Here is a 57671-nt window from a genome sequence, read left to right as displayed (position 1 = left end):
CGTAAAAGACTTTGCGCATCAATGATACCTAAAAAACTCGGCGGGGATATATGGCAAACCAGAAAACAGCGCTCAAAGGCGACGAGATTCTGAAAAATATCGAGGCATTAAAGAAGAAGAAATTCTTTCATCTCGAACTCAAAGGTCTTACCAAACCAACCCGCGACATTCTATCGGAACTAGTAAACGGAATTTTAGATGAAATCGGAGCCAATCCCCTCGCCGGATTTCATCTCTTCAGCGGACTTATGGAAGCCTTGCTCAACGCGATTAAGGCGAATATTCGGCATATCATTTTCAGAGACGAACTTCTTAAGAAATTGGAACAGGGCGAATCCAGCCGGGAAGACGCGGAAGAACTCTTGGAAATCATTATGGAAACATCCCTACTTCGGGATGCGATGCATCGTTATATCGTTCCCGATAAGGTGAAGAAGCAGGTGCAAAGCGTTCTTTCCTTGGAAGATAAGATCCGCACCAAGAAGAAAGTTTTGACGGAAAGCGAGAAGGTTTTTCTCACCGATGTTCGTGAAAAGATCAAGAAATACAACATGAACATCTCCTTAAAGATTCGTATTACTCCGGACGAATTGAGTTTTCGGATTCGGAACGATTCGCCGATCCATCATTTGGATTTCGAAAGAATCCAAGAATCCAGACTCAAACACAAAGAACTCTACGATCAAGGAAATTCGGCGGACTTTTTTCGTCCCGAGTTTTTGAACGAAAAGGAAAGTGCGGGTTTCGGGATCGCGATGATCGACGAAGGATTTTATAGTATCGGTTTGAATCCTTTGGATCTTTTGACCATCACTTCGGGAGCTAGAACGACCACCGTTTATATGAAGTATCCGATTTCCGGTTTGAAGATGGATTTTTGAAAAAAATTCTAGCTTTAGATATTCTCCTTATGATTTTTATAGCTTAGGAACGTTTCATTCGGTCGGACTTCAGTTTTTCCAAATTTTCGAACTGAAAGGATAGAATTTTGTTAAGCGACAATCGAATGTCGCTTAACAATGAGATGAACCGTTTTCGGCGATCCTGAGAGTCCGTTTATGAAAGGAATTCGACCTTCACTCCCTGCGGGTCGTTCGGTATGGATCGATTCTGTAGATCTTACCGCTTCCAAAGTCGCTTAAATACACTTTCCCCGCAGCGTCTCTCCCAAACGAAGAAATCAAAACCGGCCATTTTCCGAGGGTATAAACTGTTTTCGCGGGTTGTCCCGATACGTCCGGAAGGTCCAAGGCCCATATTCGTCCGGAAACAAAATCGGCAAAGACGTACTTCCCGTTTAAATTCGAAATCGCCTCGTTGGAATAAACGTAGCCGCCCGTGATCGATTGCCCCTCTTCTCTTCCATACTCGTAGATCGGATCGGTCAAACCTTCCTCTTTGCAGTTTTGTTTCGGATCAAAGCAATGAGTCGCTTCTTTGGCATTCCATCCGTAGTTTTTTCCTTTTTCGACGATGTCGACTTCTTCCCAAAGATCTTGTCCCACGTCGGCAAGAATCAATCTTCCCCGCGGATCGAAACCGTATCTCCAAGGATTTCGAAAACCGTACGCGAACGTTTCGGGCGCACAGCAAGAGTCGTTTATAAAAGGATTGTCCGCAGGAATCTTATACGCTTTTCCGTTTTCCGTCGCATTCACATCCACACGAAGCATGCTTCCTAGAAAGGTTTTCGGATTCTGTCCGTTCTTTTTCGGATCGTCCTTCCAACCTCCGTCTCCCCATCCTATATAAAGATATCCGTCGGGTCCGAATGCGAGTTGTCCCGCGTTGTGGTTTGGATACGGCTGTTGCACTTCCATGATGATTCGTTCGGAAGCGATTTTAGAATTCGAGATATCTTTCGGATCCGATACGATCCATTCTCCGACTCGGCTCGTGTCCTTTCCGTTTACCTTCAACACATAGTTGAGATAAATTTTTCCGTTCTTTGCAAAGTTCGGATGGAACGCCAAACCGAGAAGTCCCTGTTCCGCTTCGGAAAGTACATTCAAAGTTAATAATATTCCGGTTTCATTCTTTCGAACCTTTCCCCAACGAAGAATCCCCTTCTGTTCCGTGACTAAAAAAGTTTGCGATTCTCCCGGAGGGAATTGAATGTCCGTGGGTTGTTTGAATCCCGCGGAAATTTCGGTAAGAGTAATTTCGATTTTTTCTTTTGTCGTGTCTTTTCCGGAATAATTCGGTTGAAGAAGATTCGGATCGCCTTCGCTTTTATATTTATCGGGAGCGCCGATAACTTCTACGAGAACCGTTTGAATCCACTCGCAGCCGCTCAACGCAAAAAGAACGGAAACGAGGATACAAAGTTTGGAAATCTTTTTCCAAACCGATGAAAGTGTAACGTTTGAAAAGGATGAAGGAAATTGCATGGACCTATTTGCTTTTTTTTCAAGAAAAGGTCAAATAGAATGCGCTTGATTTCAGTCGTACTAAAACCGAAATTGTGGGAACTCATACGAGGATCGGACTACGAAGAACGGTCCAAACGGTCCGATGGGACGTAATCTGTAGGAACTCCCTCTTATAGAATATACTGACTGAGATCCTTGTTCTGGATCACTCCCTGCAAACGATCGGTCACGTATTTCCCGTCGATTTTTACCTTTCTTTGAGCTTCGGGAAGATCCGGCCCTTCAAAGCTCACTTCTTCCAGAAGTCGTTCTAGGATGGTATTGAGTCTTCTCGCTCCGATATTCTCGTGTTTCTCGTTCATATCGTAGGCGATTCTTGCGATCTCTTGGATTCCATCCGTCGCGAATTCCAATTGAATTCCATCCGTCGACAAAAGGGCTTCGTATTGTCTCGTTAGGGAAGAACGCGGCGCGGTCAGAATTTTTTCAAAGTCTTCGCGGGACAGTTTTTCGAGTTCGACTCGGATCGGAAATCTTCCCTGCAACTCGGGAATGAGATCGGAAGGTTTCGTCATGTGAAACGCACCGGCAGCGATGAAAAGAATATGATCGGTTTTGACCGGGCCGATCTTCGTGTTTACGGTAGCTCCTTCCACGATGGGAAGCAGATCTCTTTGAACTCCTTCCCGCGAAACGTCGGCTCCGCTCTTTCCCTCTCTTCCCGCGATCTTATCGATCTCGTCCAGAAAGATGATTCCCATCTCTTCCACGCGTCGAAGCGCTTCCCTTTGGACCTTATCGGGATCGAGAAGTTTTTCCGCTTCGAATTCTTCCAGGGCTTTGAGGGCTTCGGGGATTTTGAGTTTCCGTTTTTTATTTTTTTTGGGAAGCATATCTCCCAAAACGTTTTGAAGCTGATTGTCGAGATCGTCCAAATTTCCCGCGCCGAATACTTGCAACATCGGAATCTGATTCATAGTCGGATTCGGAAGATCGAGTTCCACTTCCTGATCGTCCAGCTTTCCGTTTTTTAATTTCTTTCTCATAAATTCTCTGGTTTCGAGAAAATGAGTTTTTCTTTCTTCTTCATCGCTTAACGGCGATGAGGCGGCAAATCCCATTCCTTGTCCGCCGTGTTTGTTGTCTCCGGGAAACGGGAGGAGAATGTCGAGAAGCGCTTCCTCCGCTTTTTGTTTCGCCGTTTCTTCCACGCGGGTTCTGAATTCCTGTTTTACGAGATTCATCGAGATGACCGCGAGGTCGCGGATCATCGACTCGACGTCTCTTCCGACGTAACCGACCTCGGTGTATTTCGTCGCTTCCACTTTGAGAAACGGAGCGCCGCAGAGTTTGGAAAGTCTTCTCGCGATTTCAGTTTTACCGACGCCGGTCGGTCCGATCATGATGATGTTTTTCGGATAAATTTCCTCTTTCATTTCCGGATCCAGTTTTTTGCGTCTGGTTCTGTTTCTAAGAGCGATCGCGACCGCCTTCTTCGCATTTTTCTGACCGATGATATGTTCGTCGAGTTTGGAGACGATTTGTCTCGGTGTAAATTCCTCTTCGGTCGATGATATGAGTTCCTGGTCTGTTGCGTGGTCTGTCATAGATGGTTCTTTTAAAGAATTTCTTCTATCGTAATATGATCGTTGGTATAGATGCAGATGTCCGCGGCGATTTTCATCGAAGATTCCACGATTTCCCTCGGAGAAAGATCCGTGTGATCGTAAAGCGCGCGAGCGGCGGCTAACGCGTAGTTTCCGCCGGAGCCGATCGCGATCACCCCTTCGTCTGGCGAAATCACGTCCCCCGTTCCCGATATCAAAAAGGATTCTTCCTTGTCGGCTACGATCAACAAAGCTTCGAGTCTGCGAAGCATTCGATCCGTTCTCCATTCTCTTGCGAGCTCCACGGCGCTTCTGGAAAGACTTCCGCCGAATTCCTGAACCTTCTTTTCAAAAAGTTCGAAGAGCGTGAACGCGTCCGCGGCCGATCCCGCAAAACCGGAAAGAATTTTCCCGTCGTACAATCTTCTGATTTTTTTCGCGGTGTTTTTCATGACGGTATTTCCCATGGAAACCTGACCGTCTCCGCCGATGGCTACTTTTCCGTTTTTGCGTACGCAGAGAATCGTGGTGGAACGAATTTTATTTTCTGGCATGTGGATGGGCCTTTCTATAAACCTCTTTGATTTTTTCCTTACTCACGCTGAGATAAATCTGCGTGGTGGAAAGCGAAGAATGTCCGAGCAATTCCTGCACCGCTCTGATATCCGCTCCCGCGTCGAGAAGATCGGTCGCAAAGGTATGTCTGAATTTATGGGGCGTGATCGTTTTTTCCCAACCCATTTTCTTTCTTCTTTCATTCAAAATATAACGTACGCCCCGAGTCGTCAGTTTCTTTCCTTTTTGATTCAGAAAAATTTCCTCCGCATCGGGGAAAAAGCCGTTTCGATAATCCAGATATTTCCGCAGAGAATCGACCGCCTCTTTTCCAAAGTATACGAATCGTTCTTTTTGACCCTTTCCGAGAACTTTGAGAATCGTTAGATCCTTGGAAAGAGCGGAAAGTTTCGCGTTGACCAACTCGAACACCCGAAGACCGGAAGAATATAAGACTTCGATCATGGCCTTGTCGCGGATGTCCAAAATTTCGGAGGTTCGTTCCGCTTCGAATTCTAAGATTTCTTCGGTTTCGTTGATTCTGAAATTTTTGGGAATTTCTCTTCTGACTTTCGGAAAGCTGATCTGCATCGCGGGATTGGAAGCGACCAAATCCTCGCGGAGAAGAACCTTATAAAACGTTCTCAGCGAGGAAAGTTTTCTGCTTTGTGATCTTCGATCGAGTCCGTGTTGTTTGGCGAGATATGCGAAATACGATCGTATGTCCACGGGTTCGATTTGAAGAATATCGAGTTGTTCCTTTTCGCAAAAGTCGAAGAAGAATTTCAAATCGATTCCGTATGCGTTCAGAGTGTTTTGCGAATAATTCTTTTCGATCCGTAAATACGTGATGAATTTTTCAGCCGCCTGATTTTGGGACGCGGATGCGAACGTAGGAAGTCGGAAAGGATAATCGCCCAATTTGAATGCTCCACAGGATAATTTCTTAAAAAAGAATTTTAGTCCGCCGGGAAAATCTGATTCTCTCTGCAAAATAAAAATTCTTCGAATAAAGCGGACGTTCATCGTTTCCTTGCGAGAAACGGGCGCGTTCCGTCTTTTTATTTATCGGAGAGTTTCTGAAATCCGTTTTTCCTTTCTCGGATCCAATCGGAGATTTTTTGCAAAGAAGCCTTTACCAGTTCGGGTATTTTTTCTTTTTCTTCGGGCCGAAAATTGGAGAGTACATAATCCGGAACTTCCGATGAGTGGGCGGGTTTTCCGACTCCGAAACGCAGTCGGAAAAACGTGTTCGCTCCTAACTTTTCCACGATGTCGCGAAGTCCGTTGTGGCCCGCGTGACCACCCCCGCCTTTCAATTTCAACTTTCCGAATTCGAAATCGATTTCGTCGTGAATGACCAAAATGTTTTCAGGAGGAATTCCGTTTTTCTTTGCGATTTCGGCCACCGCCTTCCCGGAAAGATTCATGAATTCAAGAGGTTTGAGATAAAAGAGCGTGATTCCGTCTTCGTCCGTTCTCGCAAGGGAATACTTCGAGTTCGTTTGATAGATTCCCCCCGAAGAAGAATCCAAAAAAGAATCCAGAATCACAAAACCGATGTTATGCCGGTGATTCGCGTATTTCTGGCCGGGGTTTCCGATGCCTACTAATAAAAGTTTTAAGTTTGCCATGGTTGAAGGATCTGATTGAGCATTTTTTCAGTCGCGTGTACGGCTGCGATCGTTTGATCCGGATGAACTCCCATAGTTTTGAAGGTTTGATCTTCCTCTAAATCGGCGGACTTATTCCAGGTGATCATGGTTTCGACGAGGGCGTCCGTTTTTCCTCCGGGAGGAATTCTGACTTCGTAGTCCATGAGTTTCGGAATGCTGATCCCGAGACGGTTCGTGATTTTGGTAAGCGCGTTCATAAACGCATCATAACCCCCGTCTCCTTCGGAAATTTCCTTATGTACCTTTCCTTGGTATTCGATTTCGATTTGAGCATGCGGTCTAATTCCGATACCGGAATGAATATTGCAAGATTTGATCGTAAGAACCTTTTCTCCGGTTCTACCCGAAACGTCGGCGATGATAAAGGGAAGATCTTCCGGTGTTACGAGTTTGTTTTGGTCCCCGAGTTCGATGACCCGTTCCAAAACCTTTTGCAATACGACGTCGCTCAACACCATTCCGAGTTGTTTTACGTTTTCGGAAATGCTCGCTTTGCCTGCAAGCTTTCCCAACGCGTAACTTCTTTTCCGTCCGAATCGTTCCGGTAAAATCGGATTTGCGTAGAGATTTCCTTTTTTATCTCCGTCGGCGTGAACTCCGGCGGTTTGTGTGAATACGTCTTCTCCCACGATCGGTCTGTTTGCGGAGATTCTTTTTCCACTGAAGACCTCCACGAGTCGGCTCGCTTCCGTGATTGCAAGTTCGTTGACGTTCGTCTTAGCGGAAGATTTGTCGTGGATCGCGGTGATGAGCGCCTCAAGCGGTGTGTTTCCAGCCCTTTCTCCCAGTCCGTTCATGGATGCGTGCAAACCTTTTACTCCGGCGCGGATTGCTTCGAGGCTGTTCGCCACCGAAAGATCGTAATCGTTGTGTCCGTGAAACTCGAAGTGAAGTTCGGGATACTTCTGAATCAGGCTGTCGATTCCTCGAAACGTTTCCGCAGGAGAAAGAACGCCTAACGTGTCGGGAAGAAAAATTCTTTCGATATGTTCCTTGCTGAGATGTTCCACAAGGCTCATCACGTAATCGGGACTGTTCCGAAATCCGTTCGACCAGTCTTCGAGATAAACGTTGACCCTCAGTCCGTTCTTGATCGCGTATTCGATGACGAAAGAAACGTCCGTGAAGAATTCTTTCGGAGTTTTGTTTAATTGTTTTTCAAGATGATGTAGGGAACCTTTCGTAAGAAGATTCAAAACCTTTGCACCGCTGTCTCGAATCCAATCCACGGTTTTGTTTCCGTCCACGAATCCCAAGAGTTCGATCCGATCGGCGATTTTTTCGCTCTCGGCCCATTCTATGATTTTTTGAACGGTTTCGAATTCTCCCTTGGAAACCCTTGCGGAAGCGATTTCCACGCGGTCCACGTTGAGTTTTTGTAATAAGAATTTTGCAATATTCAATTTTTCGGAAGTGGAAAAGCTGACTCCTCTGGTTTGCTCTCCGTCTCTCAACGTTACGTCTAAAATCTCCAGTTTGTTTTTCGTCTTTGTCATTTGAGATACCTTTTGAGAGTGTCCTTATCAGGACCTAATACTTCGACCAAAGTGGAACCCGGATTGGAAATTCCGAACTGCGAATAATCGACTTCCTTTAAAAAATCATGGGACCGGATCGTATCGACGGTCAATTTCTTGAGAATTCCTTCTCCGATTCCGTGAACGATTTCGATCAGCGTTTCTCCCGCCAAAAAAGCCTCTTGGATTTCCCGTTCGAGTTTTTGTTGGGCTTCCTCAAACCTGAGTTTGCGGATGTAGATCGTTTTCGCTCCTGAATATCCAGATTTGACGGAATTTTTTTTCATACAATCCGGGACTCTCTTTTACGTACCAGTGTTTTTTTGTTCGGGCTACAGAAAACAAAGAATTTCATTTTTTATGCTTTCACTCTCTGAGCGATTCGGTACAATTTTCCATCCATCCATTCTATAAAAAAGAGGAAGGTTCGAAAATCTTGAGCGAACAACCAGAATCCAAAACGCCTGCAGCCAAGTTAGTGGATAAAAAAAGGATCGCGATTTGCGGGGGAACACTCGGACGCGAGAATCGGTATTACGTTCGAGGTCAGGTTGTGGACGCGGGAATCACGGAAGAAATGCGGGACGATTCCCGTTGGGATCTGATGAACGGTCTTTTCGAAGGCCAAGAATACGAAATCACTCCGTTTTTGGATTACGGTCTCGAACCGGTCCGCAAACCGATCTTAGTCGCGGAAATCTGGGATGAATCAAACAACCTCGTACACCAATCTCCCGAAATCAAAGGAGACGACGGTGGATTCTTCTTTCACGAATTCACAAAACCGTTGACCCCCGGAAAGTATACGTTTCAGATTCATTTTCGAAGATTGGATTCTTACAGACAATTCACCAAGGACATCGCCTATCTCAATCAGAAGGGAAAGAGCGAAATTTCGGGTCAATCTCTGATCGGCAAAGGCAAGCTTCGAATTCTTCCCGAAAACTTCAGCGGCTTCGTGACGACTTCGGACATCGATCAAACCTATCTCGCGACCGACATTCATTCGAACAAAGGAAAACTTTCCACGTTATTCGAAACGCCGCAGCAAAAGCTTCCTCTTCCCGGAATGCCCGCGCTCTACCGCGAAATCCGAATGGCGACCGATGATTCTCCCTTATGTTTTATTTCCGCGAGTCCGCATTTTTTCAGAAGAACCTTGTTAACGACGATTCGCAGTCATTCCATCGTTACCGAATCGTTGCATCTCAAGTATCTGGAAGGAACGATCAAAGGGATCGTCGAAAAATTTTGGGATTCGGTGACACATCCGGCCAAATTCATCACGGACGGAATTTTGGGTTCGGTGGAACGAATTCGAAAATTCGCCGGAGCTTCGTTTCAGAGTCTGTTCGATCAGATGAGTTATAAACTTACGATTCTTCTCCGGGATCGTTTGTATCTGCCCACCAACTCAAAGGAAATATTGATCGGAGACAACACCGAAAGCGACTATCTGATCTTTCTTTTGTATCAATACATTCTTTGCGGAAAAATGCAGGGAAAGGAATTGGAAGATTATCTCTATCATCTCAATTTTTTGGGAAGAGACGCGATCACGAGAGACGCGGCAAAAACGATTCGCGAACTCGGAGAAGAAAACCGCAAGATTCACGGAGATGTAAATTCTGTATCGCTCGTTCTTATCAATAAAACCGCGCACGGACCGGACGAAGAGGAAATGCACTGGAACGTTCAGAGCGCGCTTCCCGCGGGAATCGATCCGTTCAAACAAAAAGAAATTCGTTCGTATGTTCTTACCGAAGGCGCGCCGGGGTTTGCGGTTGTACTTCAAGATAATGGAATATTAGATACTTCTGCAGTGTTTCGAATCGTCGCGGAAATGGCCGGAGAATGGATGGAAGGCCATGTGATCGATTCTCAAGCGATTATGGACTGGATTCGAGATCTTTCTTTGCCGGGCGATTATCAGGACGAAAAGGATCTGATCTTGGAAGGATTGAAGAAGGCTTTCAACAAGGAAGAAATTTCTTAAAATCGAATCAGAATCAGAATTTTATCAGTTTTTTTGTTTTTTGATGCGGATTGTTTTGTCGGACCAAGTTGCGTGGGAACTCATACGAATTCCCAGTTCACGATAGGATTCTTCTAAGAATTGGTTTTCCCCGTTTTTTGTCTGCGAAACCAGAAAAACAAAACCGCGAAAATCACGATCAAAGTAAGAATGATCCTATTATAAATTTCTAAAAAACCCAGAACGTCTTCCCAGTGCGACCCGAGATAAAAACCGGAAAAAATCAAAATTCCGCACCAAAGAGAAACGGCTATGCTGAAAGCTCCGAAAAACAAAATCGGATTCATCTTCACCATTCCGGCGACGATCGAAACAAAGAATCGGATTCCCGCGGAGAATCGGCTGAACAAAATGACTAAGATCGAATTTCTGCGAAACCAAGCGAACGTCTTTTCGATCGATTCTTCGTCGTAGAGAGAATCCTTAAACGGAAAATTCTTTTTGCGAACCCAATGCAGGAACATTTGTCCGAAACGATACATGATCCAAGCCCCGAATAAATTGCCGGCAAACGTGCTCGTAACCAGAGCCGGCCAACCGAATGAATTCAGATTTCTTGCGACGAGAAATCCTCCGAACACGGTGATCGTATCTCCCGGCCAGGGAGGAAAAACGTTTTCCGCAAAATTGGAGAAGGCGAAAAAGAGCCAGAGAAAGATCGGGTCCGTTTCGGAAAAACGGTTTAGAATTTGGATCAGCGTTTCCTGAAAAGTCATGGAGGATGAATAAAAGAATTGTCAGTGACGGAGCATAGGGTTCAAGTAAAAAAAAGTGAACCTTCCATCTATGAAATTTTCTTTTTCCATGTTCCAGCACGTTTGGAAAACCGTTTTTCTCACAACAGCGGTTTTCAGTCTTGTCTCTCCCGCGTTCGGCGAAACTTCCAAGGATAAAACCGAACTCTATCGTTATAATAAATTGACTCTGCAAAATAATCCCGTTCGAAATCCGAGATCGCTTCCGATCGAATTCGTTCCGGAAGGTTCGGATCTGATCTATTCCACGGAATTGAAATCCGAGCGCGGTTATTTCGATACGAGAGAATCCTTTCTTTTGTTCACGCACGTATTTAAGAAAAAGCAGATGGAAGTTTATTATTCTTCCATTTTTAAATCGCTCTATTGGAAAGTCCTTCAGGAAGAAGTAACCGATTCCAAAACGATCATCATGGCGGAAAGCCAAAACAAAAAAGTCGTAACGATTCAGATCGAAGCACAGGACAACGGAAGCAGAATCAAACTTTTCTATAAAAAATCGGGAACTTGAACGTCATGATCGAGCCAGCACATGCAAACCCCGAACCGGGAAAATATACGTTTCTGATATTCTTTTCGATCCTGTTTATCTTCGCGCTCGGCGTTTTCTTTCTCGTATTTCGTCCGTATTTGTATTCTTCTTTGATGGCGCTGATTTTGTATCTCGCAACCAGAAGACAATACAAACTCTTGAAGGGATATTTAGGGGAGAAGTTTCAGTGGCTCGTACCGTGGATCATGATCACTCTCGTTTCGATGATCGTTCTCATCCCATCGTATTTCGTGATCCGCACCTTGATTCAAGAGGCGCTTTCGATTCTTTTTAAAATGAGAATTTCGTTAAGCGAAGACAAGGTCATCGAAACTCTGATGAACTTCGCGATGCTCACGGATTTCATCACTGACAACGAATTCTTCTGGGTAAAAGTTCCCGAAATCTACGGAGAATTCGCGGAGAACTACGTCGATATTCTCAACTTGGATTCGATCTACGGAATTTTGAGCAACGCCTCTTCGTTTATTTTAGGAAACATCGAACTCCCGACCGGAATTCTGATGAATCTTTTCTTCGCTTTGCTCGTTTTATTCTTTTTGTATCAAGACGGAAAAAAAGTCGAACGGTTCATCTTGGACAATCTTCCCTTTTCCAGACAACTCGAGGAACAGGTGGGAAGAAAAGTGACGTCCGCCGTACAAACCGTAATCCGCGGAAATCTCATCATTTCGATCTTACAGGGAACTGCGATCTATGTCCTTCTTTTGATCGCGGGAATTTCGAGTCCGTTTTTATACGCGAGTTTGGCCGCTTTTTTTTCCATCATTCCCGTGATCGGAACGTCGGTGGTTTGGTTGCCGATCGGGCTTTATATTCTCTTTTTGGAAAACAATCCGATGATGGCCGTGTTTTTTATGGGAAGCGGTTTGTTCTTTTATCTCGCTCTGGAGAATTTCGTAAAACCGAGAATGCTCGATAAAAAACTGCAGGTTCACCCTCTTCTGATTTTTCTTTCCCTCATCGGAGGAATCAAGGAATTCGGAATCATGGGACTCGTTGTCGGACCGGTCGCCGTCACGTTAGTCGTCATTCTTTGGGATTTTTGGAAACTCTACCGTAGAGAATTGATTCTGAACAAGGGGCATCGGTAAACCGATTGGAAGATTCCAAACCACTTTCCGTTTCGGAAGTCACGAGGATTCTCAAAACTCTCATCACCGGATCCAAGGACTTAAAGAACATCTGGGTTCGGGGAGAAATCTCCAATTACAGCAAACCCAGTTCCGGACATATTTACTTTTCGCTGAAAGATTCCGGATCGCTGATCCGTTGCACTTTTTTCAATTATTCCAATAAGAATTATTCCGGAAAACCTCTCTCCGACGGAAAGGAAATCCAAGTCTACGGAACGGTGACTCTTTACGAAGCGGGAGGTTCTTACAACCTCAACGTAACGCGGGTCGAAGAACTTGGACAAGGCGATATTCTTCTTCAAATCGAAAAGTTGAAACAAAAACTGGCTGCGGAAGGACTCTTTGATCCCGAACGCAAACGGAGAATTCCTTCGTTTCCCAAAACTCTCGGAATCGCGACCTCGCCTTCGGGTGCTGCGATCGAAGACATCATCAAAGTCGCCCGTTCCCGATTTCCGGGGATCAACATATTGATCGCGCCTTGCGTCGTTCAAGGGGAAGAAGCGCCCGATTCGATCGTATCCGCCATTGAAGAATTGAACAAACCTTCGTGGAACGTGGACGTGATCATCGCGGGACGAGGAGGAGGAAGTTTCGAGGATCTTATGGCGTTTAACGACGAAAAGGTGATTCGGGCTTATGCTGACTCGAGGGTCCCGATCATCTCCGCTGTCGGTCACCAGACGGACGTATTGTTAAGCGACTTTGCCGCCGATTTTTATACGCCCACTCCGACGGCCGCGGCGGAACACGCCGTTCCGAAGGAAGAGGACGTTCTTCAGTTTTTATCTCAGTTGGAAGGAAGACTACGAACCTCTTTGCAGGCAAAGGTTTCTTCGAGCAAGGATCGGCTTCGACTTTTGTCCGGAAAATTCATCTTCAAAGAACCGATGCAGCTTCTCAATCAGAGAAGTCAAAGAATCGACGAGATCGGAGTTCGATTGCAGAAAGCCGTTTCCAACAAAATGGATTTGGCGAAAGTTCGACTCGAACGATACGATAACCTTACATCCAAGATTCGGAATATTCTATATCATAAAAAACAAAAGGCCGAGTTTTGGACTTCCAAGGTGGAGGATCTTTCTCCGGCGGCTACGATGAAGCGCGGTTACTCCATCGTTCGAAATCAAAAAGGCAACATTATACGATCTCCGGAAGAAACCAAGCCGGAAGAAGAATTGCAGGTTTTGCTTTCCGGTGGGACGATGCAAGTGATCAGAAAAGGAAACTAATATGGCAGAATCAAAATCTAAAATTTCATTCGAAGAAGCTCTGATGGAACTTGAACAAATCGCGGAAAAATTGGAACGCCAGGATTTCAGTTTGGAAGAATCTCTCAAAGCTTACGAACGAGGAATGGAACTCAAAAAGATCTGCCAAGGAATTCTGGATACTGCCGAAGGAAAGATCGAAGCTTTAACCAAAGACGAAACAAAAAAAACGGTGAAAACCGGATTCATCAAAGGCGGAGAATCCAAGTCGGAATCGAAATCTTCAGCGTCTTCTTCTGCAAAGTCTTCCGAAGAAGAAGACTTGTTCTAATCGAATCGAACTATCTTAAAAATGATTCCGGTCGAAGTTCCGTTTTAGGATCTCTTTTCACCGTTCAATTCTTCGAACATTTATTTTCACAGTACGGTCGCATCCCTAACTTATAAGCTGGGGATACGTATTTGCTTCCGATCCGAAAAAACGGGCAATCCTCCTTTTACCTTTTTGTTGGAAAATAAAATCCAATGGAATCCAAATTGGGAATAAGGAAAACAAAATGAATGTTTCGGTGATCTTTGCGATCGGAGCGACGCTTTTATCTTTTTATGTGGTTTTAATCGAATCGTATTGGATCAACGGAACTCCGCCCTCTTTTTTTTCGAACGCTAAGGAATTCACTCGGATCGCCTCCGAGTTTTTATCAGGATATTTTCCGGGAAAAAATCTTTCGTTTCTCTTTGGATCTCTTCGGATTCCGGTTTACGCAAGTCTGTTATTCTCTGTTCGGGAACTTAAAAAACAAGGAAGCATGTTCGAGAGTTTTCCGAAAGAAAGCGGATTTCTGACGAAATCGCTTTGGGCCGCGATTGTGGTCGGCTTGTTCGGAAGCGTTTGGGATCTTCTACAGGGGAATCAATCCGGATTTCGTTTCGTGTGGATCGAGGCTGCATTCGTCGGTTCGTATGTATTCGGAATCGGTTTTCTGGGAATTCGGATCAGATCGGAAAACGGACGGATCGGAACTTTTCTAACGGTTTTAACCGTAGTATCGTTGTTAGCTGGATTCTACTTTTATCCCCTCCTGCACGGCGTTTTGTTTCCTATTACCGTCGGATTTTCCTTCCTTTTGTTAGGAGGAGTTTCTTCCCCTTGGATTCTCCGGTTTAGCGAATGGATCGGTGAGCACGCGACGAACAAAAGAATTCTACTTTTTATAGGAGCTTCCGTACTCGTTTCGGGATCCATGCAGCTCCTGGAGCAAATGACCCCGGTTCCAGAAGGAACTCCGATTCCCGTAAAATTGGATTTTCGTCCGTTTTCGACGGCAAAGGATGTAGAGACGGTTTTCGGTATTTACGGTGAAACGGGAAGGAATCTATACTTCTGGGGAAACGTATTGGATATGATTCTTCCGATTCCGGTTTGTTTGATGATCGGATCCATATATTCGAGATTCTCCACGTATCTGAATTTTCCGAAGGTATGGAACGTATTGCCGTTCGGCTTTCTCGTTTTTGATCCGATCGAAAACGCGATCATGATGTATCTTCTATACGTTTGGCCGATCGTTCCGGAAGGACTTGTCGCTTTGAATGGGACGATTACTTTTTTGAAGTTAACCTTCGTTTTACTCGGCTACGCGTTGTTATTCGGAAGTCTCCTTGCTTCAGCGATCGTATTCATATTTAAAAAATTAAAGAATTCGAATGTATGATGTGAAATCGAATGCTGGTTACGGGATTTCGAAAATTCGATTCGAAATCGATATTCGATTTATAGATCGGAGTCATAAAAATCCGATCTGCGTTTTATGAAACGACGAAAAGAATCAAAACCGTTTCCTCTGTTTGTTTTAGTTCCGGAATTGCGTTGGGGATAAAAAATCTCCGAAACGTTTTACCATTTTAAAAATAAATATGTGAGGAACTATGATCTTAAAGTTCTTAAAATGGACCGGGACCTTTCTATTGATCGTCGTATTGGGCGTCGCGGTGGCTACTTTGATGCGACAGAATTTAAAATACGACGCACCGTATCCGGACGTGACGTCTTCTTCGGATCCGGCCGTAATCGAACGGGGGAAACATTTGGCGACGGGCCCAGCCCATTGTGTTGAATGTCATAAGAACGTAGCCGAAGTGGAATCCGGTGTTCCGATTCAGCAAGCTTCGCTTTCCGGAGGACAGGTATTCGCGCTTCCCGTCGGAAATTTTTACACTCCGAATATCACCCCCGATCCGGAAACGGGAATCGGTAAACTATCCGATCGGGAAATCGCCCGTTCTCTTAGATACGGAGTGCGCGCTGACGGAACGGTCCTTTTCGATTTTATGCCCTTTCATAATACGAGTGACGAGGACCTAACGTCGATTTTATCCTTCCTCAGGAGTTTGCCTCCGAAATCGAATCCGATCCCAAAACACGAACTGAATCTAATCGGAAAAGTTCTCAAGGCCTTTGTTGTAAAACCGGTAGGACCCAAGGGAGACGTTTTGAAATCGATCGTTCCTGCGGCGACCGTGGAATACGGTGAATACTTGGCGGGAAGCGTGGCCAACTGCAACGGATGTCACACCAAACGGAACATGATCGGAGAATTCATCGGAGAACCGTATGCGGGAGGCGCGCCGATGAAAGAACCCGGGAAGGAAACCTTAATTCCACCCAACTTAACGCCTCATTCGGAAGGAAGAATCTCGCTTTGGACCGAGGAAGAATTCTTAAAAAGATTTAGGCTCGGAAAACTTGTGGAGCACAGCCATATGCCTTGGGGTCCGTATGCAAGAATGAGCGATATGGAATTGAAAGCGATTTATCGATTTTTGAAATCTCTAAAGCCTGCCATCAATCCGGAGTAAAATCGTTTCTTAAGAAATAAAATTTTAAACCGACGAACTCTGAAATCGTTTCGAGAAGGTCGGTTTTTTTATTCTCTTTTTTAGATGCACTACACAGAAATTGAGTTTTTTTTTGAACTTTCTTGTAAGAGAAAGTCTAACAAGAACCAAAAGGGAGGAAAAACGAAGTTTAGGCTGAAGAGACGGAGAGTTGGCTCCCCCTGCTGGGCTCGAACCAGCGACCCAGTGATTAACAGTCACTTGCTCTACCGACTGAGCTAAAGGGGAGTATCCTCGGTAGTTAGGCCTATATTTTCAAAAAGGGGTAAGAGCGCAACCTTAATTTGTCGCATTAGTGTTTGTTTTTACAACTTTTGAGAGGAAAAATTTCGAATTGTCGGAAGAGAAAGGAGCGAAAAATGCTTTGGATCATTTTTCGTCTTTCTTAGAGTGACATAATCCCTTCTTACAACAGTGTTACGGAGTCTGAGAGCAAATTATGAAGCTGAATCGTCATTTTACCGTTCCTTCCAATGGTGAATCGTCCTCTATTCAATGGGCGAAGCGTAATTCCCGGATTACAAATCCGGATGGATCCAAGGTATTCGAGGCAAACAATATCCTCGTGCCCGAAGGATGGTCCCAGGTTGCGGTGGACATCCTTGCGCAGAAATACTTTCGCAGAAAAGGAATCCCTAAGTATCTCAAAAAAGTACAAGAGGAAGGAATTCCTGAATGGCTTCAAAAATCGGTTCCCGATACGGAAAAACTCGAATCCTTAAAACCGGAAGATCGTTTCGGCGGTGAGACGAGTGCACTCGAAGTCTTTCATAGACTTGCGGGTTGTTGGACATATTGGGGATACAAATACAAATATTTCTCCGATGAGGAAAGCGCCAAAGTTTTCTATGATGAAATCGTTTATATGCTCGCGACTCAGATGGCGGCTCCGAATTCTCCTCAGTGGTTCAACACCGGTTTGAACTGGGCTTATGGAATCGACGGTAAATCCCAAGGCCACTACTACGTTGATCCCGCAACCGGCAAACTCGTTAAATCCGCTTCCGCGTACGAACATCCGCAACCGCACGCGTGTTTTATCCAAAGCGTGGATGATGATCTCGTCAACGACGGCGGTATCATGGATCTTTGGGTCCGCGAAGCTCGTCTTTTTAAATACGGTTCCGGAACGGGAACCAACTTTTCCAATTTAAGAGGAGAAAACGAACCTCTTTCCGGCGGAGGAAAAAGCTCCGGTCTGATGAGTTTCTTAAAAATTGGGGACCGCGCCGCAGGTGCGATCAAATCCGGTGGAACCACTCGCCGCGCGGCGAAGATGGTTTGTCTCGACGTAGACCATCCCGATATCGAAAGTTTTATCGATTGGAAAGTGACGGAAGAAAAGAAAGTCGCTTCTCTCGTAACCGGTTCGATGCTGAACAACAGACATCTCAATGCGATTATGTCCGCGTGTTACGAGATGGAAACCGAAGATCGTTTCGATCCCAAAAAGAATTCCGCATTAAAGAAAACCATTCTCGAAGCGAAGAAGGTTCTCATTCCGGACAACTACATCAAACGTGTGATCGACCTTGCAAAACAAGGATACAAGGAAATTCTTTTTGAAGAATTGACCACCGATTGGCAGTCCGACGCGTACAACACAGTATCCGGTCAGAACAGCAATAACTCAGTTCGTTTAACGAATGAGTTCATGACCGCGGTGGAACAGGATCAACCTTGGAATCTGTATTTCAGAACCGAAAAGGAAAAAGCAAAAGCGGAAGGACGCAAAGCGAAACCTTCCCAAACTTTGAGAGCCCGCGAACTCTGGGAAAAAATTTCCTACGCGGCTTGGGCCAGCGCGGATCCGGGAACACAATATCACACTACCATCAACGAATGGCATACGTGTCCGGAAGACGGTTCGATCAATGCGTCGAACCCCTGCTCCGAATATATGTTTTTGGACAACACCGCTTGTAACCTTGCGTCCGCGAACTTACAAAAATTCGTGAACCTTGAAACGTTGAACTTCGACGTGGAGGGTTTTCGTTATCTCTGCAGACTTTGGACCATCATTCTCGAAATCTCGGTGACGATGGCTCAGTTTCCTTCCAAGGAAATCGCCGAACTTTCCTATAAGTTCCGTACTTTAGGATTGGGTTACGCGAACCTCGGTTCGATCCTGATGATTCTTGGGATCCCTTATGATTCTCAAGAAGCAATGGCGATCACCGGGGCGATTTCTTCCATCATGCACATGACCGCTTACGCTACTTCCGCGGAAATGGCGAAAGAACAAGGTCCGTTTGCTGGTTACGCAAAGAATAAGAAGCACATGCTTCGTGTGATTCGTAACCATAGAAGAGCGGCTTACAACGCTCCGTCCGGCGATTACGAAGGTTTAACGATCACTCCTGTGGGAATCAATCCTGCCTTCTGCCCTTCTTATATGCTCAAAGCGGCGCAAGAAGACGCGGATTTGGCGCTGGAACTCGGTGAAAAATACGGGTACAGAAACGCGCAAGTAACCGTGATTGCTCCTACCGGAACGATCGGTCTTGTAATGGATTGTGATACGACTGGAATCGAGCCCGACTTCGCGCTCGTGAAGTTTAAAAAACTCGCTGGGGGCGGTTACTTCAAAATCATCAATCAATCCGTTCCTTATGGTTTGAAAAAACTCGGTTATTCTCCTTCCGAAATCGAAGCGATCGTGAACTATTGTAAAGGTCATGCGACTTTGAACGGAGCGCCTGTGGTCAATACGCAAGCTCTGAAAGAAAAAGGATTCACGAACGAGATTCTCGAAAAAGTGGAAGCTTCCCTTCCTCTCGCGTTCGACATCAACTTTGCGTTCAACAAATTCAACTTAGGCGAAGACTTTCTTACCAGAAACTTAGGAATCGCAAAAGAAGTTTTCGACGCTCCGGGTTTCTCTCTTCTCGAATATTTAGGATTCACCAAAGAAGAAATCAACAAGGCAAACGACTACGTTTGCGGAACGATGACGATCGAAAACGCTCCTTTCTTGAAAGAGAAGGATTATCCGGTTTTCGATTGTGCGAACAAATGCGGTAAATACGGAAAACGTTTCCTTTCTTACGAGTCCCATATTCGTACGATGGCGGCGGCTCAACCTTTTATCAGCGGCGCGATTTCCAAAACGATCAACCTCCCCGAGGATGCAGTCGTGGAAGACATCAAAAACGCGTATTTCCTCTCTTGGAAGATGATGATCAAAGCGAACGCGCTTTACAGAGACGGTTCCAAACTTTCTCAACCTCTCAATTCCGTATTAGAACTTTTGAATGGAATCGAATTGGACGAGCACGACGAAGTAAGAGAAGCGATGATTTCCAAAGATCCGGTTCAGATCGCGGAAAAGGTCATCACGAAATACATCTCCCACAGAAGAAAACTTCCGAGCAGAAGAGCGGGATACACTCAGAAAGCGATCGTAGGCGGTCACAAGGTTTATTTAAGAACCGGCGAATACGAAGACGGTCAGATCGGAGAGATCTTCATCGATATGCACAAGGAAGGAGCGGCGTTTAGAAGTTTGATGAACGCGTTTGCGATTTCCGTTTCTCTCGGTTTACAACACGGGGTTCCTTTGGAAGAATACGTGGATGCGTTTACGTTCTTCAAGTTCGAACCGAACGGAATCGTTTCCGGAAACAAACACATCAAGATGAGCACTTCCGTAATCGATTATATCTTCCGAGAATTGGCGATCACTTACTTGGGAAGATACGATCTCGGTCAAGTGGCTCCGGAAGATTTGAGAGGAGACGAGATCGGTTCCAAGCGTGCGACAGCGGAATCCAATCATCGTGAACCGGTAAATAATTCCACGGCGACTGCGGTAGCGGAAGTTGCTCCTAAAAAGGAAGTGGAAACGATTTCTTATTCTCAGATGATTTCCAAGGAAAGAACTGCGGCTCCTACCGGAATTGCCCTACTGGAAGAAGTAAAACTCGCTAAGATCAAAGGTTACACAGGTGATTCTTGTTCCGAGTGCGGTTCTTTTGAAATGGTGAGAAACGGATCTTGTCTTAAGTGTATGTCCTGCGGTTCGACCACCGGATGTTCTTGATTCGATTGAAGATCTAAAACAATCGCGGATTGTATGCCCGAGCGGTGAAAGTCGTTCGGGCATTTTTATGTACGTTTATTGTGCCTAATCTTCTGTGTGAATGATCAGTTGCAAGGATTAGAAGCTAAAGAGTATCCTCCAATATCTATAGTGCCGTACGGAGGCGGGGCGTAGATATCTATTCCTGGTTTGTAAGTGGATCCGACAGAATACGTTGGAACATCGTGATCCCATCGGTTATTTACTGCATAAAGTCGATTTCCTGGTTCGATTAAAAGTGTTAAGTCTATTTCTAAGCTACAGGAAATAGTGTTGTTACCGACGCTTCCTCGGGAACCCCCTCCTAAATCTACTTTAGCGCCAGGCCGGATCACAATCCCATATCGGTTTCGATAGATTCTATTGTTTTCAACTTTATTTTCATCCGTAGTTTCTTCAAAGAAGATACCGAATAAGTCGTTATAGTCGGGTGCTTTTTTGGACCCGATGAAATTTCCGCTGATCCAATGTCCACCGGACGGTTGGCTACTGCTTGTATTAAAAATTCCGATTCCTTGAGATAACGTATTGTTTCGAATTTTAACGTTGTAGGTTCTCAAAGCGATCGGATTTGGTAAATTAAATCCAGCAATTGTAGAATTCTTACCCGGCAGGATAGCTTCTCCAAGATCATCTCCATAAAATTGAATCGTGGTGGGTTTCAGAACGGGCATATCCTCCAAAGTATCGTCATAATGTATTGAAAAACCAAGACCTCTCCCTAATTCATCCCCGATCAAAGAGACCCCATCTGGAATTCGAATCGGGAATATTTCTCCGGTGCGATCGGAGTATTCACCGGGAGCAATATAGATATTATTTTGGCCGTTGGCTAAAGCCAACGCCTTCGTGATGGTTCGAAGCGGCGCAGCTTGTGATCCAGGCCAACTGTCATTTCCGGTTGTTTTGTTTACATAGATGGGAGTTCGGATAAGGATTAGTTGTGAGTTATAACTGTCAGGATTAGGAATTCTTAAATCCGTTGAGTCAATAATTCCGGATAGTAGCGTTAGTTCGGATTCTCTATTTTCTTTTTCATTGGAGCAGTTACCTAACAGTAAAATTATGCTGAGGCAGAGTAAAAAAAGTCGTTTCATTGTTTTTTCCTAATTGATGGGCGATGATAAAAGAATGCCTTCTTGTCGCCGCATTGATTCAGATAACATGTTTATTGTGATAATTTTCACAAAATGAAAAAAGTTTACGTAATCAGAATCAAAGGTTGTAAAAAATTACAAATTCTAAATGTGTTTAGGATTCAAACTAAATCGAGTTTAGTTTTGTAACTTGAAAGGATTATCAGACAATTGATTTGTTTAGTGCTTAATATCTATATCGTATTGAATTTGAGTGAAGCTTTTTTCAAGAGAGGATTTGAAGTTTTATTTCTCCCACTTACGAAAACCGTTCGTGTCGATATGAAATCGATTTCGAGAATACAAACCGAGTCCGATCTTTCGATCGGCTCCGTTCTTTTCCCAAAGTATCAAAAGGCGTCGTTTCAACTCGTCTCGTTCGATTTCACGATCGGGGATCATATCTACGGCGGAAAAAAGAAGGTGCCGACTGGATTTCGCCCCGCCGGCTTTTTCGTTATAGTCCCCTTCTCGAAAACCGGAAACTACCGTTATGGGGCCGATTCGGGGAAGAATCAAATCTCGAATGACTTTTAAAGTCGGTACGATGTTCAACCAGAACTCTTGGGGTGGAATCGCGAAAGGTCGGCTTTTCGTTTGTCTCCAATCGGTGCCTTGTCTCAGAAGCTGTTCGACGGGAACCACATCGAAAACTTTACGTTCTTTAAGAAACATTTCCAAAGCGAGAATTTTCTTTCGGTTTTCGGGAAGGTTCCTGAATTCGTTCCACTGCTCTTTAGAAGGAGGTGTATGAGGTTGGAAATCGCAAAAAGAAAAGAGAAGGAGCGAAAATAAAACAATGCTCTTAAGAACGGGTTTGTTCATAACGTTTTTAAATTAAAAAGGTCAAAGAGAAGGATCGATCCGGATCTTCGTCCGTTCCTGAACGCATACCCGGATGTTCGTTCTCCATCACGAAAAAAGAATCTTAAGGACTCCCCGGCGGTCCGGTCAATCCGGGAATCTTGGCTTCCGGTTTGTTGATCGTTCCCATGATCGGAATACATTTACTGCCGCTTTGTTTTTCCAAAAGGGTCAGCATGTCTTCTATGTCCTGTCTTTCCAACGCGAAATTGCGATCGAGTTCGAGACAGATTCTAAGATTGAGCTGAGAAAAGGAAATGTTATCGGATAAACGAATGTTTCCCGTGATATCGAAGCGTGCGATCGAAGTATCCAAAGTGAAATCGTTAAAGATTAGATTCCCGCCTTGTAGATTGATCTTCGTGAGAAACTTTTTGATCGTGATATTTTTTAATTCCCCGAGCAGAGGAATTTCGGGTAAACCCATGATCATTCCCGCCGAAGGAGCCGGTGGAATTTCCAGATCGAGGTTGCCTACGATCCTCGCGATTCCTCCGTTTAAGTTTTCGAATTTTCCCTGACCCTCTACACGCGGAACCTTCATCAAGGGTCCGTTTTCCGTGTCGATTTTTAGACTTTCGATTTTGAATTTCCCGTCGAACTTTCGTTTCATTAAACCGAACAAGGAGGTTTTCAAAACGGTTTCTTCCGTTTTGATTTTCAAGTTGGAAGGCGTATTGATTTCAAGTGTATCGAGAGTAACGTTTCCTAAAATGGAAATGCTCATGTCGCGGAAATTGATGATGGTTCCGGTTTGGGAAGAAGACGAGTTCAAGGAACTGCGAATGATTTCATCCAAAGGAAAAAGCCAAAGAGTAAAAATGAAAAAAGAGAAAACTCCCGTCCCGACGAGGATGAGTTTTTGTTTGAGAGTAAAACGCGGGGTCGCCTCTTCTTCCTCTTCCTGAAGTTCGAGGGTCAGGAATTCTTCCTCTTCACGAGTAAGAGCCGTTTCCTCCTGATATTCTTCTTCTTTTTTCATCGTTTGTTCCCCGCCGCACGGCTGTAAGTGGAAAGTTTGAGGTTCACATCGTAGACCTCTTTTCCTTGGAACGGTTTTCTAAAATTCAGATATTCCACCCGCGCGTTAATCATCTTGTTCTTTTCTATGTCGTAGATTAACCGGAAAACGTTGTCCAAAGTCACGGAACGGAAATTGATATCGATCGTGATCCGATTGTACTTCTTATCTTCGATCGAATTCGAATCCTTCATCGTGGAAATTTTTTCCTTCAATCCGTATCGAACGAAAATCTCGTCGAGTTTTGCGTAGATCGCACTTACGTCGGTTTCTCCGCCGGAAGAATCCAAAGAGCGGAAATCGTTGAATTCCTGGATGATCTTGTCGAGTTTGACGGGAGCGGTTCGCGAATCCTGAACTCTTTCCGTCAAACCTTGGCGGAGCGTTACGACTTTACGGATCGCCATAAATACGATTAACAGAAGAATCAATCCGATTCCGCCGAGTACGATCAATCTTTCTCTGGGTTCTAACTTTTCAAGCATGGCGGTTTTAAAAGGACTCCTCGGAAGAGACCGGTTTGTTCACTACCTTCATCGTAATCGTAAAGGAAACCTTATAAGCCTTCACTCCCTGCATCAATCGTTTGTTTGTGACCTCTATGTCTTTGAATAGGGGAGATTTTTCGAGCGATCTTTGGACCACCCCGATCTCGCTGAATTCGTTGACTCTTCCCCCAATTTTGACCAGATCCTGATCGTAGTCGAACTGATCCAATTGGAACGGTTGCATATCGGATGCGGGAAAGTTCATCGAAAGTTCGAAAAGAATGTCGAGAATGCTCGGTTTACTCAGGTAAAGTCTGTAGATCTCGGTCTTCTTTTTCTCTTCGTTCTTGAGTTTAGTTGCATATTCTAATATATCTACGTCTTCCGGAGCTGTTCTGCCGAAGCCGCGTTGGAATTTTTCGGCGAGCATTTTGTCGCTCGCACTGAGTTTTCTTTTGTCGATAACGATGCCCACGAAAAAGACTGTGATGAGAATGAACAAAGAAATTCCCGAAAAAATCAAATGAGGACGGAATTGATCGAAATTGAGAATGTTCTTGTTGATACGTTTGACGTGAGGAGTGTCGATGAAGTCGATCTTGTCCTTTTTCGCAAAACCGAAATGATAACCCATTCCGAAACAAGTAGAGAACGTATCACCGTCCAACGAAAGAAAATCGTAACGTCGAGTGATAAGCCCGAGCGCGTCGCCCAAAACGGATTCGATTCCCCGAACCTTGCTTCCTCCGCCGGAAAGATACAATACTTCCGGTCTTTCGGTTTCGTTCATCGAAACGATGCTTCGATGGATTTCGGACGAAAGTTTTTCGGTGAACTTCGACGCGCTTTGAAACGCTTTTTTAATGTCCGCGACTTTGAGTTTGAATTCTTTTGCGAAAAGATTGAGACCGTCCTCTTCCCCTGAAAACGGTTCGAATTGAAGAGAGAGTTTGATCGCTTCCGCTTTTTCAAACGGAATCTTAAGATCGGACGCGATTTGCTCCGTGAGAGTGTCTCCTCCCATGGCGATATATCTCGTGTGTGCGACCTTTCCTTCGGTGAGAATATTTAAAATCGTGATTCTTCCGCCGATGTCGGCTTGCGCGCAATTCTTATACGTGATTTCTTTGTTCGTGTGTTCCGCAATCACCGAAGACAAACTCACCGAATCTACGAATAAACCGCGAAAGACGATATTGCTGCCGAGAAACGGAGCGGTGATAAAATCGAGTTCGCTGTGATGAGCCGAATACGCGATGACGTCCGATTTTTCCTGATCGATTCTCCAAATGCTTCCCGTCACTTCCACGGTTTCCATCGGGAACGGGATTCTGTTTTCGACTTCGAAAGGAATGACTTCCCGGATCGCTTTTACCGTAGTCAACGGAATGTGAAGCTCGCGCACAAACAAACGATCGAGCGGAAGATTAAGAACGATACTCGTCTCTCCCGGAAAATAGGAATTGATAAACCGAAGAACGTTGTGTCTGTATTCGTCCTCTTCTCCGTGGGAGATGCTCATGATTTCGGAACGTAGAATGCTCAGCTTTCCGAGGACCTTTTGAAAGAGAACTCCTTTGATCGTGCTCGTTCCGTAGTCGATTGCGAGAAATTGATCGTAAATGAACATCGTTGTTTAGTCTTCCATGTAATAGAGCATTTGGCTGTTTGTCAGATCGAAGATTCCCGTGATTCTTCGAATCGTTTTTCCCACCTGACCCACGGCAACGATTCGAAAGATTTCTCCCTTGGTCTTAACCCTGCCGCCGGAGACGTCCGTTCCTTCGCCCGCGAGTTCTTTGTAAAGGGTCAAACCGCCCGCGGTGGGAATCTGGAATTCCTGAAATTTTTCTATGTCCTTCAGTTCCTTGATAAAACCGCCCTGCTCCAATTTGAATTTGAGAATTCTCATGGCCGCCTGTTTGGTCATAAAATCGGATAAAGACATCAAAACAAAATATGGCGCGGCGTTCAAGTTGATTCTATCGTCCGAGTTTTGGCCCGAAGGGATGTATGCCGTTATGTTGTTCGCTAAGACGAAATCGCTGTCGCCGATCAACGCCTTCTCCTCGTCGGATTGAAACGCCTTGGAATATTTTTGATCGAAATCCGCGGGTTTCAAGGAACCGTAAACGAGATCCCTGTCAAAACCTTTTACGGATACGAGTTCGGAAACGGAATACATAAAGGAATTCTTATTCTTCCGAGGAGGTTTTAGGGAAGAATAATACAAGTCCTCCGCGCCTCCGCCCGTTTCCTGCAGATCGGTATCGAGCCAATCGAAGATCGGAAAAATCTTTTCACGTTTGATTCCTAACTTGTCGAAAAGCCGAGCGACCATTTCCACCGAACGAAGGTTCTGCTGGTTGTCGTCCTGGTTCAGCAAAGAATTCAGATTGATCTTTCCGTCTTCGGAGCTGATCTTATAATAGATCGTTCCCCCGCCCATCGGCAGAGGCGGCGGATTCAAAGCGATACCGCTTTTGTACAGATATTCTTCCGGAATCTTTTTCAGAGCTCCGAGCGCACCTTGAAAACCGGCCTTTGCGAGAAGCAGCGCGCGGAAACCGTCGGCATCCGCTTGCGCGATCCTTCTTTCCCCTAAGGAACGTTCGCCGAATTCGGTGGCGGTATAAAACGAAGCGGTTCCGATCGCCATCACGAGAATGACGACCATAAATCCCGATCTTGATCTTCGAAAATTTCTTTTGTGCGAGAAGAAAATTTTTTCGAAAGTCCGTTCGATGGAACTCTTCGATCGAAAAAGAAAGTTCTTCGTATCAGTTAAGAAAAATTGCATGTTATTTAAAAAGAATTCCGGGAAACGCGAGAGTTTCATAACGGACCTCCTTTTTACCGGTATTTACGATCATCTCCACACGAATCAATCTCGGAAGAACCTTGGTGAGTTTGGAATCCCATTCGTCTTCCCATTTCGCCCCCGTTCTGGAATACTTGAGTTGAAAACTTTTCACATGGGTTAACAACGTATATTCGGTCCCGCCCGATTTCGGATAACGGTCCACCATTTCGTCTTCTCTTCGAATGAGAGCGTAATAATCCGGCGTGTCGAGCATGGGTTTGAGATAAAAGGAAACTTCCCGTACTTCGGGCATGGACGTTTCTTCGGAGTTGGGATGAGTAGCGGCGAAATCGAGTCTGTCTCTTCGATCAAGTCCCCGCCCGTCGTTTCTGCCGATAAAGATGAGTCTTCTCTGCGTCTGGTGAAAATACGTCATCGCGAGCGTGCTCCGGATATTTTCCATCGCCAAAAGAATATCCCGTTTCGCCGCTCCTCCGGGAGAAGATGATTCCCGTGAAATCCGAAGCGAAGTGTAATACGTGGAAAAAATTCCCGTAAAGATCACTCCTAAGATCATCACAACGATCGAAATTTCGATCAAGGTGAAACCCTTTCGTCCGTTTGCGTATTTTCGAGTCTTCATTCTATTTTCTTAATATTGCGCCGACTTAAACGTTTCGGCCGTATAGGATTCCGTTCCGCTTCCGGTCGGATATTTGATCGTCACCTTGATCCGAAACACGCGGATGATACCGGCAGTGGAAGCTCCTTGGTTCGCTTGACCCGATCGCCTCATGATCAATTTGTTCATCTCGGAGTCCCTTCCTCCCAAAAGATCTTCCGGCTTTTGTCCTTCTTTTCCCGCGAGTTTGAGAAGGTCCATATCCTCTTCGCCGATCTGAGTTTCGAAGCTGTAACCCGGATAACCGGGAATTTCTCCCGTGGTTTTGTCGGATTGAAGAACGGAGACTGAATCGATTTGAGCCATTTTGATTTTGGCGAGATGCACCGCGTTGGAAACGACGGCCGCCATTCTCTGTTGTCTGATTCCGTTCGAGATCACCATATACGTGTAAGTCATCGCCATTCCGGCGAGCGCCAGAGCGATCGAAACTTCGATCAGGTTGAATCCTTTTCGAAAGGACCTTTTCTTTTTTTTCGGTTTTATTAAAGAATATAAAAATGAAAAGTTTTCGACCAAGGTTATGGACGGAACTTTCCGGACCGAAGTTGAAGATGAAAATTTACGGTTGCTGCTGTTCGTTTTCATCCTGTTCTTTCCAATTCTTATCGGTTGCGAGGTTGGAAGAAGTGTGAAATTGTTCTCCTTCCAGGATGGAAACCTTTCCTCCATATCGGTATAGGATCAAAGTTCTATAAATTGAAGGATCGTTTCCTAAATGAACGCTGTAATCCGCGGAAATTCCTAAATAGGTGTAAGGAACCTTGACGATTCCTTTCGTATAACGAAAGCCGCGAATGTCGGTAATGTCTATGATTTCGGACGTATACGGAAGTTTTTTGGGTTTGAATACTAGATTTTCCTTTAAACCGCTCTCGTCCCGAACCAGTTTTTTAACGGAATACGTGTCGTTGTCGATGTCCAATTCCAAAACCATAGTCGTATTCGTCAGGATGGATTTTCGATAACAGAATTCCGCCGCTTGTTTGAGTGTTTGCGCCGCGTCGCTTCCCGACGGAATGATGAAGTTCGCGGCCGTACTTGCAAGAATGCTAATCAACCCGGCGAGGATCGCGACGACTACGATTAACTCGATCAGGGTGAATCCTTTCCGGATACTACGTGTTTTCATAACCGGAAAGGGAGAAGAGTGTTATTTTCTGCGGAAGTCGGAAGGATATTCGTCTTCGTTGAGGATGTTAAAGTCAGCATTCTTACCTTCTCCGCCTTCTTTTTTATCCTTACCCAGGGTTACAAGTTGAACGTCCCCGTTCGCGTCCCTCTTTAATTTATAGGCGCTTCCCCAAGGATCGTTGATGGCCGCTTTTTTGGTCAGGATCGGTTTCCAATCTTCGGGAACCTCTCCGGTTGTCGGTTTTTCCACCAGCGCCTCAAGACCTTGCTCGTCGGAAGGATACGTTCCGTATCTTTGAGCGTATCGTTCCAGGTGCGATTGAAGTTCATATGCGTCTTTTTTAAGTTTCAGAGCGGCCGTATCGTCGCTGATTTCACCGGGACGGAAGTTGGAATAAACGAGGGCGATCAACGCACCTAAGATGATCACGACGACAGCGAGTTCTATGAGTGTGAGACCCTTTCTGTATTTTCTTTTTAATTTGGACAGATTCAATTGAATTCTCCTTATTCTAAACTATATATTCTGAAGTTGCTGCGTCAAGTTGTACATTGGGACCATGATCGAGGCCATGATCGTTCCAATCAAAAGACCCATTACCACGATCATCAGGGGTTCCATGGACTGGGTCATCGTTTTAATCGCGGTGTCGACTTCCGTATCGTAAATATCAGCGAGTTTGTTCATCATCTCGGGAACCCGGTCCGAAACTTCTCCGGCTGCGATCATCCCCACCACCATTTGCGGGAGAATCACCGATCCGCTGAAGGATGCGGAAAGTTTTTCCCCTTCCTTGATTCGTTCCACGGCGTTTTTAATCTCTTCTCCGAAGATGGAATGGTCCACGATCTTTTCCACGATCGTAAGCGTGGTAATCAACGGAACGCGGTTGCTCAAAAGGATTCCGATGTTTCTTGCAAAGCTGCTTACGAGAACCTTCCGCGCGAGAGAACCCAGGATCGGAATTTTCAACACGAACTCGTCCCAATTCTTTTTGCCTTGCGGAGTGTTTTTCCAGTAGATAAAGCCCATGACGCCTGCAAAACCGAGCGTAAGAAGAAGCCACCAGTACCCTGTGAGAATATCCGAAACTCCGATCACGATTCGCGTGATGAGAGGAAGTTTCGCGTCGAACTGCATAAACAATTCTTGGATCTGAGGAATGACGACGGTTAATAAAAAGATCGTAACGAAGATCGACAAGGAACCCATGATGAACGGATATACCATCGCGACTTGCACTTTCGCTTTGAGTTCGCTGGATTTTTCTTCGAGTTCCGCAAGTCGAGTCAACGTCGCTTCATAGTCTCCCGTTTTTTCACCGACCGCAACGAGAGAAGGATATTGACTCGGAAACACGTCCGGATGTTTTTTCATCGATTCGGAAAGGGAGGAACCTTCCGTTATGTTCGCCTGCATTCCTGTAAGGACCTTGCGAAAGTTCTGGTTGTCCGTTTGTTCCACGATGCTGGATAAGGATTTGTCCAGGGGAATTCCGGCTCCGAGAAGTGTCGCAAGCTGTCTTGAAAAGAGTCCGACTTCCTTGCGGGGAATTCTATAAAAATATTTCGCTAAAAAAGGAAAGAGTTCTCTGTCTTTTTTTTCGGAGTCTTCCGAAATGTTGCGAACATAGAGTCCCTTGTTCTTTAACTTGGATCTTGCGGCTTGTAGAGAAGCGGCGTCGATGATTCCCTTCTCTTCTTTGCCTTTTTTGTTGAATGCAACGTAAGAATAGATCGCCATGACGTTTAGGTTACCCTGAGAACTTCGTCGATCGTAGTCACACCGTCGATCACCTTCTTAATTCCATAATCTTTCAGCGTATGGAAATTATGTTCGAGTGCGATCTCGTTCAATTGTCCCGCGTCCTTTCCTTGAAGGATCGCATGTTTGATGTGAGAATTCACCAACAAAAGTTCGTAGATGCCGGTTCTTCCTTTAAAGCCGGTCCCCATACAATGAGAGCATCCCTTGCCCCTGTGCAAGGTTCCGTTTTTAAGCGCCTTTTTAGGAATACCGATCGACTCCAGTTCGGATACGGTCGGCTTATATGTTTCCTTACACTGAGTGCAGATCACGCGCACAAGTCTCTGAGCCATAAAACCGAGAACGGTGGACGTGATAAGATACGGTTCGATTCCCATATCCACCAAACGAGTCGCCGCGCTCGCCGCGTCGTTTGTGTGAAGCGTGGAGAATACAAGGTGACCCGTAAGCGAAGCTTGGATTGCGATCCTAGCCGTTTCCTCGTCCCGAATCTCCCCTACCATGATGACGTCCGGATCCTGACGGAGAATGGCACGAAGACCGGTCGCAAACGTAAGACCGATCTTTTCCTGCATCTGCATTTGGGAAATCCCTTCGATCTGATATTCCACTGGATCTTCGCAGGTGATGATGTTTCTTTCTTCCGTATTGAGTTCGCTTAACGCCGAATAAAGAGTAGTCGATTTTCCCGATCCGGTAGGACCCGTTACGAGAATGATTCCGTGCGGTTCGTAGATGAGGGAACGGAGCGATTTGATGAGTTCCGGATAAAATCCCATCGTATCCAAAGAATACTTTTGATCCGTTTTGTTCAAAAGCCTCATTACGATCCGTTCGCCGAACTGGCAAGGAATAGTGGAAACCCGAATGTCGATGTCCTTTCCTGCAAGTCTGAGTTTGATCCGTCCGTCTTGCGGAAGCCGGTTTTCCGCGATATTCAAGTTCGACATGATCTTGATACGGGAGGAAATTCCCGCGTGATAGGATTTAGGCGGGCTGAGCACGTTATGCAAAATACCGTCCACGCGATAACGAACTATCAGTGATTTTTCGTACGGTTCGATATGGATATCCGAAGCCCTTTCGTTCACCGCTTGGGAAAGAATGACGTTGACCATTTTGATGATCGGAGCGTCGTCGCTTAGATCGAGTGAGTCGTTTTCGAAGGCTTCCGCGAGTTCGGAAAAACTCCCCTCCATCTCGTTTAACATCTCTTTGGCGGCCGAAGAGGTCGTATCGAAATGAGAATGAATGATTCTCATGATCTCCGGTTCCGGAGCGAGAATGAATTCTACGTTGTATCCTTTTAAAAAGTTTCGCGCGTCGTCCATCGGATGCAGATCGGACGGATCGGAAACGGCGATGCGGATCGTCTTTTTGGAAAGCTGGAACGGAACGATTCTACTTCTTTGAATCAGCTTTAAAGGAATTTGCAGGAATACGTCTTCCATTCCGCTGAACTCCAACTTCTCCCGAAACTCGAGATGATAGAGCTTGGATAGAGCGCGGAGAATATCGGTTTCTCCGGCGATTCCTTTTTTCTGAATGATATGACTGAGAGGAAGGTTGTTTTTTTTCTGAACTTTAAGGGAATCTTCCAGATCTTTTTCGGATATGATCCCCTCTTCGATTAGGATATCTCCGAGAGTTTTCACTGTCAGTCCCCTCTTTCTTTGATTTCTTTTTCTTTGTTGAGGATTCTTTCTCTTTCGAGTTCGTAACGTTCCTGCTGCATTTTCTTTTTCACGGTCATCTTATCCGCGTTCTCTCTACTATCGAGTATATGCGGAGTGATAAAAACCATCAAGTTCGTCTTTTTGATTTTTTCGGTGGTTCGTTTGAAAAGATGTCCCAGATACGGAATATCTCCGAGCAGAGGAATTTTAATGATCCGTTTTTGTTTATCGTTGGAAATCAATCCACCGATTACGATCGATTGTGTATTTTCGATCGAGATGGAAGTTTTGATTTCGCGACGATTGAACGTCGGGTTACCCCCGGAGAGGGCGATTTCCGCGATGTTCTTGATTTCTTGAAACAGTTCCAAAGTGATTTTGTTATTCTTATTTACGTGAGGAGTGAACTTCAGTTTAATCCCGGTTGGACGGTATTCGTAGTTATCGACGGTTACCGCGTTGGCGCCGCCGAGACCCGCGTTCCTACTTTGCGTTCTTACGGGAACGTCTTGACCGACGCTGATCTCCGCTTCTTGGTTATCCACGGTTAAAACCTGAGGTGCGGACAAGACGTTGAAGTTTTCGTTCCCTTGGTTCGCGCTTAAAATTCCGATGATCTGTTCCGAGCCCGCTTTTAAAAATCCCAAGGAAAAGCCGCTTAACGTGTTGATATTCGGGTTCACCTGACCGTTTGCGTTGATGATGTTCGATTCTTTGGAAAGACCCGTATTAAACTGCCCGTAGGCGTCGGCTTTGTATCTCCAGTCGATCCCGAAGTCGTTCAAGTCGCTGGACGTGAGTTCGACGATCAACACTTCCAGAAGAACCTGTTTTCTTGCGGAATCCAAAACCTTGATGATCTTGCGGATCTCTGTCCATTCCGCATTCGTAGCAGTTACGATCACGGAGTTCGATTCTTTATGACCGACCGCTTTGATCTTATCCACTTTTCCCGGGATCTGGCCTTGCGCTTTTTTTTCGGGAGTGAGTTCTTCGGATTGAACGACCGGATTATCGAGTTTTACAAGGGTGGCTGCGATCTTCTCCGCTTCACTGTGTTCCAGCGTATAAATGTGAACGTCGCCGGCCGATGCGATGGCGCCCGGACTTGCCTCTTCCAATTTCAAGTCGAGTTCGTTTACCAAAATCAACAATTTGTTGATGTCTGCCGCCGAACCGGAAAGTACGATCGTATTCGTATTCTTATAAACGATTACATCCGTGTTCGGAGACGTTAAACGTTTGAGAATCGGTTCCAATTCTTCCGGTTTTACGTTTTCCACCGGAATAATCTGCGTGATCGTTCTAAAGTCGCCGACTTCGGATTCGGGAATCAGTTCTTTTCCGACTCGGACAACGGGGGATCTTGCGAGAGCGTCCTTGATCTTGACGATGGAAATGAGATCCGGTTCTTCCACCACCCCAAAACCGAGGGATTCCAGAACGGACTTCATAAAGATAAATGCGTTTTTAATCGGAATTTCTTTCTGGGAAATGATCGTGATCTTTTTTCCCTTTAAACTTTCATCCAAAAGAATGTTTTTTCTCAGGATCGCGCTCATTCCTTTGAGAAAGTCGTTTAGTTCGGTGTCTCTCCAGTTCGCATAAAAGGTTCTTTCGGCGGGCTCTTCCGGAGCGGCAGATTTCGTCTTAACGGAAGTCTTCTTTTTATTCTGAGGGAATACGGGTTTATCCCATACCAAAAGTACGAGTATGAGAATCGAAAGGATTCTAAAGACTGGAATTTGATTCTTTGTTCCGGGCATTTTTTTAGTTTCTGATAATAAATTCGTAGGTGAGAATCTGGCTACCTCTTTCCACATCTACCGTAATCTTATCGGCAGTTTTTACGGCTCCCCAGATCTCTAACATTTTTTCGGTTTCGGTCAAAGGCATTCCGTTGACTCGTTTGATGATGTCTCCGTTTCTTGCGCCCAACGCGTAAAAGATATGGTCCGGAGCAACGCTGTAGATTTTATAACCGCTGATTTTTCCGTTGATCAAGGCCGGTCCGAAACGTGCGTTTTTGTAGATGGCGGCCGGGTCTTTCAACTTCCGGTTAACGTCTTGCCGGGAAAGAACCTTGCGGATCGTATCTCCACCTCCGCTCGGCGCCCCTTCCGACTTAGCTCCGGCTTCCGGACTCAGCTTGGCGCGCGCCTCGCCGGGGGTTTGACCGATTTCGACTTTGAGGGCGATTCCGCCTTTTTCTAAAACGACGTAGTTCAAAGCGATCGATCGGATTTTATATCCTCCGACGGTTTCTCCAGTTGCAAATTCCTGCGCTTCGGGTTTTCCTTTTTCCACAATAGTAACGCGTGCAAACGACCAGTGGCCGCTGAGCGTTCCCGTCACCTTCATTTCTTCCCCTTCTCCCGTATCGGGCGGTGCTGTGGACATCTCCCCTTCGGTAGCCTGCATATCTCCCGCACGAGACGCGATTCCGCGGATTAAGTTTCCTTGGACCATTTCCTCATAAGAAGAAAGGGCACGGTTGGTTTCGGGACCCATTTTACGAACCGGAGCCGAATTGGAACTAGCCGCTTGAACGGTAGGATTTAAGAACGCAAGAATTACGGCTCTCAGAAGATACGAAAGAGAATACGAAAAGAATAAGATTACGGGAATGAGGGTGTAAAATGTGTTCTTCCGAAGTTCTAAAAAAATCGCATTCATAGAGGCTGATCAGTAAATTCTTTTCAAAGAAAGCCGGAGGGTGTTTTCCGACTTTTTTTGTTAACTACAATCTGGCAAATTTACCGGGATCTAAAGGAGTAACGATCTTCAGGGTTTTTCTGAGGGCCGCGTCCGGGTTGATTCTATTTCCATTTAAGAAAACTTCAAAATGCAAATGAGGTCCCGTCGCCGATCCGGTTCTGCCAACGGCACCTATGACCGTTCCCGCGCTGACTCTCGTTCCCTGCTCGATCGTAATTTTCGCGCAGTGAGCATACATCGTTTTGTAACCGTTCTCGTGATCGATAATGACAGTATTTCCGTAACCGCCGTTCACCCCGGTAAAGGAAACGATTCCGTCCGCGGATGCAAGAATCGGCGCTCCTTGAGAACCGCCGAAGTCGAGACCGGTGTGATACCCGCCGGAACCGGTATGAAACGGATCCTTTCTTTTTCCGTAACGGGAAGTGACCTTTGCATTTACGACCGGATAAACAAAGACTTTACGAAATTCCACTTTTTCCCGGCTCGCATTGCGAACCTGAACCGGAATCGAAATGTTCTGTCCGACTTGGAGAGTGGAATTTTTTTTCAAACCGTTCGCCGCGCTGATCTTTTGGACATTGGTCTTCATCGCTCTTGCGATTTTAGAAAGAGAATCCTTCGGTTTCACGACGTAATTCTTATAGATAACCCCGCTGTGACTGACGATTTTGGAAGAGATGATTTTGTTTACGCTGATAAAACTCGGGAGTTCCAAATTGGATTTGTCTTTATGATAATTCAGGGAATACTTTTCTTCCTGCCAATTTTCGGGAGATTGGGAGAATAGCTGTTTGATTTTACGTTCTTCCTTATCGGAAAAGAAGGACGAATCCTTATTCGTGTACTCCGAAATCTCCGCGTCGTAATTCTTCAACGGGTCTGCGGAAAGAGAACTCAGGACTAACGTCGAGATCAGGGGAATAAAAAACAGTTTTCCATTCACCTTTTTAGTATCGGACGCGGATCTGGCCGATCTTGAACCTGTCCTTCTGGACGACCTATTTTTTCTTTTTGTATTCCACGAGTTCATTGGCTATCAGTTTATCCAGATCCTCTATCGTAATTCGTTTGCCCGCGTAATCGTCGTTCAGTTGATACGCGATCATCCTGCCGATTGCATATTCCCGTTTATGGTCCGCGGGGTAACATTTGATCTTCACCATCGAAGGGGTCGATTCGATATAGATTCGAACGAGCATTCCCTTTTTAAACGTTTCCGTGTTGGAAACCTTTTTGTCCTGGATCAGGTAATAAATTTTTTCCGCGTAGTGTTCGTTGACTTGAGCGATCGAATCCTTTCGAATCAACCGGTTTCCACAGCCCGCGAGAAAAAGAAAGATCGCCGAAAGCAGGAAAACGCGGATACGAAACATTTCAGAGCAAAATTACAGAGGGGGAAGCGTTTTGAAAGGAGTTTTTTTGCAAAAGGCCCTATAACACCTGAATTTTTCGATTTTGCGGCCGTTTTTCTAACACAAAAGCGTTACCTTTTTTCCTCGATCGGAACCGAAGAAAGACGGAGGAATCGCGATGAAAAATTCTTGGATCTGTTTGGCTGGGGCGAATTTAGAAGGCCTCGACTCATTCGTCGTCGGAGTTGAAATCAACCTCAAACGGGGGTTGCCCCGTTTTATGATCACCGGCTTGGCGGCTCAATCGATCCGCGAGTCCGCCGAACGGGTTCGAGTGGCGCTTGAGAACAGCGGTTATACCTGCCCCTTTCAAAATATTCTGGTCAATCTTGCTCCTGCAGGAAGAAAAAAGGAAGGAACGTTGCTGGATCTTTCGATTGCATGTGGAATTCTCGCGTTGACCGGACAGATTTTTCCTTCCGGAAAATTAAAGCGAACTCTCTTTTTGGGAGAACTGGGTTTGGACGGAAGTTTGAAACCTCTCAAAGGCGTGCTTCCGATTCTTTCCGGAATCTCTTCCGAAAAATACGACACCGTGATTCTTCCGTTTCAAAACCGTGAGGAAGCCGCCGTTCTCCGCAAGTTCGAGGTCTTTGGAATTTCTCATCTGAAAGAATTGGAAGACGTATTAGAAAACCGAAAAAGTCCCGAATCGATTTCGAAAATTCGAATTCGAGAAACTCAAATCACGAAAAGTTTCGAACTTTATCAAGATCAAATGGTTGCGTACCGAGCCGTCGAGATTGCAGCCGCGGGTTGGCATCATATTTTACTTTCCGGACCGCCTGGAATCGGAAAAAGCCTTTTGGCGAGAATGCTCGGAGTTTTGCTTCCTTCACCCGAGGAGGACGAAGCATTCGATATTTTGAAAATACGATCCGCGATTTCTCCTTTGAAAGAGATGATCGTGGAACGTCCCTACCGAGCTCCCCATCATACGACTTCCGACATCGCTTTGGTGGGCGGAGGAAGAGAATTGAGAATGGGGGAAGTTACATTAGCAAATCGTGGTATTCTTTTCTTGGATGAACTCGCGGAATATAAATCGGGAATTCTGCAGGCGCTCCGTGAACCGATGGAAGAAGGAAATATCACCGTTTCCAGAATCAGCGGGAGCGTCGTTTATCCGGCGCAATTTCTTCTGGTGGCCGCTACAAATCCTTGCCCTTGCGGATTGAACGGTGTGGAAGATGGAGGTTGTACTTGTACTCCTCCTCGGATTAAAAAATACCAAGCCCCCTACTCAGGTCCGTTTCAAGATCGGATCGATCTTGAAGTTCGGATGTTTCCTTTCAAAGAGAATAAGCGCAAACGAGTTCCTATTTTTTTGGAAGAATCCAAAGCGCAGATTCGAGAGGCGGTAAAAATTCAAAGAAGCCGTTATCAAGGAAAGGAATTTTATTTCAACGGACAACTCCGTGGAGAATCCGTGAATTCGTATCTTCGGTTCTGTTCCGCCTGCGAAGACATACTCGAGGCCGAGATGAGAAAAAGAAAGTTGAGTATTCGGAAGTTCAATCAGATTCGGAAAGTAGCCCGCACGATCGCGGATTTGGAGGGAAAGGAGTCCGTGGAGGAAAAGCACCTTCTAGAGGCCCTGAATTTCCAGAATGCCGGAAATTACGGAGAAAACAGGGCCGTCGCTTAATTCCCGTTAAGCGAGAAGTCTATTTTGCAAGAAAATGGGAGATCTCCATCGCAATCTTATCGATCGCAAAATCGATATACGTTGGGTCCTCCAGCTTCTTTTTATAATCCTCAAATTTTCGCTTTTTTACCGGCATTCCGCGTTTCCGCAGAATGACCGGATCCGGACCAAAGTCGTCTGACTCGGCCAGATTCCCTAAAATCGTGATGCTCTTCATAGTTACTTCCTTGTAACGATTTAAGGCTCTCTTCCTTGAGAACCCGCAGACAATTTAAGAATTCGGTGGATCTTGAAAGTACCTGAATCACTATTTCAAAAGAGGTCAGGATAATATTCACATCCCTTTTTCGCATTTACGGAGACAAGACAGAATGAGACAAAATGATCGCGGAAAGAACCATGTTGGGAAAGAAACCCGTTTGCGGCTGTTCTCATCCGGTTTTGTTTTGCGGAATGGAACGTAAAACGCGGATCGAAGTCTTGAGACTCTTTCCAGTGTTTGACTTCGTTGAAGAAAAGGACTTCTTCTTTGGTGGAAATTATGTCGATCTCGAAACGCAGATAACGGTAGTTTCGCGCAAGAATTTCGTGTCCGAGCGAAATTAAAAATTGAGCGGCGATTTCTTCCCCTTCTTTACCCTTGATCGTTTTAAATCGGCTCAAAGAAAAAAAGAAATTACGCGGTTATTTCCTGCAAATCCACGGGACGGGAAATGAAGAGATTGGTTTCTTTCAGAAGATCCACAAGTATCAGATTTCGGACCATTTCTCCATATTCATCTTTTATAATACGAATACAGGGACGAATCGGTTTATCCGGATTCGGGCCGAGAACGACCCCGATCCGCTTGTCCGACAACTCGATGCAGGATCCGACCGGATACAAGGAAAGATGACCTAAGAGAGTTCTCACGAGCTTGAGATCGAACTTTCCCACGTCCATGCTGATCATGGATTTGATCGCTTCGTGCGGGAGAATTTTCTTTCTATGCGGACGATTCGTCACGAGCGCGGAGAAGTTATCCGCGATCGCATAGATTCTCGCCTGTTCTTCGATCGCGTTCCCGGCCAACTTTTGAGGATAACCGTTTCCGTCGTAACGCTCGTGGTGCTGGAGCGCAACGATCGCAAGATTGTTTTTGAGTTTCATCTTTTGGGAAAGAATTTGATACCCCAAGATCGTATGTTTCATGATTGTCTTGAATTCTTCGTCCGTGAGATGTTCGTTCTTTTCGGAAACGGCGGAGGGAACCTTGCTCATTCCTATATCCGCAAGAAGACAGGAAATTCCAAGATCGATCATCTTCGGTCTGGAATATTCCAGAAGTTTTCCAAGAATCAAAGAATAGAACGTGGCGTTCGCGATCTGATTGTAGAGATAATAGCCTGACGGATTATTCGCCAAGATCAAATAGGAGATGTTCTGATTGGAGCGGACAAAGTCGGTCAGTTTTTCGGCGATTTCGCGAACAGGAGTCACTTCCAAAGGTTTTTCATCCAACGTCTTTTTGAAAACGTCCTGGACGACTTGCGTGGATTCTCTAAATAAATTTCCGAATGTGACTTTAATCCGATTGAGATTGTCGTAAACCGCTTTGAGAGGTTGAAGTTCGTCGTCTACGACGGTGTTGATGATGATATCGTCGATGCTCGTTTCGAGAAGTTCCGGGTCGGAGGACATTCCGCCGAGCTGGAGAATTTCCCCGGCGGTCATAACTTCCTGAATTCCGAATTTATTCAAACGGTCCAGATCGCTGTCCGTAACCGGAGTATTGGAAGTGATAAATAAATTATCCTTATCCAAATAGACTGGCTTTGAAAATCGCATTCCGGCCCTTAGTTCGGATACGGCAAACTTCTTCATTTTAACATTTCCCTTTTTCCGGAATTTGAATCCAATTCCAGGATCATAGAGAATATCGCTCCAACGGCCCTATAAAGATTTTCGGGAATTTCGGTTCCGATTGGTAGTTCCGAAAGGGATTCCGCGAGAATCGGATTTTCAACGATTGGAACCGAATTTCTCTGTGCAATTTTACGAATCGTGTCTCCTAAAAGTCCTGAAGCGGAAGCCGTGATTACAGGCGCGTCGTTTTGTTTCGGAATAAATTTCAGAGCCACACTGATCATCTACGCATTCCATTCCTTTTGAGCTTGAGACGGTTTATAAGCCAAATTGTATCCCTGAAAACTCACAGACGACTCGATTAGGATTCTCTTAAATTTTTCTTTGTTTTGGCAAGCATGCAAGTACATTTTAAAATTATCAAACGTAGCGCTGATTTGCAGGTCTTCTCCCGCGGTTTCCTTCCATAAGAATAGAACCATCGTCTTTCCGGTTTTTTCGGATTGGATCCGAAATAGGAACTTTTTGGTTTCCTCTTTTGGATCGAAAATCCCTTCCGCATTTCCTCCGGAAAATTCCCAACGAAAATACGGTAATTCCGCATTCCATTCTAAAAAAGGGTAATACGATTTTAGAACTTTGAATACCGCGGTTTCAGGTGACGTGTCCTTGAACTCGCCTCCGCTCAGTTTTTCGGAAAGTTCCCGTATGCTTAGACCCTTGTTCTCCAATTTCAAGGGAGAATTTTCCGAACCTTTGAGTTCTCTTTCTAAGATTCGAAGTTCGATTCCTTTTTTGTTCGGCTTTGCTGTCAAAGTCAGAAGTTCTCCCTTTATCAAGGGAGTTGAATCGGTGTTCACTTTGATCTTTTTCGATCCGAAAGAAATCCAAGCGCCTCCAAGAAAGGTTTCAAGAACGAGAGCTTTTACGTTCGTATTCCAGGAAAAGACGCCGGACTTCACCGCCTCGGATTCTTTTCCGGAAAAAAGAAGCATGTTTCCACCGGAGAAGTCGGCGGAAAGTTTCATTCGAATTCCTTCCTGATACAAATTTTATCTCGCATAATCCGTGACCGGAAAGAAAACAACGATCCTTTCGGATCGACGGCCGGTTTATTGATTCAACTTGGAAACCGGTTCTAGAAATTTTCCGGTAAAACTTCTTCTATGAATATCGGAAAGTCCGTGCCGAAGAATCAGTTCCTCGTGCAGTTTTGTTCCGTACCCTTTGTGTTGTTCGAATTGATAGTGAGGGAATTTTCTGGCGACCGAGACCATATAACGGTCACGGCCGACTTTCGCAAGAATGGATGCGGCGGCAATGCTTACGATTCTTAGATCGCCTTTTGTGTAAAAAGAGGTTCGGTTTTTTAGATAACTCCATTCGGGATATCGATTGAAGTTGTAGTTTCCGTCGATCAAGAGTTGCAGCGGAAGCGTCGATTGGGTGGAACGAATCACGAGTTTTGCGCACCTTCGAATTCCTTCGAGAACGGCTCGGTTGATTCCCTGTCGATCGATGTAGTTCGGACTTAGGAACGTTCTATAAGAGATTTGAGCCGTTTTTAGAATTTCGGGATACAGCGATTCGCGCTTTTTCTCGGAGAGTTTTTTGGAATCGGTCAATCCTTGTAGAATCTTTCCTTCGAGAATCGAGGTGAGAGTTTCTTGGGAAAAGGAGACCAGCGCAACAGAAAGAGGTCCCGCATAAGGACCTCTTCCGGCTTCGTCGATTCCACAAGGAATCGACTCTGAGTAAAACCGGAGTTCTTCCGGTTCAAAACGGGATAGAAATTCCGGCAAACCGGTTTATTCTGCGGGAGCCGCCGCTTTTGCAGCCGCAGCGGAATCTTCCTGCTGTTGTCTTTTTCTATCTTCACTCACGAGAGTTTTACCGCCCTTGAGTTCTTTGATACGAGCCGCTTTACCAGCGAGGTTTCTGAGGTAGTAGAGTTTCGCTCTTCTTACTTTACCTTTGCGGATCAGTTCGATCTTTGCGATTCTTGGGGAAAACAGAGGGAAAATTCTTTCCACTCCGATATCGTAGGAAACTCTGCGAACGGTGAAAGACTTTCCGTTTGCTTCGTTTGCGATGGAGATTACTACCCCTTCGTAAACCTGGATTCTTTCTTTTCCGGACTCAACGATTTTATAATGTACTTTAACGGTATCGCCTACTGCGAAGTTTTGTTTTCTTTCAGCGTCCGGAGTTAATACTTCTCTTAAAAGTTGATTCATAATTTCCTCTCTTGATCGGGGTCGATCTTCTTTCTATTTTGTTCCCTCCACGCTTCTATATGTGCGTGGTTGCCGCTGAGCAGGACGTCAGGAACTTTCCATCCATTGTATTCCGAGGGTTTTGTGTATTGGGGATATTCCAAAACATCAGGACGGTTGTGAGACTCGTCCAGAAGGCTTTCGTCAGCCCCTAAAAAACCCGGCAGAAGTCTGGACACCGCATCCGCGATACAAATGCTGGCCAAATCCCCGGCAGATAATACATAATTTCCAAGGGACATTTCCATGTCAACTAGATGTTCTGCAACACGGTGATCCACGCCTTCGTAATAACCGGAAATGAAAGTCAAGGGTTTGCCAGCTTCTTTCAACTTGGTCGCAATGCCTTGGTGAAACGGAACTCCGGAAGGAGAAGTGAGAATAACGGTTCCCTTATCTTCTCCCAAGGACAAAAGCGCTTTGTGGATCGGTTCCACGCGCAGGAGCATTCCCGGACCGCCGCCGTAAATCGTATCGTCCACGCGGTTGTGTTTGTTTCCGGAGAAGTTTCGCAGCTGTACGAGATTCACGGAGAATACTCCCGACTCGATCGCCTTTTGTTGAAGACCTTCCGAAAAATAGGATTGTATCTTTTCGGGAAAAAGAGTGATGAAGTTAAACTTCATTCCAAACCTCCGGTCGAATCAATACGACGGTTTTTGCTTGGACGTCGACTTTCCCGACAAAAACTCCGATGAACGGTATGAGAACTTCTTCCCCATCCTGTTTTGCAAAGATCAAAATCGGATGCGCCGGATTGTCCTGAACCTCGGTGAGTTTCCAATGGAGAAGGTTTCCGGTTTCATCCACGGCTTGGAGACCGATCAAATCCCGGATATAGAATTCGTCTTTGGTTTTGATTTTTGGAAGAAGGTTTTGCGGTAAGTGCAAAAGACCTCCGATCCATTTTTCCGCTTCTTCGGGGGTCGAAACTCCCTCAAAACGAACGACAAACTTTCCAGTGTGCGGTTTGATTTCTAAAAGAGTGATTTCTTTTACGGGAAAATTCGGATCCGGCTTACTGAGCTTTAAAACGACCGGAAGTTTGATTTCTGTGAGAACGGATTCACGGACATTGAAACGCAACCACCCTTTGATTCCAAAGGGTTTGCCCAATTGACCGAGTGAAATCCACTCTTCAGTCAATGATTTCTAAGGAGAAGTTTTTTCCTGCTTTTACGGAAGCCGCAGTAAGAATCGCGCGCAGGGATTTTGCGATACGACCGTTCTTGCCGATGACCTTTCCCACGTCTTTGGGGGAAACTCTGAGTTCGATGATGTTTTGCTCTTCCCCTTCGATTTCCCGAATCACGATTTCATCGGGAAATTCAACGAGAGAAGCAACAATGTACTTCAGTAATTCTTCCATTACTTCTTCAGAGCGGTTTTGTATTCTGCCCAGATTCCTGCATTTTTAAACAGGTTCAGAACGGTTCCGGTCGGTTGAGCCCCGTTTTTCAGCCAGGTAAGAATTTTCTCTTTGTTGAAGGTAGTCTGTTCTTTGATTTGCGCTGGATGGTAATGACCCACGATATCAACGAATTTTCCGTCTCTAGGCGCTCTGCTGTCAGCGGCAACAATTCTATAATGAGGATCGTGTTTGGTTCCAGTTCTTTGTAATCTAAGCTTTACCAAGGGATGTTTTCCTTTTAACCCATTCTACCGTTTCGGATCGAAAACGTCCGAAAAAAGAATGCATGATTTTTACCAATATTGGACAATATGTCCCCCTGTCAAGGAATGATCCGTCAGGAAACGACAAAGTTGTTTATTTCGCGATAGATTTGAGATTTCTCGCGTTGTCTACGGGATTGCCCGTTTTATAAAGTCCGGCGCCGACTACAACGATATCCACTCCGTTCTTCTTTAACTCTTGAATGTTCGTGTCATTGACTCCGCCGTCCACTTCGAGTTCGATCGGTCTGGAGCCGATGAGTTCTTTCGCTTTGCGGATTTTTTCCATTCCGTTTGCGATGAACTTTTGTCCGTAAAATCCGGGTTCTACGGTCATCAGAAGAATTAAATCGATATAAGGCAGAACGTTTTCTAAGTGGGAAACCGGTGTTCCCGGGTTTAAGGAAACTCCCACCTTGGTTCCGTGGCTTTTGATTTCCTGCGCGAGACGAACGGGAAAGTCCGTCGTTTCGATATGAAAGGTGATACAATACGGATTCAGTTCGTAGTATTTGGAGACGTGATTCTCCGGTTTGGAAACCATGAGATGCACGTCCAAGGGAATCGATGTGAGCGCTTTGACTTCTTTGCTGAGGGCTTCTCCAAAGCTGATCTGCGGAACGAAGTTTCCGTCCATGACGTCCATATGCATCAGATCGATGGCGGTCGGATCGTAATCAGGAACGGTTTTTCCGAGTTCGGTAAGTTTTGTGGCTAAGATGGATGCGGAAATTTTCAAAGTTCGTTCTCGTAGGATTTGGATTTTACTTTGGAATCGGATGCGTCTAACAGCGTAAGTTTGGCGGTGCCTTTGCGGTAGAATACGGTTTGGAATTTTTCTCCGTCTTTCAGAGCGACGGGAAGCGTCAATACGTCCGCTTCTTCCCGATTTTCGTTTTTCAGAACCGCTTTGTAATTTCCATCGTCTCCGACTTCATAGGAAAAAAGTTCGTAACCGCTTTCCACGGCGAGTTCCGGTTCGAAGTAATATACTTTAAAACGAACCTCGTCTCCTTCTAATCTCGCGGAGGAAACAAGTCCGTTTTCGGAGCGAACTCTCGTGTTCACGATTTCCTCCACTCTACTTTTGATTCCGGAACGAGTTAGGCTTTTTTGAACTAAGGGAAAAGAAGCTCCTTGAAAAGAAGTCGGTGAGAATTCTTCCTTGGTTTTGCTCGGAGCCTTGGTCACGAGTAAGAATACTTTTTCTCTTGCGGATGTGTTTTTGCCGGGCTCCGGAATTTGATCGATGACGGTGTTCGGCAGTTGGTCCGCTTGCGGTTCGATGTAAGTGATTCCGCCGATCTGCAGTTCCACGTAAGTTTCTCCGGAGAGAACTTTTTGGAGGTTGGCTTTTGCGGAATCGATGGACTGCCCTCTTACATCCGGAACGATCAAGCGGTCGAGTCCCGTATTTACTGTCAGAACGATTTTACTTCCCGCTTCGATTTCTCTTCCGGGACGAATGGATTGATACAAAATGATTCCGTCTGTTTTGTCCGGGTAACGTTTGTTTTCCAGACGCACTTTCAATTGAAGACGATTGAGTTCGTTGTGAACTTCGGGATAGGATTTTCCGACGAGATCGGGAACGATCACCTTTGCCGTACTTTTGGTTCTTACGAATACGACTAAGAAGGCCGCACTGAAAAATAAAAGAAGACCGGCCGCTAAGAATAAGATGTAACCTCCGATCGGAAGATACTTTTCTTTGATTTGTTCCTGATTCACCCGAATATTTCCCCTTCTTGGATTCTGAAACCGTTGAGAAAATCGGATGCAGACATCCTGTTTTTATTTTCCGGTTGCAATTCCAGAATTTCCAGAAATCTACCATCACCACACTGCGTAAGAAGGCCTTTTTTGTCCAACCGTTTCAATTTACCGGGCCCTGGATTCGATTCGGGAGGAAGGGAAGAATGTCTTGTTTTCAGGATGTTAAGTCGTTTGTCCCGGAATGTGGTAGTTCCCACAGCATCCGGATACAAGGCGCGGATTCGGTTGTGAAGTTCGTCCGCTCCGAGGGTCCAATCTAAAATCCGATCCTCCGGTTTGATCTTTCCGCAATACGTCGCTCGGGAGTGATCTTGTGGAGTCGCCGAAAACGGTTTCCCGTCGAACCTCTGCAAGAGCCGAAGAATCGATTCGATTCCCGCATTCGTAATTTTGTCCATCAAAGTTCCCGTATCGTCTTCGGGAGTAATTTCCACTTCTTTACTCAGAAGGATATCTCCCTCGTCCATCTTCTCGCCTATGTATTGGATCGTGATTCCCGATTTCGTATATCCTTTCCAAAGAGCCGTTTGCACGGGAGAAGCGCCGCGCAGATCCGGAAGCAAGGAGCCGTGTAAGTTGATCGAGCGAAGCGGAGGATGATCGAATACTTCTCCGGGAAGAATGGAACCGTATGCGAAGATCACATAAAGATCGGCCGGAAAGGAACCGAAATCGGAGAGAGCTTTTTCTTTTTCCTTCTTGATCGATTCGTATTGAAACACGGGAAGATTGTGTTCGAGCGCGATTTTTTTGACGGGGCCGGGTTCGGGAGTTCTGCTCCGACCCTTGGCTCGATCCGGGTTCGTAACGACGAACAAAACTTCCGCAAGTTTAGAATCGAGGAGCGCTTGTAAAAGTTTTGCGGAATGTTCCGGGGTTCCAAAATAACCGATTTTCATAGTAACGCGTGTCCTAAAACTTTTTTACACCAAATCCAGAGGATCGAAGTCGATTTCCAAATACACTTTTTTGGAAAGTTTCAAAGGACGAATCTCTTTTTTAAAAATTTCTCTCCAAGCCGTAAGAGAAGACGTTTTGAGAATGATATGATTGCGGAAGTTGGAATCGATTCTATAAAACGGACAAGGAGCGGGTCCAAGCAAAACCGTATCCTTGGAAGGAAAGTATTTTTTCAAAACGCCGAATACGAGTTCGATGGTATCGAGCGAAACCTGTTCGTCCTTGGAACGGGAAACGATTCGAACAAGTCTTGAAAACGGGGGATAAAAAAGATCCTTCCGAACGGGGATTTCGGATTCATAAAATTGAATGTAGTTTTGACTCGTCGCCATTTGAATCACGGGATGATCGGGAGCGTTGGTTTCGATCAACACTTCTCCCTTTAGCTTCGAACGGCCTGCCCTTCCTGCGACCTGGGTCAAAAGGGAAAAGACTCGTTCGTTGGCTCGAAAGTCCGGAAGTCCGAGTCCGATTCCCGCGTTCAAAACGCCGACTAACGTAACCTGAGACGCGTCAAGTCCCTTTGCGATCATCTGCGTTCCGGTGAGAATGTCGATTTCTCCCCCCAGAAGACGGGATATGACTTCGTTTAACAAACTTCGGTCCTGGATCGAATCCTGATCGAGTCGTTCCACTCTCGTATTCGGAAACGCTTCGAGAAGATTCTCCTCCAGCTTCTGCGTTCCGGTTCCCTTGAGGGTCAGACTTTCCCCCATTCTTTTTTCCAAAGAATCCAAGGTTTCGGTATGACCGCAGAGATGACAGATCGCCGTTCCTTTTTTGTGATAACAAAGATTGGTCGTGCAGTTCGGACAAGGAACATACGAGGAAGTCGCCGGTGAAAAAATCAAAGGGCTGTATCCTCTTCGATTCAAAAGAAGAATGACCTGTTCTTTTTTATCCAATCGCTGTTTGATCGCAAAGGAAAGTTCCGAACTGAGAACGTTCGATTCCTTTTGATTCTCCACGATGCGGACGGTCGGGGGCAGAACCCCTTCGGGTCGTTTGGTCAAAGTGTGAAGATGAATCTTTCCTTCTTTGGCGAGGTGATAAATTTCCAAAGAAGGCGTGGCGGTTCCCATGACGAGAACGGCGTTGTTTGTTTTGCAACGCTGCATCGCGACCTGACGCGCGTGGTATCTCGGGCTCGAATGTTCCTTAAAGGAAGAATCATGATCTTCGTCGATGATTACGAGGCCGAGATTCGAAACCGGAGCGAAGATCGCGCTTCTCGTTCCGACCGCGATCCTTTTTTTACCGCTCAAGAGTTCGTTGTATGCCTTGAATTTTTCGGAAACCTTCAGCGCCGAATGAAGCACCGCGAGTTGTCCCGGAAAGATAAGTTCCAGTTTGCGGATGATATGAAAGGTCAAACTGATTTCGGGTACGAGAAGAATCACGGAGCGGTTCGGAGTTTCCAGCGCCTTCCGAATGAGATGGATATAAACTTCCGTTTTGCCCGAGCCGGTGATCCCGAACAAAAGATGAACCGCGGTTTGTCCGAAGGTGGAAAGAATATTTTGATAAGCGACATTCTGCTCTTCGTTTAACGTTACCGGTTTTCCTTCCGCGTCCGACGGAAATGCCTCGAGTTTGACCTGCCTTCTTCCCGCAGGAATCATCTTATAGATACATTCTCCGAGAGAGGCGATGTATTGATCCTTCATCCAATACGCGAGATCGATCTGTTCCTGAAGAACGATCGGCGTTTTATCGATGATCTTATCCACCGGAAGAACCTTGTATTTCGGTTCGTTCTGATGAACGGAGACTACGATCCCCTCTTCTTCCCGATTTCTGAGTTTCGCTAAAACGCGGACGCCGATCCGCGTGTTCGGCGGAACCTCGTATGTGAACGTGTCTTCTTCCACCGGAAGATCGAAAGCAACTTCGGCGTAGTGAATCAAAGGACGTCCTTGAGTTTGTTTTGGAACAGGGCGAGTTGGGTAAGAATACTTTCCTTGATCGAGATCTCCTCTTTTTTGATCGTCTCGAATTCGAAGGATTCTTTATCACCTTTGAAATGTTTGCGTTTGGTTTCGATCGCTACGATCGCTTCGGGAGATCGTAATACGATCATGGGAATGCCGGGAAGAAAGTCTAACGTTCTTCCCATCATCTCAAGCGCCTTTTCTTTTCCGTAAACCGCGATCGCACTCGTTCCCAAAAGAATGATTCCTTTGATCTTTTCGGAATCGATCGTTTCCTTAACCTGAGCCTCACACGTTTCGGTTCTGCGCTTCCAATCCTGCGCGTTCGATTTGGAATGAGCGAAGATGCAAGCGGGATATTCCTGGTAATAAAATTCCCGATGATTGAAGCCGAATTGTTTTTGGATCATTCTTCCGAAAAGATCCTCCGCCTCCTTCGTTCTAAAAATCTGATCGGGAGAAGTTTTGGAAAACGAAGGACGGCCGGGTGCGATCTCCCCGGTATAATGAAGTACTAATACGGGTTTTCTTCCCTTGATGAGAAAGTTTCGAACCGCGCTGATTCGATCCGCACAGAGTTTGCAGACGAAGTTTCGTTCCGCGGCCTTGGCGGGTCTGCGGACTTGGATGCCTTCCGCTTCCAATTCCAGGTCGTGCGACTGAGACGTTTGTCCGGAAGGGCTCCAGTCTTCTTTCCATACGAGTTCCGTGGTTTCGGGCGGTTTTTCTCCGCCCAATTGCAGGATCGGAACCTGTCTTTTTTGGATCAAAAAACGGAGATCGCCCAGGATTCTTCCCAGACCTGTGAGTATTTCCTTATCCATCCGTATATTGATCCGAGGAAATGTTAAGCGACTTCATCTTTCTGTAAAGATGAGAACGTTCGATTCCCAGGACGCGGGAGGTCCGGGTTACGTTGCCTTCGTTTGTCTGTAATGTTTTTATAATATACTGTCTTTCGAATTCCTCTTTCGCCTTTCGGAAGTCTCCGAGTTCCACCATTTCGTTTGCGGTTTTGAATCCTTTCAAGGCGTCTCTCGCGTCGTTCGCGGTTATCGTCGCGCCCACGGTCATGATACAAAGACGTTCCATGATGTTCTTTAGTTCTCGGATGTTTCCCGGCCAAAAGTGGTTTTGTAGAATGGAAACGGCTTCGGATTCGATCTTTTTCGGCGGAAGGTTGTTCTCTTCCAGGGTTTTTGCTATATAATAATCTACTAATAAAGGAATGTCCGAGGTTCGTTCACGCAATGGGGGAATCGTGATCGGAATCACGTTCAAACGATAGTAAAGGTCTTCGCGAAATTTTCCGTCTCGGATCGCTTCTTCCACGGGGATGTTGGTCGCGGCGATGATGCGAACGTCCACCGTGATCGTTTCGGTACTTCCGAGTTTTTCGAATCGTTGCTCTTGGAGGATGCGAAGCACCTTAGCCTGCGTCGACAAGGACATGTCGCAAATCTCATCTAAAAATAAGGTTCCTCCGTTTGCCGCCTCGAACTTTCCGATTCTGGAATCGGTGGCTCCGGTAAACGCCCCTTTGGTGAATCCGAATAACTCCGATTCGATGAGTTCCTCCGGAATCGCCGCGCAGTTCATTTCGACGAAAGGTTGATCGGCTCTTTTAGAATTTTTGAATATTGTTTTCGCTACGAGTTCCTTTCCGGTTCCGTTCTCGCCGTAGATGAATACGCGCGCGTTCGTCGCCGCGGCTTGCGCGATCGCGAATTTCACTTTTTGAATCGCGGGAGAGTTTCCTAGTATTTCATCATATTCTAATTTAATATCGGATGCGGAGAATTTCTCCTCCGGTTTGATGACGTTCTCTATCGCCTGCAAAACCTTTTCGATGGAAAGAGGTTTTTCCAAAAAGTCGACCGCACCTTTTTTAGTCGCTGCGACCGCGATCTCGATCGTTCCGTGTCCTGAAATCATCAAAACGGGAAGCGTAGGATATAGTTTTTTGCATTCGTCCAGAACGACGATTCCGTCTTCTCTGCCGAGCCAAACGTCGAGCAAAATCAAAGAAGGTCGTTCGCTTTTGAGTTGTTTGAGGAGAGTTTTGCCCGTGGAAAACGTTTCCACTTCGAAATCCTCGTCCTCTAAAATTTCTTTCAGTGATTTTCGGATTTCAGGTTCGTCGTCTGCGATAAAAATTTTCATGGAACGGTTTAGGATACGGGAAGTTCGATTTGAAAACGGCAACCGCCCATACGGGAAGAATCTACAGAGATGTGCCCGTTGTGGTCAATCACACTTTTCTGCACGATCGCGAGACCGATTCCGGAGGTGTTGCTGTTTTTCGTCGAATAATACGGTTCGAACACTTTCTGCTGCAGTTCGGGAGAGATTCCGATTCCGTTGTCTTCGATCGAAATGATCGCTACTCTTCGCATAATCTTTCTTGTCAATGTCGCCGAGATTAAAATCGAACCTTCGTAATCGGGAGTTCCCTCTTTTTCGCGTTTTCTTTCGATCGCTTCCACGGAATTTTTTACGAGGTTCGTAAAAACGCGAAGTATGATTTTCTGATCCAGAAATAACTGCGGAAATCCTTTCGCGATGTTCGTGGTGATTTTGAGTTTCGGCGTGTGTTCGAATAACTTTACGGCTTCCAGAAGAATGGGTTCCAAGTTTTGATTGATGAGTTTCGGCGCGGGCATGCGCGCAAAATCGGAGAATTCGTTCACGAGGTGTTCTAGAACGCGCACCTGTTTGATGATCGTGTCCGTTCCCGTCGCTACGATTTCATGAAACTGTTCTATATTTTCCGTTTTCATTTTTCTGCGGATTCGCTCCGCAGAGAGTTGGATCGGTGTTAACGGATTTTTGATTTCGTGCGCCATTCTCTGCGCCACTTCCTTCCAGGCGGCGATTCTTTGACTGCGCATGAGTTCCGCGTCTTTCGATTTCAGATCCTGAACCATCTGATTGAAAGAATCGATAAGCGCTCCGATTTCTCCCGCTTCGCGGATTTCAAGGTTGATATCGGTTTCACCCATAGAAATTTTTTGCGTAGCGTTGGCGAGTTCGATGATCGGTCTGGAGATCTTTCTCGCAAACAAAAGAGAGAAGTAAATCGCCAATAGAAAAATCGAAACGGTGATGATGCTGAACGTTAAGCGAATTCGATACGGAAGTTTTTCCTTTGCCAAGTCCGCGCGATCGTAATTCCTCCTCGTAGAAATCAAAGAATATACGATTTTCTCTTCTCCTTTGTGGATTCGGATCCCGGTTTGAAGAACGTAATTGCCGATCGGAAACGGAACTCGGATAAAATACATACAATAATCGGGACGATAACTTAAGAATTCGGTCCATTCCGAAGCTTTAGAGAATATCTTGAAATTCTTATCGATCGGCCTATATTTTAATCCGCGGTTTTCCAAAACGGATTTTTCATTTTCGTAAATTCCCACATAGAATTCGTCGCTCTGGATCAGATTCAATTTTGAAGCGGCTCCGATCAACGCCTCGAGACTCAAAGGTTGCATTCGTAAAAAACTTTCCAACAGGCGCGTCTTTTCCACGAGAAGTTTCTTTTTCGGCTTTTCTTCGTTTAGAATCAGCATTTCCCCGGATGAAAGCGCCTCTTCCACGTCGATCCCGTAAAATCGTTCGTAGAGTTTTCCGGTGATGTTCGAGGAAAGAAAGAGAATCGGAACCGAAGGAAGAAGCGCGACGAAGATAAACGACAACGTTAGACGATATCGGATCGAACTTTTGAGTCTGCCCGTTTCCAGATTTCTTTTGTTTCTGTAAAAATAGGAGATCAGAAGGGAAAGAGAAAAAAGAGGAATGAAATAAAAGATATAAACGACGATTCGATCCAGAAATCCGATATCTTCCGGAAACGAATCCTTGCCGGAAAATTGGATCAATTCCGCGAGGACAACGGAAAGCAGGATGATCAAACCTAAGATCAGAAGATCCCTTAGATAGTATCTGGTTTCGTCGTTCATGAGGTCTCGGTTTTTGTTAAACGAAATCGTTGTTTACGATATTGCTCAGAGCCTCCAAGGCTTCGTCTTCCTTTTCGCCCTTGACTTGAATCTTGAATTCGTTACCGGGTGCGAGCGCAAGCATCATGAGTCCCATGATGCTCTTCCCGTTTACTTCCACGTCGTCCTTTACGACCGTGATTTCACAGGGAAATTTGGACGCGCAGTTGACGAATACGGACGCAGGTCTTGCGTGCATTCCCGTTCCGTTTTCATTGATTTTGAGGAGAATTTCTTTCAACTTTGCCCTGCTGTAAATACTGACTCAATTTTTGATTGAATTCCTGCGCCGCGTTTTTGCCGAGTTTGCGCAAACGCTGATTCATCGCGGCCGTTTCCACGATGATCGGAATATTTCTTCCGGGACGAACCGGAACCTTGATCAGAGGAATTTGAACGCCTAACAGTTCTTCGGTGGGGTTTTCGAGTCCCGTTCGGTCGAAATCCTTGTCTTCGGTCCATTCTTCCAGATGAATGATGAGTTCTATGAGTTTGTGGTCGCGCACCGATCCGATTCCGAATATATCCTTAATATTCAAAATTCCTAATCCACGGATTTCCATGTGGTGCCTTAATAAATCCGAACAAGTTCCGATCAGATAACTTTCAGAAAGTCTCCGGATTTCCACCATGTCGTCCGCGACGAGACGATGCCCCCTTTCGATGAGTTCGAGAGCGGTTTCGCTTTTTCCCACCCCGCTCTTTCCCGAAAGAAGAATTCCGATCCCGAATACTTCGATCAAAACTCCGTGCCGCATCGTTCTCGGTGCGAGGCTTCGATCTAGAATTCCCGAAATCAAAGTGATGAATTTATGCGTGGAAACGTCCGAGATCATCAAGGGAATACCTAGTTGTTCGCAGTTCTCCACAAAAATCGGAGGAGGCATGTTTCCGTGCGTGAAGATGATGCAGTTGAGATGGAAGCTGAAAAAATCCGCTGCGATCTTTTTTAGATCTTCGGGAGTTCTGGAAGTGATGTAAGCCCATTCTCCTTTACCGAAAATCTGAATCCGGTCGTGTGCGAAACTTTCGTAAAATCCCGTGAGAGAAAGTCCGGGACGATTGATCTCGGACATGTTGATCCGGTTTGTGAGCCCTTTTTCACCCGCGAGCATACGCAGACCCAACTCTTCGTGTTCGTTGAGAATATTCGAAACGTTGATTCCGGGCATCGACATGGTTATCTGGACTCCAATGATTTCACTTTTTTTCTCTGACTAGACGGGAGAATCTTCAAGATCTTTCTGTATTTCGCGACGGTTCTGCGCGCGATTTCGATTCCCTGTTTCTGAATCGCCTCCACGATTTCCTGATCGGACAAAGGATTGTCGGATTGTTCTTCCCGAACGAGATTGCGGATGAGGTCGTGGATTTTTTTGGAGGATTCGATTCCTCCTTCCGCAGAACGAACTCCCGAAGAGAAAAACCATTTTAACTCGAGAATTCCCCGGGAAGTCTGTATGTATTTGTTGGACGTGATTCTTGAAACCGTGGACTCGTGCATCTCCAGTTTTTCGGCGATGTCTTTAAGGGTCAGAGGTTTAATGAATTGGATTCCCTTTTGAAAAAAAGGAGTCTGCATTTCGATGATGGCGGAAGTCACCTTGAATAAGGTTTGTCTTCTTTGATTGACCGATCGGATCAGCCATTCCGCGGAACTGAGTTTTGTGTTGATGTATTCCTTGTCGGCTTCCTTTGCGTTTTTTAGAATATTCTTATATTCTTTATTGATTTTGAGCCGGGGAATCCATTCATCGTTGATGTAGATGTCGAATTCCCCCTCCACTTCGCGCACGATCACGTCGGGGATCACATAGTCCGGTTTATTCGGAGTGTAAAGCGTGGCGGGATACGGTTCGAGCTTTTTGATTTCGGCCGCGAGAGCCTCCACTGCTTCGAGGGACAGTTCCATCTTTTTGGAAATCGATTTGTAATCGAGCTTCTCCAAATCCTTGATATGGTCGCGGATCAGTGTATGAAGTTTTTCATCCTCGGGTTTAAGGATTTTTGCTTGGATCAAGAGAGTTTCTTGAACATCCCGGGCTCCGATTCCGATCGGATCGAGTCTCTGTATTTGATCGAGAACCTTACGGACCTTTTTTTCGTTCAACTTCATTTCCGCACAAAGATCGGGAATCGGAATCGTGATAAAACCGTGATCGTCGAGCATCGAGATCAGAATTTCTCCGATGGAAATTTCATCGGGCTTTAAATTGGAAAGCCGGAGCTGCCAAAGCAAATGCTCCGACAAAGAACTTTTTTCGGGAGAAGACTCGATGTATTTCTGATTTCGATCCGATGCGTCCGAACCTGCGCTGCCCGCTTTGTCCAAGGAAAAATTATCCTGCCAAGACACGTCCGAATTTTTGATAAAGTCGTTCTTTTCTTTTCTACGAAGATCGTCCCGGCTGTAGAGATCGGGGGTTCTGTTTCTTTCGGAAGCGTATTCTTCCTCGAGCATGGGATTTTCCACAAGCTCCGAACTGATCCGATCCGAAAGCTCCAAAGTCGATAAGGGCAAGAGTTCGATGGACTGTCGTAAGTCCTGCGTCATCACCAGTTTCTGGGTTTGTTTTTGAACCAGTGAGTGACTGAGATTCACAGCGTAAAATCCTCGCCCAGATAGATTCTTCTCGTTTCGGGATCGTTGACAAGATCGTGTGTGGAACCGGAAATCAAAATTCTTCCGCTGTACATGATATAGGCGCGGTCCGTGATCTTCAACGTTTCACGCACGTTGTGGTCCGTGATCAAAATTCCGAGCCCTCGATCCTTTAGGGATTGAATCACGGTTTGAATGTCTTTGACCGCGATCGGGTCGACGCCCGCAAACGGTTCGTCTAACAGGATAAAGTCGGGATTGGTTACGAGCGCCCTTGCGATCTCGCAGCGTCTTCTTTCTCCTCCCGAAAGAGTATAACCCTTTTGATTGGCGACACGCATGATCTGCAATTCGATCAGAAGCGCATCCCTTCGCTGGATGATCTCTTCTCTGGAAAGATTCATCGTTTCCAGAATCGCTTCCAGATTTTCGGCGACGGTTAATTTACGGAAGATGGACGCTTCTTGCGCGAGATAACCCACTCCGAGTCTCGCTCGGATATGCATCGGAGAATCGGTTACGTCTTGTCCGTCGATGTAAACTTTGCCCGAATCCGGTCTTACGAATCCCACGGACATATAAAAAGAAGTCGTCTTTCCGGCTCCGTTCGGGCCTAAGAGTCCTACGACTTCCCCTTTTTTGATATTAAAGCTGGCCCCGTCCACAACCTTTCTTTTGTTGTAGACCTTGACCAGATTATCCATTCGGAAGGTTTTGCTCATATTCTTAGCTTACTTTCCGGGAACGATTCCGTCCGTCAAAAGCGCGCGACCTTCTCTCGGAAAGAATATGATTCTTCCTGCATGTATGTCTCTGCCGTTTTTTCGCAACATCGGATTTCCCTCAAGATACACTTTTTCCTCTTTTTCAAAATACGTGGCGTATTCTCCCGTTGCGGAAGAATCCTTTCCTTCTATAAGAACGTTTCCTCGGATTACGGTTTCATTCTTATCCATAAACCGTTCGAATTCTACGGCGGTGATCGTGCTTGTTATTGCGTCCGTTTTTTTATCTAAGAAGTCGATCTTCCCCGAATCGGTCAAATGAATGTACTGGTCGTTTTTAAAGTAGTCAAGGACATTCCCGGAAAGGATCAATCGGTTTTCCCGATCGTGAACCGTGATCTGATTTCTGGCTTCGATCTTAGAGGAATTTTTGCCGTAGCTGACTAACTTTTCGGCATTCATTTTTAGATTGCGTCGATACAAGGTGGCGTTTCCGTACAGGCCGACCCTGGTTTCTCCGGTTTCGTCCTTATCGCTTACGATCTGATCGCCTTTGAGAATCGCGACTCGAGTGACTTCGCGTTTGATCTTTTCTTCGGCGTTCGGAGAATCCTTTTTGTCCTTGTTTTCCACCGTTTCCGTTTCGGTATAATTTTGAAAAAGAATACTTTCTCCGGTTAACTCCACTTTGTTGCTATTCGTGTAGAATGTAAGTTCCTTTCCGGTGAGATAGCGGTCCTTTGCGATGAGAATCGGATCGGGATCGGTAGTGATCTTATCGCCATCCTCGTCAAAAACCGCTTCCTTACAAAGAATGGTGATTTGCGGATGTGCGATGATTACGTTTTCCTTAAGTAGAGTCGTTTTCTTGGCGAGATTTCTTTCGATAAACGTCGCGGAAATTACGGTTTTGACTCCGCTTTTATCCGTATGGAAAAGCCGCGGACGATCTTTGATAAATACCTTTTCTTCGAACTTATCGTATTCTCCCGTTCCTGCGCGCAGCGTGACTCCGTTGTCTCCGTCTTGAACGACAACTCCTCCGCGTAAAAATCCCTTAAACGCGTCCTTACCCAAGACTTCGATTTGGTTTGCGGAGAGTTTTACTTTTTTGTGTTGAATCCACGCGCCCCCTTCGAGGATAAATGCGGTGACTTTCAAACCGGAAATCGTTTTGTCTTCCTGCGTCAAAGAAGATCCTCCCCAAAGAGTCGCGAAGTTCGGAGTTGTGTTTTTCTTTTCCGGATTTTCCGGAAGAACGTTGACGAGCTTTCTGTCCGCGGTTTCGCTTCCGATAGGAATCGGAGGTTTTACGTTTCCGTAATACGGTAAAAACGCAAAGACGATTAAAATGGAGAATATAAATTTTCGAATCATGGAGAACCGGCCGCTTTGAGCGGATTGGTGCCTCCCTGTGTGATCGCGCTCGGTTTTAGAATCGTGAACTTATTCAAATCCTTGTCTGCGCGAAGGCCGATTCCTCGGATCGTGGTTCCGTCCGCGCTTACGGTCACTTCCGAATCGGAGACGAGTTTTTTCGTATCCATATTGTATTCCATCGTTTTGGCAATGAGGGTTTTGTTGTCTTCGGTTCGTAAGAAAATTTTTCCTTCCAGAATCATCAATCTTGTCTTGTGATTGATCTCCCCTTTTTCGGCGAGAAGTTTGGATTTGAATTTTCCGCCTTCGTACTGATCGAAATCGATGTTGTAAAAGATCGTTTTATTATCGTTCACGTAAACGTAGGATTCTTCCGCGCGCAGTTCCCACTGGAGTTGTCCTTGGGCGTCGTATGCTTCCCGTTTGAAGTTGCGTATGGAAACGTTAGCTCCGCTTTCCCGTTCCTTCTCCACTCTTTCGTAATTTACTTTTTTGCAATTCGCGAAAAGAAACGAAGACAATCCACAGGCGATCAGTAGGAAAAAAATCCGAAGCAGATTGCCTGTGTTGCGTTTCATGGAAAGAACCGGTTACGATCGAGGTCTGGAAACGAGGATCTCTTTTTTGATATAACGATCCAGTCCGATCATTTCTTTGAGTAGAGATTTGATTTCGGAAAGCGGATATTGAGTCGTCGCATCCGAAAGTGCTTTTTCAGGATCGGGATGGACTTCCATAAAGATTCCTTCGA

The 57671-nt window shown here is 45.6% G+C and carries 59 protein-coding genes and 1 tRNA gene (1 of these 60 cut by a window edge); 10 read left to right on the top strand and 50 right to left on the bottom strand.

Features of this window, described 5'->3' with window-relative positions; genetic code table 11:
* The first annotated feature begins 50 nt into the window (after positions 1-50).
* Positions 51-881 (top strand): hypothetical protein, encoded by an 831-nt coding sequence (locus tag LFX25_RS09605; protein ID WP_238730042.1) that lies wholly within the window; start codon positions 51-53, stop codon positions 879-881.
* Positions 882-1076: 195 nt separating this feature from the next.
* Here the strand turns inward: LFX25_RS09605 and LFX25_RS09600 are convergent, their stop codons facing one another.
* The 7 genes from LFX25_RS09600 to LFX25_RS09570 form a co-directional block, all read right to left on the bottom strand.
* Positions 1077-2390 carry a PQQ-dependent sugar dehydrogenase gene (locus tag LFX25_RS09600; RefSeq protein ID WP_238730041.1) on the bottom strand — a complete coding sequence of 438 codons (1314 nt, stop codon included), beginning with the start codon at positions 2388-2390 and terminating at the stop codon, positions 1077-1079.
* Between the two features lie 152 nt (positions 2391-2542).
* The gene (gene hslU / locus LFX25_RS09595) at positions 2543-3979 is read right to left on the bottom strand and encodes an ATP-dependent protease ATPase subunit HslU (RefSeq protein WP_238730040.1); all 1437 of its coding nucleotides are present in this window, start codon (positions 3977-3979) and stop codon (positions 2543-2545) included.
* Positions 3980-3990: 11 nt separating this feature from the next.
* Positions 3991-4533, bottom strand: a complete 543-nt coding sequence (gene hslV / locus LFX25_RS09590; protein WP_238730039.1) for an ATP-dependent protease subunit HslV — start codon at positions 4531-4533, stop codon at positions 3991-3993.
* Positions 4520-5455 carry a tyrosine recombinase XerC gene (gene xerC, locus LFX25_RS09585; protein WP_238731564.1) on the bottom strand — a complete coding sequence of 312 codons (936 nt, stop codon included), beginning with the start codon at positions 5453-5455 and terminating at the stop codon, positions 4520-4522. Before xerC ends, hslV begins: the two co-directional genes overlap by 14 nt.
* Before the next feature lie 140 nt (positions 5456-5595).
* Entirely contained in the window at positions 5596-6168 is a 573-nt protein-coding gene (pth, locus tag LFX25_RS09580; protein ID WP_238730038.1) for an aminoacyl-tRNA hydrolase, read from the bottom strand.
* Complete coding sequence (cimA, locus tag LFX25_RS09575) at positions 6156-7706, bottom strand: (R)-citramalate synthase CimA (RefSeq protein WP_238730037.1); 1551 nt, start codon at positions 7704-7706, stop codon at positions 6156-6158. The genes pth and cimA overlap by 13 nt, the downstream gene beginning before the upstream one ends.
* The gene (locus LFX25_RS09570; RefSeq protein ID WP_238730036.1) at positions 7703-8014 is read right to left on the bottom strand and encodes a Smr/MutS family protein; all 312 of its coding nucleotides are present in this window, start codon (positions 8012-8014) and stop codon (positions 7703-7705) included. Before LFX25_RS09570 ends, cimA begins: the two co-directional genes overlap by 4 nt.
* Positions 8015-8163: 149 nt before the next feature.
* Between LFX25_RS09570 and LFX25_RS09565 the strand changes: the two genes are divergently transcribed.
* Complete coding sequence (locus tag LFX25_RS09565; protein WP_238730035.1) at positions 8164-9723, top strand: phosphatase domain-containing protein; 1560 nt, start codon at positions 8164-8166, stop codon at positions 9721-9723.
* 113 nt (positions 9724-9836) lie between these two features.
* Here LFX25_RS09565 and LFX25_RS09560 read toward each other — a convergent pair whose 3' ends face one another.
* Positions 9837-10478, bottom strand: a complete 642-nt coding sequence (locus LFX25_RS09560) for a DedA family protein (protein ID WP_238730034.1) — start codon at positions 10476-10478, stop codon at positions 9837-9839.
* A 70-nt stretch (positions 10479-10548) separates the two neighbouring features.
* On the opposite strand from LFX25_RS09560, the gene LFX25_RS09555 reads away from it, so the two are divergent.
* The 6 genes from LFX25_RS09555 (at position 10549) to LFX25_RS09530 (ending at position 16276) form a co-directional block, all read left to right on the top strand.
* Complete coding sequence (locus LFX25_RS09555) at positions 10549-11028, top strand: hypothetical protein (RefSeq protein ID WP_238730033.1); 480 nt, start codon at positions 10549-10551, stop codon at positions 11026-11028.
* Positions 11029-11033: 5 nt separating this feature from the next.
* On the top strand, positions 11034-12164 hold the full coding sequence (locus tag LFX25_RS09550; protein WP_238730032.1) for an AI-2E family transporter: 1131 nt from the start codon (positions 11034-11036) through the stop codon (positions 12162-12164).
* 5 nt (positions 12165-12169) lie between these two features.
* Positions 12170-13438, top strand: coding sequence for an exodeoxyribonuclease VII large subunit (xseA, locus tag LFX25_RS09545; protein WP_238730031.1), 1269 nt, complete (start codon positions 12170-12172; stop codon positions 13436-13438).
* A 1-nt stretch (position 13439) separates the two neighbouring features.
* A complete protein-coding gene (locus tag LFX25_RS09540; RefSeq protein WP_238730030.1) occupies positions 13440-13748 on the top strand; it encodes an exodeoxyribonuclease VII small subunit in 309 nt (102 codons plus the stop codon).
* A 226-nt stretch (positions 13749-13974) separates the two neighbouring features.
* Positions 13975-15132: a hypothetical protein gene (locus LFX25_RS09535; protein WP_238730029.1), complete on the top strand. Its 1158-nt coding sequence runs from the start codon at positions 13975-13977 to the stop codon at positions 15130-15132.
* Between the two features lie 214 nt (positions 15133-15346).
* Positions 15347-16276, top strand: a complete 930-nt coding sequence (locus LFX25_RS09530; protein WP_238730028.1) for a hypothetical protein — start codon at positions 15347-15349, stop codon at positions 16274-16276.
* A 191-nt stretch (positions 16277-16467) separates the two neighbouring features.
* Here the strand turns inward: LFX25_RS09530 and LFX25_RS09525 are convergent.
* A tRNA-Asn gene (locus LFX25_RS09525) sits at positions 16468-16543 on the bottom strand.
* Between the two features lie 211 nt (positions 16544-16754).
* Here LFX25_RS09525 and LFX25_RS09520 point away from each other — a divergent pair.
* Positions 16755-20357 (top strand): vitamin B12-dependent ribonucleotide reductase, encoded by a 3603-nt coding sequence (locus LFX25_RS09520; protein WP_238730027.1) that lies wholly within the window; start codon positions 16755-16757, stop codon positions 20355-20357.
* Positions 20358-20461: 104 nt separating this feature from the next.
* On the opposite strand, the gene LFX25_RS09515 is transcribed toward LFX25_RS09520, so the two are convergent.
* From LFX25_RS09515 to LFX25_RS09440, 16 genes are all read right to left on the bottom strand, one after another.
* Positions 20462-21493 carry an LIC10774 family surface protein gene (locus LFX25_RS09515; RefSeq protein WP_238730026.1) on the bottom strand — a complete coding sequence of 344 codons (1032 nt, stop codon included), beginning with the start codon at positions 21491-21493 and terminating at the stop codon, positions 20462-20464.
* Positions 21494-21778: 285 nt separating this feature from the next.
* Positions 21779-22207 (bottom strand): D-Ala-D-Ala carboxypeptidase family metallohydrolase, encoded by a 429-nt coding sequence (locus LFX25_RS09510; RefSeq protein WP_238730025.1) that lies wholly within the window; start codon positions 22205-22207, stop codon positions 21779-21781.
* Positions 22208-22460: 253 nt separating this feature from the next.
* Complete coding sequence (gene gspN / locus LFX25_RS09505; protein WP_238730024.1) at positions 22461-23378, bottom strand: type II secretion system protein GspN; 918 nt, start codon at positions 23376-23378, stop codon at positions 22461-22463.
* Entirely contained in the window at positions 23375-23902 is a 528-nt protein-coding gene (locus tag LFX25_RS09500) for a hypothetical protein (protein WP_238730023.1), read from the bottom strand. Before LFX25_RS09500 ends, gspN begins: the two co-directional genes overlap by 4 nt.
* A 7-nt stretch (positions 23903-23909) precedes the next feature.
* Entirely contained in the window at positions 23910-25535 is a 1626-nt protein-coding gene (gene pilM, locus LFX25_RS09495; RefSeq protein WP_238730022.1) for a pilus assembly protein PilM, read from the bottom strand.
* A gap of 6 nt (positions 25536-25541) precedes the next feature.
* Positions 25542-26744, bottom strand: coding sequence for a type II secretion system minor pseudopilin (locus LFX25_RS09490; RefSeq protein ID WP_238730021.1), 1203 nt, complete (start codon positions 26742-26744; stop codon positions 25542-25544).
* A complete protein-coding gene (locus tag LFX25_RS09485) occupies positions 26707-27294 on the bottom strand; it encodes a type II secretion system protein GspJ (protein WP_406600525.1) in 588 nt (195 codons plus the stop codon). The genes LFX25_RS09490 and LFX25_RS09485 overlap by 38 nt, the downstream gene beginning before the upstream one ends.
* Before the next feature lie 66 nt (positions 27295-27360).
* Positions 27361-27978: a type II secretion system protein gene (locus LFX25_RS09480; RefSeq protein WP_238730019.1), complete on the bottom strand. Its 618-nt coding sequence runs from the start codon at positions 27976-27978 to the stop codon at positions 27361-27363.
* Positions 27953-28522 (bottom strand): pilus assembly FimT family protein, encoded by a 570-nt coding sequence (locus tag LFX25_RS09475; protein ID WP_238730018.1) that lies wholly within the window; start codon positions 28520-28522, stop codon positions 27953-27955. Before LFX25_RS09475 ends, LFX25_RS09480 begins: the two co-directional genes overlap by 26 nt.
* Positions 28523-28543: 21 nt before the next feature.
* Positions 28544-29020, bottom strand: a complete 477-nt coding sequence (gspG, locus tag LFX25_RS09470; protein ID WP_010574761.1) for a type II secretion system major pseudopilin GspG — start codon at positions 29018-29020, stop codon at positions 28544-28546.
* Between the two features lie 21 nt (positions 29021-29041).
* Positions 29042-30268, bottom strand: a complete 1227-nt coding sequence (locus LFX25_RS09465; RefSeq protein WP_118956535.1) for a type II secretion system F family protein — start codon at positions 30266-30268, stop codon at positions 29042-29044.
* A 5-nt stretch (positions 30269-30273) separates the two neighbouring features.
* Positions 30274-31947 carry a type II secretion system ATPase GspE gene (gene gspE, locus LFX25_RS09460; protein WP_238730017.1) on the bottom strand — a complete coding sequence of 558 codons (1674 nt, stop codon included), beginning with the start codon at positions 31945-31947 and terminating at the stop codon, positions 30274-30276.
* A gap of 2 nt (positions 31948-31949) precedes the next feature.
* Positions 31950-33734: a type II secretion system secretin GspD gene (gspD, locus tag LFX25_RS09455; RefSeq protein WP_118956537.1), complete on the bottom strand. Its 1785-nt coding sequence runs from the start codon at positions 33732-33734 to the stop codon at positions 31950-31952.
* A gap of 4 nt (positions 33735-33738) precedes the next feature.
* Positions 33739-34644 (bottom strand): general secretion pathway protein GspC, encoded by a 906-nt coding sequence (locus LFX25_RS09450; protein WP_238730016.1) that lies wholly within the window; start codon positions 34642-34644, stop codon positions 33739-33741.
* Between the two features lie 64 nt (positions 34645-34708).
* Positions 34709-35719, bottom strand: coding sequence for a LysM peptidoglycan-binding domain-containing M23 family metallopeptidase (locus LFX25_RS09445; RefSeq protein ID WP_238730015.1), 1011 nt, complete (start codon positions 35717-35719; stop codon positions 34709-34711).
* A complete protein-coding gene (locus LFX25_RS09440; protein WP_238730014.1) occupies positions 35688-36062 on the bottom strand; it encodes a type II secretion system-associated lipoprotein in 375 nt (124 codons plus the stop codon). The genes LFX25_RS09445 and LFX25_RS09440 overlap by 32 nt, the downstream gene beginning before the upstream one ends.
* 157 nt (positions 36063-36219) lie before the next feature.
* On the opposite strand from LFX25_RS09440, the gene LFX25_RS09435 reads away from it, so the two are divergent.
* Entirely contained in the window at positions 36220-37749 is a 1530-nt protein-coding gene (locus LFX25_RS09435) for a YifB family Mg chelatase-like AAA ATPase (RefSeq protein WP_238730013.1), read from the top strand.
* A gap of 19 nt (positions 37750-37768) precedes the next feature.
* Here the strand turns inward: LFX25_RS09435 and LFX25_RS09430 are convergent, their stop codons facing one another.
* The 25 genes from LFX25_RS09430 to kdsA all read right to left on the bottom strand — a co-directional run.
* A complete protein-coding gene (locus LFX25_RS09430; RefSeq protein ID WP_118956542.1) occupies positions 37769-37966 on the bottom strand; it encodes a hypothetical protein in 198 nt (65 codons plus the stop codon).
* 95 nt (positions 37967-38061) lie between these two features.
* Positions 38062-38412 carry a YraN family protein gene (locus LFX25_RS09425; RefSeq protein WP_238730012.1) on the bottom strand — a complete coding sequence of 117 codons (351 nt, stop codon included), beginning with the start codon at positions 38410-38412 and terminating at the stop codon, positions 38062-38064.
* Positions 38413-38425: 13 nt separating this feature from the next.
* Positions 38426-39613, bottom strand: a complete 1188-nt coding sequence (locus LFX25_RS09420; RefSeq protein WP_238730011.1) for an HD-GYP domain-containing protein — start codon at positions 39611-39613, stop codon at positions 38426-38428.
* On the bottom strand, positions 39610-39879 hold the full coding sequence (locus LFX25_RS09415) for an EscU/YscU/HrcU family type III secretion system export apparatus switch protein (protein ID WP_118965816.1): 270 nt from the start codon (positions 39877-39879) through the stop codon (positions 39610-39612). The genes LFX25_RS09420 and LFX25_RS09415 overlap by 4 nt, the downstream gene beginning before the upstream one ends.
* Positions 39880-40623, bottom strand: coding sequence for a hypothetical protein (locus LFX25_RS09410; protein ID WP_238730010.1), 744 nt, complete (start codon positions 40621-40623; stop codon positions 39880-39882).
* An 84-nt stretch (positions 40624-40707) separates the two neighbouring features.
* Positions 40708-41397, bottom strand: coding sequence for a ribonuclease HII (locus LFX25_RS09405; protein ID WP_238730009.1), 690 nt, complete (start codon positions 41395-41397; stop codon positions 40708-40710).
* A 6-nt stretch (positions 41398-41403) separates the two neighbouring features.
* Positions 41404-41832 carry a 50S ribosomal protein L19 gene (gene rplS / locus LFX25_RS09400; protein ID WP_238730008.1) on the bottom strand — a complete coding sequence of 143 codons (429 nt, stop codon included), beginning with the start codon at positions 41830-41832 and terminating at the stop codon, positions 41404-41406.
* Positions 41829-42497 carry a tRNA (guanosine(37)-N1)-methyltransferase TrmD gene (trmD, locus tag LFX25_RS09395; RefSeq protein ID WP_118956548.1) on the bottom strand — a complete coding sequence of 223 codons (669 nt, stop codon included), beginning with the start codon at positions 42495-42497 and terminating at the stop codon, positions 41829-41831. Before trmD ends, rplS begins: the two co-directional genes overlap by 4 nt.
* On the bottom strand, positions 42487-43017 hold the full coding sequence (gene rimM / locus LFX25_RS09390) for a ribosome maturation factor RimM (protein ID WP_238730007.1): 531 nt from the start codon (positions 43015-43017) through the stop codon (positions 42487-42489). The genes trmD and rimM overlap by 11 nt, the downstream gene beginning before the upstream one ends.
* The gene (locus tag LFX25_RS09385; protein ID WP_100765313.1) at positions 43010-43240 is read right to left on the bottom strand and encodes a KH domain-containing protein; all 231 of its coding nucleotides are present in this window, start codon (positions 43238-43240) and stop codon (positions 43010-43012) included. Before LFX25_RS09385 ends, rimM begins: the two co-directional genes overlap by 8 nt.
* Positions 43240-43506, bottom strand: a complete 267-nt coding sequence (gene rpsP, locus LFX25_RS09380) for a 30S ribosomal protein S16 (RefSeq protein WP_238730006.1) — start codon at positions 43504-43506, stop codon at positions 43240-43242. Before rpsP ends, LFX25_RS09385 begins: the two co-directional genes overlap by 1 nt.
* 133 nt (positions 43507-43639) lie before the next feature.
* Positions 43640-44284 (bottom strand): ribulose-phosphate 3-epimerase, encoded by a 645-nt coding sequence (rpe, locus tag LFX25_RS09375; RefSeq protein ID WP_238730005.1) that lies wholly within the window; start codon positions 44282-44284, stop codon positions 43640-43642.
* Entirely contained in the window at positions 44281-45276 is a 996-nt protein-coding gene (locus LFX25_RS09370; RefSeq protein WP_238730004.1) for a PASTA domain-containing protein, read from the bottom strand. The genes rpe and LFX25_RS09370 overlap by 4 nt, the downstream gene beginning before the upstream one ends.
* Entirely contained in the window at positions 45273-46220 is a 948-nt protein-coding gene (gene fmt / locus LFX25_RS09365; protein WP_238730003.1) for a methionyl-tRNA formyltransferase, read from the bottom strand. Before fmt ends, LFX25_RS09370 begins: the two co-directional genes overlap by 4 nt.
* A 24-nt stretch (positions 46221-46244) precedes the next feature.
* The gene (gene priA, locus LFX25_RS09360; protein ID WP_238730002.1) at positions 46245-48188 is read right to left on the bottom strand and encodes a replication restart helicase PriA; all 1944 of its coding nucleotides are present in this window, start codon (positions 48186-48188) and stop codon (positions 46245-46247) included.
* On the bottom strand, positions 48185-49036 hold the full coding sequence (locus LFX25_RS09355; protein WP_238730001.1) for a hypothetical protein: 852 nt from the start codon (positions 49034-49036) through the stop codon (positions 48185-48187). Before LFX25_RS09355 ends, priA begins: the two co-directional genes overlap by 4 nt.
* On the bottom strand, positions 49029-50375 hold the full coding sequence (locus LFX25_RS09350; RefSeq protein ID WP_238730000.1) for a sigma-54-dependent transcriptional regulator: 1347 nt from the start codon (positions 50373-50375) through the stop codon (positions 49029-49031). Before LFX25_RS09350 ends, LFX25_RS09355 begins: the two co-directional genes overlap by 8 nt.
* Positions 50376-50383: 8 nt before the next feature.
* Positions 50384-52174 carry an LIC_11548 family sensor histidine kinase gene (locus LFX25_RS09345; protein WP_238729999.1) on the bottom strand — a complete coding sequence of 597 codons (1791 nt, stop codon included), beginning with the start codon at positions 52172-52174 and terminating at the stop codon, positions 50384-50386.
* A 16-nt stretch (positions 52175-52190) separates the two neighbouring features.
* Positions 52191-52454 carry an HPr family phosphocarrier protein gene (locus LFX25_RS09340; protein ID WP_118965807.1) on the bottom strand — a complete coding sequence of 88 codons (264 nt, stop codon included), beginning with the start codon at positions 52452-52454 and terminating at the stop codon, positions 52191-52193.
* Positions 52426-53391: an HPr(Ser) kinase/phosphatase gene (hprK, locus tag LFX25_RS09335; RefSeq protein ID WP_238729998.1), complete on the bottom strand. Its 966-nt coding sequence runs from the start codon at positions 53389-53391 to the stop codon at positions 52426-52428. Before hprK ends, LFX25_RS09340 begins: the two co-directional genes overlap by 29 nt.
* A 2-nt stretch (positions 53392-53393) precedes the next feature.
* On the bottom strand, positions 53394-54815 hold the full coding sequence (gene rpoN, locus LFX25_RS09330) for an RNA polymerase factor sigma-54 (RefSeq protein WP_238729997.1): 1422 nt from the start codon (positions 54813-54815) through the stop codon (positions 53394-53396).
* Positions 54812-55537 carry an LPS export ABC transporter ATP-binding protein gene (lptB, locus tag LFX25_RS09325; RefSeq protein ID WP_167450780.1) on the bottom strand — a complete coding sequence of 242 codons (726 nt, stop codon included), beginning with the start codon at positions 55535-55537 and terminating at the stop codon, positions 54812-54814. The genes rpoN and lptB overlap by 4 nt, the downstream gene beginning before the upstream one ends.
* 9 nt (positions 55538-55546) lie before the next feature.
* Positions 55547-56917, bottom strand: a complete 1371-nt coding sequence (locus LFX25_RS09320) for an LptA/OstA family protein (RefSeq protein ID WP_238729996.1) — start codon at positions 56915-56917, stop codon at positions 55547-55549.
* Positions 56914-57498 carry an LPS export ABC transporter periplasmic protein LptC gene (lptC, locus tag LFX25_RS09315; RefSeq protein WP_238729995.1) on the bottom strand — a complete coding sequence of 195 codons (585 nt, stop codon included), beginning with the start codon at positions 57496-57498 and terminating at the stop codon, positions 56914-56916. Before lptC ends, LFX25_RS09320 begins: the two co-directional genes overlap by 4 nt.
* Before the next feature lie 12 nt (positions 57499-57510).
* On the bottom strand, positions 57511-57671 hold the end of the coding sequence (gene kdsA, locus LFX25_RS09310; protein ID WP_238729994.1) for a 3-deoxy-8-phosphooctulonate synthase. 703 nt of this gene lie beyond the right edge of the window; only the last 161 of its 864 coding nucleotides appear in the window; the start codon falls outside the window, past its right edge; its stop codon occupies positions 57511-57513.

This window comes from Leptospira sanjuanensis (genome assembly GCF_022267325.1).
In the GTDB taxonomy this organism is placed as follows: domain Bacteria; phylum Spirochaetota; class Leptospiria; order Leptospirales; family Leptospiraceae; genus Leptospira; species Leptospira sanjuanensis.
Note: the sequence above shows the minus strand (reverse complement) of the source record. Positions and strands in the feature narration are given on the sequence as shown.

Excerpts from the sequence above, each read along its gene's own strand:
- lptC (WP_238729995.1), bottom strand. The coding sequence starts at position 57,498 with ATGAAACGCAACACAGGCAATCTGCTTCGGATTTTTTTCCTACTGATC.
- pilM (WP_238730022.1), bottom strand. The coding sequence starts at position 25,535 with ATGTTCATTTACGATCAATTTCTCGCAATCGACTACGGAACGAGCACG.
- LFX25_RS09475 (WP_238730018.1), bottom strand. The coding sequence starts at position 28,522 with ATGAAAACACGTAGTATCCGGAAAGGATTCACCCTGATCGAGTTAATC.
- LFX25_RS09465 (WP_118956535.1), bottom strand. The coding sequence starts at position 30,268 with ATGGCGATCTATTCTTACGTTGCATTCAACAAAAAAGGCAAAGAAGAG.
- LFX25_RS09600 (WP_238730041.1), bottom strand. The coding sequence starts at position 2,390 with ATGCAATTTCCTTCATCCTTTTCAAACGTTACACTTTCATCGGTTTGG.
- trmD (WP_118956548.1), bottom strand. The coding sequence starts at position 42,497 with ATGAAGTTTAACTTCATCACTCTTTTTCCCGAAAAGATACAATCCTAT.
- LFX25_RS09560 (WP_238730034.1), bottom strand. The coding sequence starts at position 10,478 with ATGACTTTTCAGGAAACGCTGATCCAAATTCTAAACCGTTTTTCCGAA.
- pth (WP_238730038.1), bottom strand. The coding sequence starts at position 6,168 with ATGGCAAACTTAAAACTTTTATTAGTAGGCATCGGAAACCCCGGCCAG.
- LFX25_RS09570 (WP_238730036.1), bottom strand. The coding sequence starts at position 8,014 with ATGAAAAAAAATTCCGTCAAATCTGGATATTCAGGAGCGAAAACGATC.
- LFX25_RS09480 (WP_238730019.1), bottom strand. The coding sequence starts at position 27,978 with ATGAAAACGAACAGCAGCAACCGTAAATTTTCATCTTCAACTTCGGTC.
- gspN (WP_238730024.1), bottom strand. The coding sequence starts at position 23,378 with ATGAAAAAAGAAGAAGAATATCAGGAGGAAACGGCTCTTACTCGTGAA.
- LFX25_RS09490 (WP_238730021.1), bottom strand. The coding sequence starts at position 26,744 with ATGAAACTCTCGCGTTTCCCGGAATTCTTTTTAAATAACATGCAATTT.
- LFX25_RS09345 (WP_238729999.1), bottom strand. The coding sequence starts at position 52,174 with ATGAACGACGAAACCAGATACTATCTAAGGGATCTTCTGATCTTAGGT.
- LFX25_RS09445 (WP_238730015.1), bottom strand. The coding sequence starts at position 35,719 with ATGAACTCGTGGAATACAAAAAGAAAAAATAGGTCGTCCAGAAGGACA.
- LFX25_RS09605 (WP_238730042.1), top strand. The coding sequence starts at position 51 with ATGGCAAACCAGAAAACAGCGCTCAAAGGCGACGAGATTCTGAAAAAT.
- LFX25_RS09555 (WP_238730033.1), top strand. The coding sequence starts at position 10,549 with ATGAAATTTTCTTTTTCCATGTTCCAGCACGTTTGGAAAACCGTTTTT.
- LFX25_RS09520 (WP_238730027.1), top strand. The coding sequence starts at position 16,755 with ATGAAGCTGAATCGTCATTTTACCGTTCCTTCCAATGGTGAATCGTCC.
- LFX25_RS09415 (WP_118965816.1), bottom strand. The coding sequence starts at position 39,879 with ATGATCAGTGTGGCTCTGAAATTTATTCCGAAACAAAACGACGCGCCT.
- LFX25_RS09535 (WP_238730029.1), top strand. The coding sequence starts at position 13,975 with ATGAATGTTTCGGTGATCTTTGCGATCGGAGCGACGCTTTTATCTTTT.
- LFX25_RS09500 (WP_238730023.1), bottom strand. The coding sequence starts at position 23,902 with ATGCTTGAAAAGTTAGAACCCAGAGAAAGATTGATCGTACTCGGCGGA.
- gspD (WP_118956537.1), bottom strand. The coding sequence starts at position 33,734 with ATGCCCGGAACAAAGAATCAAATTCCAGTCTTTAGAATCCTTTCGATT.
- LFX25_RS09550 (WP_238730032.1), top strand. The coding sequence starts at position 11,034 with ATGATCGAGCCAGCACATGCAAACCCCGAACCGGGAAAATATACGTTT.
- cimA (WP_238730037.1), bottom strand. The coding sequence starts at position 7,706 with ATGACAAAGACGAAAAACAAACTGGAGATTTTAGACGTAACGTTGAGA.
- LFX25_RS09450 (WP_238730016.1), bottom strand. The coding sequence starts at position 34,644 with ATGAATGCGATTTTTTTAGAACTTCGGAAGAACACATTTTACACCCTC.
- lptB (WP_167450780.1), bottom strand. The coding sequence starts at position 55,537 with ATGAGCAAAACCTTCCGAATGGATAATCTGGTCAAGGTCTACAACAAA.
- LFX25_RS09355 (WP_238730001.1), bottom strand. The coding sequence starts at position 49,036 with ATGGATAAGGAAATACTCACAGGTCTGGGAAGAATCCTGGGCGATCTC.
- LFX25_RS09420 (WP_238730011.1), bottom strand. The coding sequence starts at position 39,613 with ATGAAGAAGTTTGCCGTATCCGAACTAAGGGCCGGAATGCGATTTTCA.
- LFX25_RS09430 (WP_118956542.1), bottom strand. The coding sequence starts at position 37,966 with ATGAAGAGCATCACGATTTTAGGGAATCTGGCCGAGTCAGACGACTTT.
- LFX25_RS09440 (WP_238730014.1), bottom strand. The coding sequence starts at position 36,062 with ATGTTTCGTATCCGCGTTTTCCTGCTTTCGGCGATCTTTCTTTTTCTC.
- hprK (WP_238729998.1), bottom strand. The coding sequence starts at position 53,391 with ATGTCGATGCCCGGAATCAACGTTTCGAATATTCTCAACGAACACGAA.
- LFX25_RS09385 (WP_100765313.1), bottom strand. The coding sequence starts at position 43,240 with ATGGAAGAATTACTGAAGTACATTGTTGCTTCTCTCGTTGAATTTCCC.
- LFX25_RS09320 (WP_238729996.1), bottom strand. The coding sequence starts at position 56,917 with ATGATTCGAAAATTTATATTCTCCATTTTAATCGTCTTTGCGTTTTTA.
- rplS (WP_238730008.1), bottom strand. The coding sequence starts at position 41,832 with ATGAATCAACTTTTAAGAGAAGTATTAACTCCGGACGCTGAAAGAAAA.
- hslU (WP_238730040.1), bottom strand. The coding sequence starts at position 3,979 with ATGACAGACCACGCAACAGACCAGGAACTCATATCATCGACCGAAGAG.
- LFX25_RS09530 (WP_238730028.1), top strand. The coding sequence starts at position 15,347 with ATGATCTTAAAGTTCTTAAAATGGACCGGGACCTTTCTATTGATCGTC.
- LFX25_RS09510 (WP_238730025.1), bottom strand. The coding sequence starts at position 22,207 with ATGTTTCTTAAAGAACGTAAAGTTTTCGATGTGGTTCCCGTCGAACAG.
- fmt (WP_238730003.1), bottom strand. The coding sequence starts at position 46,220 with ATGAAAATCGGTTATTTTGGAACCCCGGAACATTCCGCAAAACTTTTA.
- LFX25_RS09540 (WP_238730030.1), top strand. The coding sequence starts at position 13,440 with ATGGCAGAATCAAAATCTAAAATTTCATTCGAAGAAGCTCTGATGGAA.
- LFX25_RS09435 (WP_238730013.1), top strand. The coding sequence starts at position 36,220 with ATGAAAAATTCTTGGATCTGTTTGGCTGGGGCGAATTTAGAAGGCCTC.
- LFX25_RS09350 (WP_238730000.1), bottom strand. The coding sequence starts at position 50,375 with ATGAAAATTTTTATCGCAGACGACGAACCTGAAATCCGAAAATCACTG.
- LFX25_RS09410 (WP_238730010.1), bottom strand. The coding sequence starts at position 40,623 with ATGAAACTTTCCGCCGACTTCTCCGGTGGAAACATGCTTCTTTTTTCC.
- LFX25_RS09515 (WP_238730026.1), bottom strand. The coding sequence starts at position 21,493 with ATGAAACGACTTTTTTTACTCTGCCTCAGCATAATTTTACTGTTAGGT.
- hslV (WP_238730039.1), bottom strand. The coding sequence starts at position 4,533 with ATGCCAGAAAATAAAATTCGTTCCACCACGATTCTCTGCGTACGCAAA.